Genomic DNA, 57,671 nt, shown 5'->3' with positions numbered 1-57,671 from the left:
TGATCTTTCAGGAACAAAAAATCCTGTATGATCGTAATGTTTTTGCTAACGTCATGTTGCCGTTGCAGGTGACGGCCTTTGATACGAGAGCTAGTGCTTCGCGTGTGCGTGCGGCGCTAGATAAAGTTGGTCTGCTGAATAAGGAGAAGGCAGATCCAGTTACTTTGTCGGGAGGAGAAAAACAACGGCTGTGTATTGCGCGCGCTGTTGTTCATCGCCCGACCATTCTGATCGCGGATGAACCTACTGCCAATCTTGATAGCGGTTACGCACGAGACATCATGGCTGTTTTCGAATCATTCAATCAGGTGGGCGTTACCGTTCTTATCTCGACACACGACAGAATGTTGCTTGATATGACACAACATCGTGTACTTGAGCTGCGCCACGGAAAGCTGGTCACATGAGCAGCTGGCTGTCTCAACATGGGTATGCGCTGTTGCGTGCACTCAGACAACTTGCGGCTGCTCCCGTTGCCAGTCTGCTGAGTATCATCGTTTTCAGTATTGTTCTGAGCTTGCCCACGGGTATTTTTATACTGCTGGAAAACTTGCGCGAGGTATCAGGGCAGGCAACAGACATGCAACAAATGACCATTATGTTGGATACGGCAGCTAGCCAGGCCGACGTTGAGCTGATCAATGCTCGGCTGGAAAAGATGCCCACAATTGAAGGTTTTCAGTTTATTTCAAAGGAAATTGCGTTACAGGAACTGAAACAGGAAAGTGGGATGGTGGAGGTGATGCATAATCTCGAACAAAATCCATTGCCTGATGCGTTTGTAATCAACCTTGGCCATATGTCTGCCAATGAAATAGAAGAAATACAAGCCATGGTACAGACCTGGCCCAGGGTAGCGCATGTATTGGTAGATACTGACTGGGCCAGAAAACTGGATGCCATGCTTGATGTAGGAAGACTGGTCGTCATTATGCTGGCATCACTGTTCGGCGCGGCGCTTGTGATCGTTATATTCAATACCATCCGTCTGCAGATATTGACGCGGCGTGACGAGATTGAGCTATCCAAACTGATTGGTGCCACAGATAGCTATATCCGTCGACCATTTCTCTATTTTGGTGCGCTACAGGGGGTGGCGGGCGCTGTACTGGCCTGGTTGCTGCTTTATTTTGCAATCCTCAAACTGAATGAAGCTCTGTCCGAACTGGCCCGGCTATATGCCACCACATTTACGCTCAATTATCTTTCCTGGCGGGATAGTCTGATTTTACTGCTATTCTCCGGTGCACTAGGGTGGATTGGGGCGCGCTGGTCAGTTGCCCGGCATCTGTCACAAATCGATCATGAAAACTCCATCTCCTGATATCTCAGGATTCAATTTTTTATTTCTCTGAGATGAGGATTAAACCTAAAAGTGTTAAATTTCCCGCGCGTCATAAATGTATTGTATAAGCTGTTGAATAACAAATTCATGTTGTGAGATGATATCTTTTACCAAGTCACCTATCGAAAGAATTCCGACAATATTTCCATCATCCAAGACGGGAAGATGGCGAACGCATATTTCAGTCATCAGTGCCATACAATCTTCATTCGTGTAATCCAGTCCAACATAAGCCACCTGACGGGTCATAATTTCCTCTACTCGCATATCTTTTACCGATCTATTCAGTAAGCAGTATTTTCTGGAAAAATCCCGCTCAGTTAGAATACCGATTAGTTTTTTGTCTTTAACAACCAGCAGCGCACCGATGTTGTTGGTTGTCATCTTTTGCATTGCGTCGGATACGGAATCACTCGGTCCAATAACGACAACATCGTGTCCTTTTTCCTGTAACAAAGATCTGACAGTTTTCATAATAACCCTCCCGTTGATAAAATAACCGTATTTGATAATAAACAGGCCCATTTTACAGGATTCTTGCATGGTTAAATTTATTGCGCTGATTACAGCTGCCGGTTCCGGTTCGCGTATGGGAGAAGACATCCCCAAACAGTACCGGCCACTAGCAGGTAAACCTATGATTTACCACGCACTGCGTACCTTGTGTAGCATTGCCCGTATTTCCACAGTCTGCATTGTGCTGGCACCTGAAGATACTGAATGGATTCGGCATAACTGGCGTGAATTTGCCGGCAAGATCCAGATATTTAACTGCGGTGGGGCAACTCGTGCGGAAAGCGTTACCAATGGACTAAAGGCATTGCGTGCTGCAAATCATGTACAGGATCAGGACTGGATACTAGTACACGATGCAGCGCGCCCGGGATTAAGTACAACCCTGGTTGAGCGGTTGCTTGACCAGCTTGCGGATGACGAAGTCGGTGGTTTGCTGGCGGTGCCACTGGCGGATACTTTAAAACGTGCGGATGATGCTGGTCGGGTAATTCGTACGGAACCGAGAGAGCGGCTGTGGCAGGCGCAGACTCCACAAATGTTTCGCATGAAGCTGCTGCTTGAAGCGCTGGAAAAGGCCCCAGCGGGTATCACGGATGATGCCAGTGCAGTAGAGGCATTGGGACTCTCTCCTAAGCTAGTAGTAGGAAATGCCTATAACTTCAAAGTGACTTACCCGCGGGATTTGAAGCTGGCTGAGCTGATCCTGCGAGAACGTGCCATAACCTAAAACCGATTCTGATCTGCGTTTGACATACTGGTAAAACGGTGTGTCAACAGGTCTGATTACCCCTCTTCTTAGAACCTGTTTATGCTCTTCTGGGTATGCTCTTCTGGGTAATAGTATTAAAAGTGCCAGGTGGACAAATTGCAGGCTGGTATTGAGTTTTCGCTCGCCATTCTTTCATAATCGCCGGTATTTTTCCAGCCATGAAAAAGTTTATTCCACAATCCAGCGCCTGGAAATGACCACAAAAGTGTGCATTTCACTTTTCCTTGTGATCTGCACCGTGATCACCTCACCCAAACATAACCTGACTGCTTCGGTAAATGGTTGAGCTGTGTAGCCAGAATCCGTAAGCATGCTCAATACGTAGAACAGTCGGAATGCTTGGCGTTAATGCAGCAATAGTTCCCTTGCAGCCGGTAACCTCTGCGGTTGTCGCAGCAATGGCGTGAGGCAATCCCAAGGTGTCAACAACAATATGTCGTTTGATTTCGGACATTTTCTTGTCTGCATCGTAGCCCTTTTCCTCGGTAGTATCCGTATTTTTTACATTTTTTACACTCTGAGCATCAACAATCACCCGCTTGGGTATGCGTTTGCAGCCAGCCTGAATACGAGCCTCCGATATCTGATTTTTTAATGCGCACCCCATCATGCCATCGACGGCAGGTTTTTTTCATTTGGAGAAATACGTGTAAATTGTCTCCCATTTCGGGTGGTCACCGGGAAGCGCCCGCCATTGACAGTCCGTTTTAAGTATGTACACCACTGTGCAAAATACGGCGAATAGGTCAATAATGCGTGGCTTGGTGACTTTGCGAACTCTTTCCAGAATCAGTTGAATAACAGCAAGTTGTTTTCGCGATAGAGCGCTCAGATAACTTGCCCTCATGTCCCAACATGAACATCAGCTTTACGAGATCATAAACAGATTCTTATAAAATATTGACTTCCTGTTTTAGTCAACTACTCTGTAAACAACCCTTGGAATTTCTTGCGATCAGTCTCATGAGAAAAGTTATTGCGCGAAGTTGGTCAAGGTGTTTATGTGAATTTCCGGAGGTCTTATGCAAATAATATTTTTATTGCTGTTATTAATGGCAAGTTCTTATGGCTACGCGCAAAACTATACACAGAGTTTTGAGCCGTTACCCGTTTCGATTATTGATGAAACAAAAAATGTTGCTTTGATTGCGTTGGGCAAGAAGCTGTATCTTGACCCGCGACTTTCAATTGATGACACTATTTCCTGCAACTCCTGCCACCAACTGGATAATTTTGGTGTTGATAACCAGCCAACCTCACCGGGGCATGATGGTAGACGTGGTGGTAGAAATGCTCCGACCACGTTCAATGCTGCGTTGCAAATTGCTCAGTTCTGGGATGGACGTGCCAGGAATGTTGAAGAGCAAGCTCTTAGCCAGATTTTGAATCCAATTGAAATGGGGATGGCTAATGAGGAAGCTGTAATCAGCAAACTAAAAAAAATCGATGAATATCAAACCATGTTTGCCGAGGCTTTCAAGGATGAAAAAGATCCGATTCAGTATAAAAATATCGGCAAGGCAATTGGCGCTTTTGAACGCACGCTTATCACGCCTTCGCGTTTTGACGATTTTCTCAGGGGTGACGAGAATGCTTTAAATGCTGCCGAGAAACGAGGGTTGAAAAAATTTGTTTATATGAGGTGTTCCAATTGTCATCACGGTATTGCCATAGGTGGCAACTCGTATAAAAAAATTGGCTTGTTTGAACCATATGAAACCAGTGATCTTGGCAGGTACGAAGTTACTGGTCTGGAAGCGGACAAAGGAGTATTCAAGGTACCTGGCCTGAGAAATGTTGCTAAAACCGCTCCTTATTTCCATGATGGTTCTGTTGCCACACTGGATGAAGCTATTAAAAAAATGGCCAGATATCAGCTGGGTCGTGATGTTGACCCAAGTTTTATCAAAGATGTAAAAGCTTTTCTGGGTTCACTTACCAGCAAACAATAATATGGTCTGTACCTGACGGATATTGGGTGTGAATGAGTCAGACTTTGCAGAAAAAAGTTGTCTGTCTTGTAACAGCGGCGGCAGACAACGATTATTACAATGCTGTCTGCCGCCAGTTCTGTAGAAATTTCTGATTACCAGGCGTGTGCCGTGCGGAGATTAATGCCAGTTGTTATTTCCAGATTTTTCCGACTTTGGCGTGATAAAGCCTTCTTTCAACCTGAATCAAGAAATTGAAGGCGGCATCATGTTTTCAGTAATCAGGGAAGGATAGTACATTCAAACCTGACCCCCCGATAAGTCCAGGGGGCTTGAGTTTACCTGATTAAGGAGCAGTTATGACATCGTCCAATATGGCTCTGTCTTGCTTATTCCACTCCACGTCAAGCAAGTTGGAAAAGCGAGCTATGATCTGTACTGCAAGCCCACCCTGGAACAGGGCAGCCCAAGCCAGAATCACGAAGCCCCAGTGCAGCGGTGCGCTGAAAAGTTCTTCCATGAACCAGAAGGCGTGTCCCCACTCGTTCAGGCCAACGTTAGGCAGACTCATCAACGGTCCTGCTACGGTCATGATCAGAGGGAATGACCACCCTTTGTTGTACAGCGGCAACCGGGTGTTGGCGTAAATAATCATTGATACTCCCATGATGATGTATACCGGGAATGAACCATAAAACAGAGGAATATGGCTAGGAGTAAAACTTGTATCCCTGATAATCACCTGGTGCCATGAAGCGTCCTGCTCGGTAAAGAAGCTTGATCCCCAGTAAACTGCAAATATATAGACCCCAAGCCACATGAGGAAATAGAAATACCGCTTTATTTCCTGCTTTGGAGTCAGATTGGCGAGCTGTTCCGCAGTATTGCGGGTTTTATATAACCATCCCCAAGTAAAAAGTGCTATGAGAGGCAGAACAGCCATTTGAACACGCCACAAGCCCATCCAGATCCGGTCAAATTCCGGTTCCATTGAATCCATGCCGTGAGAATAGGCGTATGTGCGCTGGAAATAAACCCACATCACAGCTACAGCTAAGATAGGTAGCAGCCCGAATTTATAGTATTTAGCATCAAACCACTCGGATTTATCATAAGTTGGTTTATCAGCAACCTGCTGTGTAGCTTTGTCTTTTAATATATTTGTAGCCATAATTACTACTCCTTTTCGCGAAAATTGGAGTTTCCGTGGAAGCTCCTGATAAAAGTCAGTTACCAGTCTGGTTTCAGAATGAAATCTGATTTAGGACAATTCCGGGTTGTCAAAAAAACTTCGGTCAATTTAATCAACCTCATACAACACCCGGATTTCAAAGCTTTCATGGCAAGCACCTCCTCTGTTTTAGTATAAAAACTACCTGTTTTCAGGTACTTATAAGAGCATATTTATAGGATAAAGTTCAATAACAAAACGCATGACATAGATCATATAAATTTTTTGTTTATTTTCAATATGTTTACATACGTCACTGTAAGTATAGCCGGTTACGGGAAGAGAGGGAAGGGAGGAGAAATTGAAGCCTTGCCTTGCTTTGCTTGGCCGCAGTAGCAGTATCGCGGCTCTAAAGTTTTTTGTGGCGGATGGAGCAGGCAGGCATGATAGAGGTTGTTACTCTGAGCGAATATATATGCTGGTTTTCAATGCTATCTTTTTTTCAGGTAGAACAGATATTCACCAGTAATTTCGGATGAAGACAGTAATTCGTTTCCTGTCTGATCGGCAAACACCTGAAAATCAATCATTGCGCCCGGGTCGGTGGCCATGATTTTGAGCACTTGCCCATGTGCCATTTCAGACAGAAATTTTTTTGTGCGGAGAATGGGTAGTGGACAAACGAGCCCACGCACATCCAACTCCTTGTCAAAGGATTCATTATCCAGATTCATATTGTTAATTATCTTGATCGGTAAATAAGTCAATTTTACCGGTTTGTAATGCTTGAGAATACCCAATCATGTGTTGTTGTTACATCGTTAATGGCTGTACATAACCAGTCAGCTCCATGTAACCTCGCCCGGCCGATTTGCCATCACGTGTAAGCGTGATAGCACCTTCCCAGTAGACAGCGCGTGTAGAATCGCGCGAATCCAATTCCTGATCATCCATTAAAGGGGTAATCTGCCATTCGATCTTGCCTGTTCTGATACGGGTAGCAACCGGGTAGACAGCCTGCGTACGGGCAGAGCGCCAGGTGCGAACCGGGTGAAAACTGACTTGCTCAGGCGTGAAAGATTGCACGCGACCAGAGGCATCACGCAATACAGCATGTGCCCAGATTTTACTACCATCTTTCCCGCGTATCTGAAAAGCCATCAATGCAGAACCATTATCGAGGTTCGTGCTGACCCAATCCCAGCCTGCTGCATCCGGATCGAGATACTCACTCGACCATTCGCGATCAAGCCAGGCTGTTCCGGTGACAGACATATCCTTTCCCTGGCGATTGATTGTTCCGGTTGCCTGTAAATGCGGCTCGCTGTAGTAATAGCTGGCTTGTGCTGCTTTCGGCCCTTTGCGCGAGAAACCGTTTTCACCCTGCAACATTAAGGGTTGTGAAGGTGTAAATGATAATTTCATGGTGAAATCATCTGCCCTGATATCGGCTTGGTAGTGGCCATCCATTGTGCGCAGAAAGGTCCAGTCATCTAGCTTTACATCGGTATTGCCGGTTCGAGCGTATGCCAGATCGAATCCTGAACGGGCAATTTTTTGGTCGTGCTGTAGTTTGCCGATTGCAGGATCGGATAGCGCTGCATGCGCGATGATCAGTTGGTGGGGAGCAAAATGGCTGGGGTTATCTTTGTCAGTTTGGGTCGTTAAACGGAAGAACGTGATCTGGAAGCCTAATGGATCACCTGTCGATGTTTCCAGCCAGCCGGTCACATACCACCATTCAATCCGAAAATTGGGGTGAGCGCCATGATCATCCGGGAACTTAAATATTTTACCGGGCACGACGGGAGCCAATACAGGTGGAGCCGAAAGCAGAGAGCTCTGAAAAATCAGCCCGCCTAATAATATCCATAAGTAACGCATTACCAATCCTCCCTAACTGCCCGGATGACATTGCCAGACGCTGCACGGCGGCTAGCCACCAGCGCTGTCAACGTGGCAGCCACCAGTACTGCCAATGCCATCAGTACCAGCCATGCCCAAGGCACGTACAGTTGCATGGTCCAGTGAAAAGATTGCGGGTTGACAATAAAGATAAGAATCAGGCTGATACCTGTGCCTAGCAAAAATCCGGTGATAATACCAAATCCAGCCAATAATCCGCCTTCCAGCGTCAACATGCGCTGAATCTGTCGTCTGCTGAGCCCGATATGGCGCAACATGCCAAATTCTCTGATCCGGGTCAGTGTTTGTGCTGAGAAACTGGCTGCTACGCCCATTAACCCTACACCAATTGCAACCAGCTCCAGCAGGTAGGTTACTGCAAAACTGCGGTCAAACTGCTTCAAGGCAACTGCACGCACCCGGCCGGTTTCCATGATTTCCAGCGTATCTCCAAACGGCAGCGCCTTTAGTGCTGACACCGCTGCGTGAATAGTTGCTCCAGGTTTTATCCATAGCGCTGCATCGCTGACATGATCATCTCCGGTCAGCTTGCGGTAATCGGATAATTCCATCTGGATCGCGCCGAAAATACGTCCGTAATCCCGCCACACCCCGGCAACGATGAATAATTGCGAAGGGTCGGCAAAAGGCAGTGTGACCTGCTTGCCGGTTTTAAATCCATACAGATCAACCATTGCTTCCGATACCCAGATCGGTACCGTATCAGGGGGAATCTCCCCGGGTGATAGCGCGTTTTCTGTCAATGGGACTATCAATCCGGGGTCGTTGCGATCAATCGGGCGTGCCAGCAGCGTGATGTTAGGCCTGGTCGGATCCAGAGTAACCGGTATCGAACGGATAAAATCAATGCGTGCAATATCTGGCAGAGAAGTAATAGTCTGCTGTTCATCAGTTGTCAGGCCGCGCATATCCTGGTGAATGATGGGGTGCAGATAAAGATCAGCGGGCAATACTTGTGCAAGCCAGTTATCTACCGATACGCGGAAACTGGTTACCATAATTGCCATAGCCACCATTAAACTGAAGCTGACCAGTACACCACCCAGTGCAATGGCTGCTAGACCGGAAGCATTTGAAAGCCGGGTGACTGCCAGCATATACAAAATGTTTGATTTACTCGGATGGAGTGCGCGTAACAGGGTGGAGAAAAGTAATCCGCATAAATATGGCAATGCAGCCATACTGCCAATCAGCAACAGGACGATGGCCAGGTAGCCAAATACAGGCAGATCATACACTGGTGGCAATCCGGCAAAAATAATACCCGTCAGCAGGCAGACAGCAGCCAGCCGGGGTGCACGTAGTGCTGCCAGTACAGTGTATTCACTGCCAGACTTGAGTGCGGGCGCCGGATGTGTGTGAGCTGCTTCCCATGCAGGCAACAGGCTGCCCAGTACAGTAACGCCGGTTCCCAGTAAAAAATAGAGTAATGCCGCTAGGGGATCGGAATGCAACTGTGGTTCCAGTCCTGGAAAGAAACCGGCACCCAGATCTGCATCAAGATGATGGAGCGCCATCGCCGCCAGCAAATATCCCAGTGCCAGTCCCAGCAGCGATCCCATTACACCAAGTAATCCGCTCTCCAGCAGAAGCTGGCGCAAAAGTTGACGACGGGTCATGCCCAGCACACGCAATAGAGCAAGCTGTGATCGCCGCCGGATAGTGGAGAGAGCCTGGCCGGAGAAAATTAGAAACGCACCAGTAAACAGGGCCACCAGCGCCAGAATGTCCAGGTTGACGCGGTAAGCGCGTGACATATTGTGCGCGCGTGCATCGTCGTCCTGACTTTCAGTCAATAAATAGGAAGCTCCCAGCTCCTTACCCAGCGTTTCCCGAAATGCAGTGTGATTAACACCCTGCTGCAGTTTCAGCTCAATACGTGAAAGCTGGCCGATTTGGTCAAAGCGCCACTGTGCTGCACCGATATCCATGACGGCAATGCGCTGCCCAGCATGTGCTCGTGCCAGTCCACCGGCCACGCGCAACGTAATCTGCCTTGTTCCCATGCTTACTGTGATCGAATCTCCCTGTGTGACTGCAAGCCATTCCATTGCTGCGGGGGACAGAAAAACAGCATCATCGGCCAACATATCCATAGGTTTATCCTCTGCTGGTACGCCCAGCAGATCAGGTGTGATACCGATCGCACGAAACATATCCAGCCCCAGAATCTTGAGAGCCGGGTTATGCACAGTTTTTGCCTTGGCAGGGATGCCGACAGCGATCTCCAGCACCGGGCTGGCCCGCGCTACGCCCTCATGCTGACTGAGCATGGGATAAAGTGTTTCATCGAACGTGGATCGGAGGGCGCGCACCGTCAGATCGGAGGTTCCGGAAAGATTGCGGGTGGCGGCGGAGAATTCACTGACAGCCGCTGTATTGATCAGATGAATGGTGAATCCCAGCGCCACCCCGAACATAATCGCCAGCACAGCCACGATGGATTGCAGACGGTGTGAGCGCCATTCACCCTGTAACAGCCAGCGAGTGAGTAGTGGCTGGCTCATTCTCGGTTTTCCAGAGAAATCGGAGCCAGGCCATGCCTGTCCAGTATCAGGATTCTGTCTGCTGTTTCAGCCGCCAGGCGCGAATGCGTAACAATAATGGCAGAAGCCTGGTTCGCCTTGATCTCGGAACGAATCAATTGCAGGATTTCCCGGGAAGTATCCTGATCGAGATTACCGGTGGGTTCATCCGCCAGAATCAGGCGCGGGCGGTGTACCAGTGCGCGGGCAATTGCTACCCGTTGCAGTTCCCCTCCCGATAGCTGATGAGGAAAATCCTGCTCCCTTCCCTGCAAGCCTACTGCTGCCAGCATAGTCAGTGCATGATCAAGCGGCAGATGATTGAGTAGCAGCGGCAGCGAGACATTTTGCTGCAGTGTCAGATGAGGCAACACATGAAATGCCTGGAAGATGAATCCCAGATACTTACGCCGCAGGATTGTTGCCGCTTCATCATCCACCGGCAAGTTCTTGCCATCAATTTTGATTTCACCGCCATCGGGGCTATCCAGTCCGGCAATCAGGTTCAATAAAGTCGATTTTCCCACCCCAGAGTCACCCATGATGGCGACATATTCTCCAGCGGCAAGGCTGTAGGATAAACCGGACAATACCTGCCGATCCAAGTAGGATTTACTGATATCACTTAATTCCAGAACGGGTGTATGGCTCATAGTGGATATTGTATAGTTAATAGCATGATTAAAGCATACGGGGATTTTACCGAGATGGACATCCAAATTAAAAGAGCTTATGAATCGGCTGACCCTGCGGATGGTTACCGTATTCTGGTGGATCGACTCTGGCCGCGCGGACTAACCAAAGAGCAGGTGGCGTGTGACTTGTGGTTGAAAGAGATTGCACCTACCACAAATTTACGCAAGTGGTTCAATCATGACCACGCAAAATGGGCAGAATTTGAGCAGCGCTATCGTGACGAATTGTCTGTTAATCCCGGCGTAAAAACGTTGCTGGATAAAGCTGTTGAAGGAAAATTGACACTACTTTACGGGGCACACGACACAGAGTGTAACCAGGCAGTGGTATTAAGGAATTATCTGCTGACACAACAGTGACAATTGCTTATTTAGTGTTCAGTCCCAGATAATTATATAGATAAAATTCGTTATCCGCTGTTCATGGCTGGCTTGCTGTATAAGCAACTTGCCGGAATGTTGAGTCACTTTTTAGTAACACTCTTCATCCTGAATGCCTGAATGCCTGAATGGAAAGGTTAAGTTTCAGTACTTGTCTTTGGCGCGGAATATGGCGGTGGCTTTTCCCTGAATGCCTGAATGGAAAGGTTAAGTTTCAGTACTGCGATAAGCTGTCACCTGAATCTCTATTTTCATGCGTGGATCTGATAAAGCTGCGGTTAGCATCATGGCGGATGGCCTGACATCTCCCAAATATTTACGCATCACTGGCCAGCATTTCTCAAAATCTTCTGTATTAGGAAATACATAAGTAACCCGTACCACGTCTTTCATGCTCGATTCTGCTTGATTGAGTGCGCTTTCAATATTTTTGAAACACTGCTCTGCCTGTTCCAGTAAATCATCGGAAATAATCATTTTGCTGTAATCGAAACCTGTTGTACCGGATACCAGTACCCAATTATCTACGACAACCGCACGCGAATAACCAATTTCCTTTTCAAATGTCGAACCTGAGCTAATAAGTTTACGTATCATGACCATGCTATCCTTTTATTAGTTGAAGAGCTTATACACAGTACTATACTGTTATTACTGATTATTAATCGCAGCAGATGTTATTCCTGGTTGGAAAAAGTTGACTGAGAGAGTTGGCGTTTACTCGGCCCGCATAAACCGGATGTATTACCCGATTTTTAACGCGTCACCAATTATTTGTAAGTGATGGTTCAAGTACGTAATTTGCTCCATATATTTTTCTGCCAATCTTGAGGCTGTTAGCCTTCTGGATTCCGGATTGATATGAATTAGGTGACCGTATTATTGATTAATGGAATTATATTTCTTGTGCCAGAGTAACCCTGCAATAATCCCGAATGCCGCAAATATAAGTAATGACCAATCCGGCAGCGTCAATGATAGAAACTGCCAGGTACCATCATTGCAGTCACCATTGGCTTCAAACATATTCGGCCACCATTGTGCGAGAGGCAATCCATTCAAAAAAGCTTCTTCTGGGCTGATACCGCATTCGAATGCTTCAGGAAAACGTATTAACCAGGCTTGTCGGCCGGCAACAATAGCACCTGCCAGTGAAAATAAAATGATTAATCCATAGTAGATATGTTGTCCCAGTGATTGTGGATTATGTATGAATGTAAATAAAGCAGTGATCCCGATCAGCCAGTAAGCAATGCGCTGGAAGATGCATAATGGGCAGGGTAGCAATCCATCCATCAGTTGCAGATAAAGCGCATAACCAATTAATCCGGCACAGGCCAAGAAAATCAGTAGAAAGATTATTCTCATAACTTTATCTTAAAGTTTATGACTGTTTTTGCTTGATTCATTTGGTGGTTTCTCTCTGCGCATGCTGCCGGCAACCAGTCTGTATTCGAGCAAACGACATTCCAGTGCGCCATTAAAAAGTGGAGTTCGGCGTGAGGGTGTAAGTCGAATAGATTTTGCCAGCAGGGGATCAGCAGTTAGCAGAAAAGCCTGCCAGCCGCTGAATCGTTGTTTCAGTACATTTCCCAATTGGGGATAAAATTCGGCCAATGTCTGGTGATCTCCAACGCGTACGCCGTACGGTGGATTACTGATCAACATGCCGGTTTCAGCTGGAGGAGAAATTTCCAAAACGTTCGCCTGCTTCAGCGCGACGCACTCGGCTAATCCTGCTGTTGCCAGATTGTTACGTGCATTAACCAGCGCATTGCCGTACAGATCACTGCCATAAATGGATTGGAATATACGTTTACGTTGGCGGTTTGCAGCCGTTTGTTTAAGTTTTTTCCAGGAGTTGGCATCAAACAGTTTGAGATTCTCGAATGCAAATTGTCGCCTGGCGCCGGGTGCAATCTGGCAGGCAATTTGTGCTGCTTCCAGTAACAGAGTCCCGCTACCACACATTGGGTCAAGCAGTGGAATGCCAGGATGCCAGCCAGCCAATGCCAGGATGCCGGCAGCCAGGTTTTCACGCAAAGGAGCATCCCCCTGGGTTTGGCGCAGACCGCGTTTGAATAGTGCTTCGCCTGAAGTATCCAGGTAAAGGGTAAATTGCCGTGCATCAAGGAATCCATGAATACGTATATCGGGTGTGGTGGTGTCGATGTCTGGACGCTTGCCACGGATAGTGCGGAATTTGTCGCAGATTGCATCCTTGATTCGGAGTGTAAGGAAATCAAGACTGCGCAGCGGGCATTTAATTGCGGCCAGATTGACCTTTATTGTCAATCGCGGCTCAAACCAGTCGGGCCAGGACAAGCGATGTGTGATGTCGTAAATGTCGGCTTCACTGCGATACTGATTTCTGGCCACTTGCCACAAAATGCGGCTGGCGATGCGACTTTCAAGATTGGCACGGTAACAGGTTAGCCAACTTCCACGAAAAGCTACTCCTCCGGGTAAAATCTCAATAGAGGTCGCTTCAAGACATTCAAGTTCTACCGCTAGAACCGCTTCCAGCCCGCGTGGACAGGGCGCGAAGAAATGTTCTGTCATTTTATTTTCTGCTATTTTGCAATCTTGTAGTGGTTGGTAGTAGAAGTCCGGAATGTGATATCACCCCCGTTTGTTTCTCCAGACAGCATAGGCAAACAGAAGCCAGGCACTCATGTAAGACATTCCACCCAGTGGAGCGGTCATGCCCAATCCTTTCCACCCGGTGAGGCTGATAACATACAATGTGCCGGAGAACAACAAAATCCCCGCCATCATTAGAATGCCGGAAAATTTTAATGCGCGCGCTTGCGGGAATCGATCTAGCGCCAGTCCAACCAGTATCAGCCCGATTGCATGGTAGAAGTGATATTGTACGCCGATCTGAAAATTGGCAAGCATGTCGGGTGTCAGTATAGATTTGAGGCCATGTGCTCCCATGGCCCCCAGTGCCACACACAGAAATGCATTCAATGCCCCCAACGCAAGAAAGATTCTGGACATTATTGGTTAAACTCCTGGTTAAAGTGAAGCGTGATAAGAATGAGGATAAGAAAACTGATCTGAGTCATTTGTTTGTTTCAGTGATATTTGCCTTGGCCGATCCCTTGGCAAAGACTATCTGTACGTTATCGCCAGTGTGAATCTGCTGACTGTCTTGCAGAATTTCACCCCCGGCAGTATAGGTGATACTGTAACCACGTTCCAGCACTGCTTTCGGGTCGAGATGAGCGAGATGCTGTTGCTGTCGGATAAGTTGAACCTGCAAGCTTTCCAGTCGGTACACCATCGCTCGTTGCAGCCGCGCAGCCAGTTCTTGCTGATATCTTTTCCCCGTATTGATATCGGGTTTGGTGAATTGTATACGTCGCCTGAATGCTTCGATTCGCCATTTGCAAACTTCCAGTTGTCTGCTCCATGCATGTAGTAAACGGTTGTGTAATTGCGACAAATGGATTAACTGGTAGCGGATTCTCTCTCCAGGGTGAACCAGACGGTGAGCAAGCAAATCGGTCGTTTGCATGCGACGTTCAATATTTCGTTCTATCGCCTGCTGCAATCGATGCTGCCAGTACTGCAGGCGATGCAGAATATCTTGTCTGTCCGGGGCTGCTAACTGAGCGGCACCGGTAGGTGTCGGTGCGCGCATATCTGCTACAAAATCAGCAATGGTGAAGTCGGTTTCATGGCCGATACCGGTTACAATTGGAATTGGGCAGGCAGCAATCGCTCGCGCAACGATTTCTTCATTGAACGCCCATAAATCTTCTATTGAACCTCCTCCACGACACAGGATCAGTACATCGCATTCACTTCGCTGTGTGGCGATTTGTAGCGCAGTCACAATTGCTGAGGCAGCTTCTTTACCTTGTACCGGTGCGGGGTAAATAACGACAGGTAGCGAGGGTAAACGCCGTTGCAGTGTCGTGAGTACATCTCTCAGCGCAGCAGTATTGGTTGAAGTAATGATTCCGATTTGTTGAGGGTAAGGAGGAATCAGTTGCTTGTATTCGGGATTGAACAGCCCTTCTTGTTGAAGTCTGGTTTTGAGCCGCTCAAACGTTTCAAACAAAACACCTAGTCCAGCGCGGCGAAGCCGCTCAATTGTCAGTTGAAACTCTCCACGTGCTTCATAGAGCGTAATCAGTGCCTGGGCTTCCACTTGAGCACCATCCTGCGGCATCCAATCCAGGTACATATTTTTATGGCGGAACATAACACATCGTACCTGAGCATTGTCATCCTTGAGCGAAAAATACCAGTGTCCCGATGGATAACGTTTCAGATTGGAAATTTCTCCACTTACCCATAACAATGGAAAAGTCTGTTCGAGTATTACACGCACATGCCGGTTTAATTCACTGACCCGCCACACTATTTTCTTTGGCTCAGGAAAAAGGTTGTTATCAGTCATGCCGGTTTATAATCATCCACAATGACATTTGGTTATTACATTATGAATAGAAAAGTTTGTACGATAACAATGGTTTAAAATAAACATTTGTTTTTAAAAATTTTATTCGGCCTAAAAATTAGGCAGTTCAAAAAATTCCATGTCTGCAATGGTACTTATCCAACTTGTCCATGATTTATTCACACAGTTATCCACAGGAATTGTGTATAACCTTTCAGTAAAAATTGCTGGTTGAGCAAAGCATACTGGTGTTGCAAAATATAATGCGGTGATTTCACTATAACTAAGGGGATTAATTCGTGTTTTCAATTATTCAGGCAGCAGGATGGCCGATATGGCCGATAATACTGGCTTCTGTCATAGCGGTGGGTATTATCGGTGAACGTTTGTGGAGTCTGCGTCTGTCAAAAGTTTCCCCGAGAGATCTATTGCCGAGAGTGTTGCAGGAATATCGTCGCTCTGGTGTACATGCTGATACGCTCACTCATTTACAGTCACATTCTCCACTCGGACAGGTGCTGGTAGCAGGATTAAAAAACATCGATAGTCCGCGAGAAATCATGAAGGATTCGATCGAAGAGGCCGGGCGAGTAGCGGCCCATGAGCTGGAGCGCTACCTTACTACACTAGGAACAATTGCTTCCCTAAGTCCGTTAATGGGGCTGTTCGGTACATTGATCGGTATGATCGAGATTTTTGGATCAGGCACACCATCTGGTAGTAATCCAGTACAACTGGCCCATGGAATTTCAGTCGCTCTGTATAATTCCGCGTTTGGCATTTTAGTTGCGATTCCGAGCATTATTTTTTATCGTCATTTTCGAGCCAAAGTGGATGAACTGGTCCTGGAAATGGAATTGCAGGCCTTAAAACTGGTTGAGATAGTGCTTGGCGAAAGACGCGTCTAGAAGTCTGCAGGCTGTGCGCCACGGAATTATAAATAACTGTCCCTGGTTTTTTCACCTGGTTCACTCGGTTACTCAAACCTGACGAGCTCCTGGTTACTATCGCATCCCGAATAATTATATAGATAAAACCAGTTATCCTCTTTTCAGGAAAGCACCTTGAATTCTTACGAGAAAAATAACAGCACTATAATTAGGGACAGAAAGAGCTTTATAGCTGAAATTAAGCCGAGTTACTTGCGATATATTTTTCTGTGCGTTGTGTTTTTCTGCGTAAGTTGCGGCTCGGTGCCAAGAGAAGAAAACCAAGCGGGTGTGTATGATCCGTATGAGTCACTGAACCGTAAATCCTACCGCTTTACCGATGAGCTTGATCGCAGATTGATTGAGCCAGCTGCCAATGTATATATCGAATATGTACCGGAAGCAATACAGCACCCTGTCAGTAATTTTTACCGGAATCTTTCCTACCCAAGTGTAGTTTTGAACAGTTTTTTACAAGGGAAAATACGCCAGGGGGTTTCAGATACGATGCGTTTTGTCATCAATTCCACTATCGGTGTTGGAGGACTTTCCGATATGGCCGGACACATGGGATTTGATGAGCATAATGAAGATTTTGGGCAGACATTGGCAGTGTGGGGAATGGGTAGTGGACCCTATCTCTTCATTCCCGCTTATGGCCCAAGTAATTCCCGGGATATGGTCGATCTGCCGGTTAGTGTGTTTACGGACGGGCTGTTTTATCTAGCTTATGCGCTGGGCGGTCCGGTGGCTATACCTTTGGCCATTTTGCGTATCGTTGACAAGAGAGCCAGTCTCTCAGGGCCTATGAAAATACGCGACGAATCGGCTCTGGATCCTTATTTGTTTGTTCGTGAAGGTTATATGCAGCAACGTGAATATCAGATATACGATGGGAATCCCCCCGCCAGTCATTATGATGATCTGTTAATTGACGACCCTGATCTGATGATTGAATCCACAAAAACAAATCCCCCGCCTTGATTAGGGGTGTCATAATTCTGTCATATTATTTTCTCAAGAAATACAATTCTATAATATAAGTGATTGGACTATCTCCTGGAAGATCGCTGTACAATCATTTCATGCAGATTTACCAAACGAGGGCTTTGCATTTTATGTCTATTTCACAGGCGTTTTTCAGAACCTTGATACAAAAATCTTCTCTGTCGGATAGCTCGCTGGTTTCAGAAAACTTTCCGGCGGATGATGTGGCTGGGAATGAGGCAAACGAGATTTCTGCGGTTACACTGGATGAAGCTATCACCCGCGCATACACAGCTTTACTGGCACAGCAGCGAGAAGATGGCCACTGGTGCTTTCCACTGGAAGCAGATTGCACAATTCCGGCTGAATATATCCTGATGATGCATTTCATGGATGAAGTGGACACTGTACTGGAGCGCAAAATTGCAAATTTCTTGCGTACCCGGCAGGTAACCGATGGGCATGGTGGCTGGCCACTATACTATGGTGGTGATTTTGATATGAGTTGCAGTGTCAAGACCTATTACGCTTTGAAGCTGGCTGGAGACTCGCCGGAAGCAGCGCATATGGTTCATGCCCGTAACGCCATACTGGAACGGGGGGGTGCGGCGCGCTCGAATGTATTTACCCGTTTGTTGCTTGCTATGTATCGGCAGATTCCATGGCGTGGAGTACCATTTGTTCCAGCTGAGATCATGCTGTTGCCGCGCTGGTTTCCTTTTCACCTGAGCAAAGTGGCGTACTGGTCGCGTACAGTGATGGTGCCGCTTTCTATTCTATGTACGCTGAAGGCCAAGGCAATCAATCCTCGCAATGTGCATGTACAAGAACTGTTTGTTGTTGATCCGGAGAAGGAAAAAAACTACTTCCCGGTACGTACTTCTCTTAATCGCTTGTTGCTGTATGTGGAGCGGTTGGCTTCAAAGCTGGAACCATTTATTCCGTCATTCATCCGTCGCCGGGCTGTGAAAAAGGCTGAACAATGGGTAATCGAACGTCTTAATGGTAACGATGGTCTGGGGGCAATTTTTCCGGCGATGGTTAATGCCTATGAGGCATTAACATTGCTGGGTCACGACCGTGATCACCCGCTACTTCAGCAATGTCGCCAATCTTTACGTGAGCTGCTGGTGGATGAAGGAGAAGAGATTACCTGGTGTCAGCCTTGTGTATCTCCCGTGTGGGATACTGTGCTGGCCACCTTGGCGCTGCAGGAGGATAAACAGGCTGATAGCGAGCCGATTCGTCGTGCACTTGACTGGATTGTGCCTCTACAGATACTCGATGAACCCGGTGACTGGCGCGATAGCCGGCCTAATCTGTTAGGAGGAGGCTGGGCGTTCCAGTACGCTAATCCGCATTATCCGGATCTGGATGATACAGCTGCTGTAGCGTGGGCATTAATTCAGACTGGAGCGGAAGATTACCGTGTCAGCATTACCCGGGCAGCAGACTGGCTAGCGGGTATGCAATCGAGTAATGGAGGCTTTGCTGCATTTGATATAGACAATGCGTATTACTACCTGAATGAAATTCCATTCGCAGATCATGGCGCATTGCTGGACCCGCCCACAAGCGATGTATCAGCACGTTGTGTAGGCCTGCTTGCCTTGAATGGCGAGGTGAGACATCAGGAAGCCGTGAAGCGCGGTCTGGATTTTTTGTTCAATGAACAGGAATCATCCGGGGCATGGTTTGGACGCTGGGGCAGTAACTACATTTATGGTACCTGGTCCGTACTGGAAGCATTTAGGCTGGCGCGTGTGGATAAAGGCCATCAGGCAGTGCAGCGTGCTATTCAATGGCTGGAATCGGTGCAGCGCGCCGATGGTGGATGGGGAGAAACCAATGATTCATATCTTGATCCACAATTGGCTGGACAACTGGAAGCCAGCACTTCCTTCCAGACTGCGTGGGCTGTGCTTGGACTGATGGCTGCTGGAGAGGTGGAAAATACAGCAGTGAGAAAAGGAATTGATTATTTGCTGCGTACCCAGATTGCTACCGGGTTATGGGAAGAGCCATGGTTCACTGCACCCGGTTTCCCAAGGGTTTTCTACCTGAAATATCACGGTTACTCCAAATATTTTCCATTGTGGGCACTGAATCGATATCGCACACTAAGTAGCAAATCTGCCGTATGAATAGTCGTGTTGGCATCATTGTTGCCTTGCGAGCAGAAGCCAGATGTATCACACAGCGCCGTCTGACTTTTGATCGAGCAGTAGCACTGGATGAAAATCTGACGATCAGAATATGTGGTATGGGTGGGGCAGCTGCTCGCCGCGCAGCAGCCGATTTATGTAATCAGGCGGGAGTTACCGGACTGATCAGTTTTGGTGTGGCAGGTGCACTGGATGATGGCCTGCAACCTGGCCATCTGGTTTTACCGGAATTGGTGCTGGCGGACAAGAATTATCCAACAGATGGTATGTGGCGTACTAGCGTCCAGCATTGCCTGCCGGATCACATTAATGTGACCTGTGATCCATTGGCAACCGGCGATGAAGTGCTGACCACGGAAGCTGCCAAACGTATGTTTGCATCGCAAAGCGGCGGATGTGCAGTTGATATGGAAAGCGGTGCTATCGCTGCGGTTGCAGCGGAAAAAGGGATTTCATTTTTGGTGATACGGGCTATTTCAGATCCGGTACAGTTCTCTCCGCCTGCTGCACTGATGGATGCGCTGCAGCCGGATGGAAGCGTCAAGCCAATTCCTTTGCTGACCTTATTGCTAAAGCGCTCACTCAACCTGAATGAATTGTTGCATCTTGTACCCGGAATGCAGGCAGCCTGCAGGACCTTGAAACAGGTTGCCCAGTCTGCCCGGCATGAACTGGGTCGGCAAGGGCAAGCTACCAGCAATAATCAGCGCTTCAATTAAAGCAGATGCCGCAAGTCTCCCCGCATGAAGCCGCAAGAGGTCGTATCAATGTTGATAGCCTTATTTAGAATCATGACTTTGAACATTTCTCCCATTTCAGCCGGGCTGATCAGGCACTGTACCTGGCTGACTAGCGGCAGGTAAATCCCTGGTTGGTCTGCTGGTGTGCGCGCCAGTAAATCAGTAATTCCACAGTTAATCAGGAAATGTGCCTGCGTGGTATAGCCAGCTAACTGCAATCCGGAATCCAGTGCGATCCGGGAAATGGCGCTGAAATCGACATGGCTGGTAATATCCTGTAACCCCGGCAGAAAAAGCGGGTCATCATGAGCATGATGCCGATAATGGCACATTAGCGTGCCCTGATGACGTTGCGGGTGGTAGTACTCGCTTTGACCAAATCCATAATCAACCAACAAAATAGCCCCTTGCTGCAATATGCTTGCAAGGGAGTGGATAAAATGCCGGTTGGCAAGGCTGATTTCACTGATATAAGGATGGGGGAAGGAAGGTTGATCAGATGGAGGAAGTTGTCGGGCAACATTGAGTAGTTCGCCTTCTGTCAGAAGTTGATCTTGCCATGCCAACTCGTAATCCTTCCAGATCACGCCCCGTTCTGCAATGTTGCCATTTTTCCAGACAACTAGGTGGACAGGCATAGCATCAAGCACTTCGTTAGCGAATATCAACCCCTTGAACTGATCGGGCAGAGTGGTAAGCCACTGTACCCGCGCAGCCAGATGTGGAATTCTCTGCTTGATGATTGCTTGCTGTCGTTGCTGCAAGTCTGCACTGAGATCAAGGATGTTGTAGCATTCCGGTAGACTTTCCAGTGCCTCAAGCGCAAGCAGAAGATCTACAGCCAATCTCCCTGAGCCTGCACCAAATTCCAGGATTGAACCATGATTTACTGATCTTAGTACTTGTGCGACTTGTCGCGCTAGTATTTGTCCAAATAACGGAGAAATTTCAGGCGATGTGACAAAATCACCTGCTGCTCCAAATTTAGCTGCACCGCCACTGTAATATCCCGCTTCAGGCGTATACAAAACAACATCCATGTAATCCGCAAATGAAATCCAGCCACCGGAAAGGGAGATCCGATCACGAAGTATGGTTTTCAGAATGTCGCTGTATTTTTGTTCGGAAGAATTCGGCAGGGGTAGAGTCACGGTGTTTTCGGCAGTAAAAAAGTTTATAGTAGATTGTAGTGCTGAAGTGTAGCGTAAACAGAAGGAGTGTTCGTGAAAGATAAAATAATTCTGGTGACGGGAGGGGCGCGGCGGGTGGGGGCTGCTATCTGTAGACGATTACATCGCGAGGGTGCCAAGCTTGTAGTTCATTATCGCAATTCATCAGCTGACGCACAACGGTTGAAACAGGAGCTTGAACAGGAGCGCCCGGATTCGGTTGCATTACTGCAGGGTGATTTACTGGATATTGACGGAATTCCAACATTGATTGATCGGACTGTTTCACAATTTGGCGGGTTGGATACTCTGGTTAACAATGCCTCCAGCTTCTTTCCAACTCCTGTTGGGGAATGTACTGAACAGGACTGGGATGATTTAATTGGCAGTAATCTGAAAGCTCCACTTTTTTTATCCCAGGCAGCAGCCCCCTATTTAAAAAAAAATCAGGGGAATATCGTCAATATTATTGATATTCATGCTGACCAACCCCTCAAACGTTATGTTATTTACAATACTGCCAAAGGTGGGCTGGCAGCATTAACTCGTTCACTGGCCATGGAGCTTGCACCGCAAATCCGTGTCAACGGTATTTCACCCGGGCCAATTCTATGGCCGGAAGCGGGTGAATGGCAGGATGAGGTAACACGCGCACATATTATTGATAGAACGCTACTTAAACGCATGGGGGAGTCGGATGATATCGCACGAACTGTCAGTTTTCTGATTGAAAATGCTCCTTTTATTACCGGGCAAATTATTGCCGTCGATGGCGGACGCAGCATTAACCTTTGATATCGTGCTAACTTTATATATTAGCCTCTCATTCGTGCTCGCCGGAATGCTGGATAGTTTGTGAAATGATCCGGTCGCAATATGCTATTGCGAGCGCTGAGAGCAGAAATGCAAGGTGGATAGCAGTCTGCGCAATCAATGTTTTTTCATCATAAGCAGTAGCGTTGATAAATGTCTTTAGCAGGTGAATCGATGAAATGCCGATAATAGCAGTTGCCAGTTTGACCTTTAATACTGAAGCGTTGACGTGTGACAACCATTCCGGCTGATCCGGATGACCTTCAAGATTCATGCGTGAAACAAAGGTTTCATATCCGCCGATAATCACCATGATGAGTAAATTCGAAATCATTACCACATCAATCAAGCCGAGTACTACCAGCATAATGGCTGTTTCGGTCAGATCCTTCTCGGTTCTTTCTACTCCTTTGACTGCCACCATATCAAGGACATGCTGTAAAGCATTCTGGTTAGAAAATACAGCGCCAATCAGATCTGATAGCTCAATCCAAAAGTGATATACATAGACACACTGTGCCAGTACCAGCCCCAAATATAAAGGTAGCTGTAACCAGCGGGACAGAAATAGGAAGTAAGCGATAGAGGATATTCGTTTTGAAGGAGGGGGGGTATCATGATCCTGTTGCATGGTGATCTATTTCCTGAAAAGCGCAAAAGATTACCATGACAACAGGAAAATGCGAAGATTGTTATTTTAAAGTTATCAAAGTAAAAAAACTGCGACGTTAAGTATATTCATCACCGTAGTTCTGGAATTGCTGTTGCCTACCAGAGGGCACAGTAGCTCGGGCTTATTACTTTCGCTTGTCGCGCTCTATCAGTGCGTATGCAGAGTGATTATGTATGGATTCAAAGTTTTCTGATTCAACAACATAGGCATCTATCCGGTCATCATGATTAAGTATTTCGGCGACATCACGGACGATATCTTCGACAAATTTCGGATTGTTATAGGCCTTTTCTGTGACATATTTTTCATCCGGCCGTTTCAGCAGACCGAACAGTTCGCATGAGGCCTGTTCTTCCGCAATTCTGATAACGTCCTCAATCCAGACGAAGCTGTTAGTGTGTACAGAAATGGTGACGTGTGAACGCTGGTTATGCGCACCGTAATCGGATATTTTCTTGGAGCAGGGGCACAGGCTGGTAACAGGAACGATCACCTTCATGGTAAACCCATATTGATCGCGATGTTTAATTTCGCCGATAAAGGTTACCTCATAATCCAGTAAGCTTTTTACGCCTGAGATAGGGGCTGATTTATTGACGAAGTAGGGAAAAGTCATTTCAATATGACCGGAATCTGATTCCAGCCTGCTGACCATGGAGCGCAAAATTTCTTCAAATGATTCAACCGAAATTTCACGTTCGTGGCTATTTAGTATCTCCACAAAACGGGACATATGCGTCCCTTTGAAATTATGTGGCAGATTGACATACATATTAAATTGCGCCACAGTATGCTGGGAACCACCATCCTTATCGGCGACCAGAACCGGGTGACGAATCGCTTTGATTCCGACTCTGTCAATTGCGATATGTCTGGTATCCGGTGAGCCCTGCACGTCAGCGATAGGCTGATCAGTATATTTTTTCATAAAAAATTCCTTCCTGTCCAGATTATCTGGCTGTGAAGCTGTATAAAAATATTGGAGCAACCGGTAAGGAATAGATCTCGCCAGCTTTGCTGCTGATTTGTTACGTATGCGAACGCTATAGAGAGAGTCTTTCTTTTACTGATTTAATGATCCCGGTTTTATCCAATCCGCAGTCAGATAACATTTGAGCAGGATCACCCTGATCAAGGAAGTTGTCTGACAAACCTAATTGCAGTAATCTGATATTCACGCCCTGACTGGCTAGGCATTCCAGTACAGCACTGCCTGCCCCTCCCATAATTGTATTTTCTTCAACAGTCACCAGTAATTCGTGTTCGGCCGCAAGTGTCATAACCAGTTCCTGGTCCAGTGGCTTTACAAAACGCATATTGACGACCGTGGCATCCAATTCATCTCCAGCTTCAAGACAGGGGGACAGCATACTACCAAACGCAAGTAATGCAATGCGTGTGCCCTGGCGGCGAATCTCACCCTTGCCCAGTGGAACAATCTGCATTTCCTGCTTTATTTGCACGCCGGGTCCTGTACCACGCGGATACCGGACGGCAGTAGGGGTATCGAGCTGGAAAGCAGTATAGAGCATTTGACGACACTCATTCTCATCAGCAGGCATCATCACTGTGATATTGGGAATACAACGCAGATAACTCAAATCAAAACTTCCGGCATGTGTCGGACCGTCTGCACCGACAAGCCCGGCTCGGTCAATAGCGAAAACAACGGGTAAATTCTGAATAGCTACATCATGAATCAGCTGATCATAGGCACGCTGCAGAAAAGTTGAGTAAATCGCCACAACTGGTTTCAATCCTTCACAGGCTGCACCGGCAGCGAATGTCACGGCATGTTGTTCAGCAATTCCCACATCAAAATAGCGATCCGGGTATTCTTTTGAAAAACGGATAAGTCCAGAGCCTTCTCTCATAGCGGGCGTTATGCCGATTAGCCGCGAATCTTTGGCCGCCATATCACATAACCAGTCACCAAATATTTGGGTATAAGCTGGCCTGGTAGATGGTTTCGGTATAACTCCCTTCCCCGGTTCGAATTTTCCAACCCCGTGATACAAAACAGGATCTTCTTCTGCCGGTTTGTAGCCTTTGCCCTTGCGCGTCACAATGTGCAGGAATTGCGGCCCATCAAGCTGCTTGATGTTATTTAGCGTAGTGAGCAGGATATCCAGATCGTGGCCATCAATTGGGCCAATATAGTTGAAACCGAATTCCTCAAATAACGTGCCCGGAGTTACCATACCTTTAACATGTTCCTCGGCACGTTTCGCCAGCTCCAATACCGGAGGAACTACGCCCAGCATTCTTTCTCCTGCACGTCTTGCAGTGGCATAAAAACGGCCTGACATCAGTTTGGCCAGATAGTGATTGAGTGCTCCCACAGGGGGGGAAATAGACATGTCATTGTCATTCAGGATAACCAGCAAGTCCGCATCCATTACACCGGCATTGTTCAGCGCCTCAAAAGCCATTCCCGCACTCATTGCGCCATCACCAATAATTGCAATTGCGTGCTGTTTTATTTTATTGATTCGTGCTGCGACAGCCATACCTAGTGCGGCACTAATAGATGTACTGGAATGTGCTGTGCCGAAAGCGTCATATTCACTCTCATCTCTTCTGGGGAATCCTGCAATACCTCCCTGCATGCGCAGATGAGCCATTCCCGTTCGTCGACCTGTAAGTATTTTATGTGCATAGGTTTGATGTCCGACATCCCATACCAGTCGATCAAAGGGTGTATCAAATATATAGTGCAGCGCAATGGTCAGTTCGATCGTCCCGAGATTGGAAGACAAATGTCCACCGGTCTTCGCTACCGATTCGATCAGAAAGCTTCGCAGTTCATCTGCTAATTGTGGCAATTGGCTGCGTTTCAGGTTACGTAATTGTGCGGGTATCTCAATGCGATCGAGTAATGGATACATGCGAATTGTAGCTAAGAGTGGGTAACGTAAAGATTGGTAAAGATTGGATTGGTAGCGTAAAACTAAAACTCACGCTGTACAATGAAATCAGTGATTTGCTGCAAACGCAGGGCTTCAGGACCAAATTTGTCCAGCACCCCGCTGGCTTCCCGCTGAAGCTCGTGCGCCAGTTCTCGGGCTTGTTTGATACCCAGTATACTAACATAGGTAGGTTTGTTGTTTTCTGCATCCTTCCCTGCGGTTTTGCCTAGCGCAGCAGTGGAGGCTTCTGCATCGAGAATATCATCTACTACCTGAAATGCCAGACCGATACACTTGGCAAAATGGTCCAACTGTTTAAATTGGTCTTCATTCAGTCTGCTACCGCAACGGGCTCCAAGTATTACTGCAGCCCGGATCAGTGCACCAGTTTTGTGAATGTGCATGAATTCGAGTTCCGGAAGGCTGAGTGTTTTGCCAACACTATCCAAGTCAATTGCCTGTCCTCCAGCCATACCTCGGGATCCGGCAGCGAATGCAAGATGCCGAATCATTTCCAGCTGTGTACGTGGATCTTCAGTTAAAGCAGATTCAGCTAATAACTGAAAAGCCAGACTTTGCAGGCTATCTCCCACCAGCAAGGCGGTAGGTTCGCCATATCTGATATGGCAGGTTGGTTTGCCGCGCCGGAGTATGTCATTATCCATACAGGGAAGATCATCATGCACCAGGGAGTAGGCATGGATCAATTCCACTGCCGCGCTGGCAGCAATGACTTGTGTTTTATCAGCTCCACTAAGTTCCCCGGCGGCAAAGGATAGTAGTGGCCGTACTCGCTTACCCCCATTTAGTACCGCGTAACGCATTGCTTCATGCAAGCGTGCAGGGGCACAATTCGTGGCAGGAAGATTCTGCTCCAAGAAAGATTCAATTAAAGCAAGGCGCTCAGTTGTCCACAGCTGGAAATCAGGGTGCATCGTGCTCGGTAGTAGAAAAATTTTTCAATATGTCTGCTTCAAGTATTTTTATCTGTTGCTGCGAGTCTTTCAGCATATTCTGGCAGTATTGTAACAATTCCACTCCGCGTTTGTACGCAGAAAGCGCATCTTCCAAAGACATTTGCCCGGCTTCCATATTTGCCACAATCTGTTCCAGTTCAGTAGTAGCTGTTTCGAAATTTTCCGGGGGGGAAAGTAATGCTGATTCCTCTTTGCTTAGTGATTTTTTTTTCATTCGGATAGAAGGTTTTTCTGGGGTACAAACATTGACTCTCGACATATAAAAAGGTCAATTCAATGAAATAACCGGATTTAGCACCGTTTTTTAACAAATCTTTTTAATCCGGCAAATGGTATTATTAATCCCATAACTGACTACGAGAAAAGTTGACCAGAACGACATAAAAGTCTAACATACCGCGCTTGTAGTGATTGCTTCATATTCCCCGATAGCTCAGTCGGTAGAGCGACGGACTGTTAATCCGCAGGTCCCTGGTTCGAGCCCAGGTCGGGGAGCCATTTTAATCAAATGGTTGTATGTGTTCTTCTTTTTGTGGTATTTTCACAAACTGCTATTTTGTCGGGGCAGTTTCATCACCCTTCCTGTCTCCAATCATATATCTTTGTCATGATAACGCTTGCATGGCCGAGCTGCTTTATGTCCTGCCTTTATCACCTGATGATTCTGCCTCGTAGTGCCAGTGCTAGCTAGCTGATTCAAAATTTTTTCATTCATTTAGGGTGTTAGTTCAGATTATTTTAATTGCCATTATATTTACCCAGAGCTTCTAGGCGTGTGCTTCAGTAAGTGCAAGTTAGTCAAGCAAGCCTGCGACAAATACCTCGTCATTTTCTTTTCTTCAGGCAAGTCAAGGGTGTATTAAATACAGCAACTAATAATCAGAAGTGGTGAAATTACAGGTATTTATCTGTTTGTGGCCTGAATTTTTCCTGGCTATCTGTCAGTCTCTAGTTGATCACGTCTTCCGGGCGTATTGGCAAACATTTAGATTCGGGGTGTGTACTCGAAGAAATTTTTGAGAAACAGCATGAGAGTTATTGGGAGTAAGCAGAATAATCTTGCAAATATCATCAAACAGGCATAACTTATAAATAATAAGTGGCTAGATCGGAAGAAATTACAAGTCTGATGTAAATCTGAGTTTGATAAAAAACAGCAGAAAAGATATTAAATGTTTGGTGAGCCAAGGCTCCTTGATCGTAAACTACCGGCGAGTCGTCCTGTAAGGATACACAAACGTTATCGACTCTATAAGTCGTATCGATGTATTTGAGGTTTTGAGAGGAATAAAGTGGTTGCGGGGGCAGGATTTGAACCTACGACCTTCGGGTTATGAGCCCGACGAGCTGCCAGACTGCTCCACCCCGCGACTGAGCCCACAACTTTAAAGTATAAATTGATTTTAGTCAAATAATAATTTCTTGAGACTAAACAATTAATCAATGTTAATCTTGGCGTTTGTCGATTATTCCCATGTGAGGCTCAGGTTGTCCGTGCTGTCGTTCCTTCAGATAACGTTTTAGTGGATCATGAATTACACGAAAAGCGATATCGTCCCAAGGAATTTCCTGTTCTCCAAAAAGCCTGACTTCCAGACTCTCAATTCCCGGGGAAAAATCAAGATCCAGTAATTTTGCCTGGAATAAAAGATAAACCTGACTGATATGCGGCAGACTGTAAATTGCATAGAGTTCGCGAATTTCTACTCGGGCATTGGCTTCTTCGAAAGTCTCCCGCGTTGCACCCTGAGCCAGAGTTTCATTATTTTCCATGAATCCTGCGGGCAATGTCCACTTGCCTCGATGAGGTGCAATTGCTCGTTTACATAACAGAATCTTATTTTCCCATTCTGGAATACACCCAACAATTACTTTTGGGTTCTGATAATGGATGGCGTGACAGTTTGAACAGATGTAGCGTGGCAATGTGTCACCTTCCGGAATACGTAAAACTACTTTACTGCCACACTCGCTACAGAATTTCATGTCTGGAAAGATGTGATTAACGTGTTACTCTGAATTTAAATTCGGCAAGCCATTTGCCTGATTGATCCGTGGCTGTAACACGCCACGAACCCAATCTGTTCTGATTAAGTACCTTGCTGGAATAAGTGCGCCAGTCATTATTGCTAACCGGAAGCATAACCTTGGCGACACGTTTATCACGATAGTACCAATTGATAAATATTTTTCCACCTTTGAATTTATTAAAATGTAAAAAGAGGAAGATTGGTCGGCTTGACTTTCCCGCGAGTGAAATCCGGTTGATGTCATCAACCGGAGCTCTTTGTCGGATATTTGAAGTCAGTTGTGCTTTAACCAGACCAACAGGATAATTGATTTTTTGTGCACCACTTTCTGAGGATTGAAAAGCAGTGGCACCAGGCTTGGTTCCTGGTTTGATTGGTGGATCCGATGTGGCTGCAGAAATTGAATCAAATATCGGACTGGGTATATCTTCGATATGCTCAGGTTCGGTATGTATACCAGCGAGTTCATCGGCTCCTGGATTGCTCCCGGATGACTGGCTGGACGAAAGCTCGGTTATGGCTGAAACGGATTGTGCTGCCGGAACAGGGGGAATATCGGGATTGGCTGGAAGTACTGCTGATGAGGATATTTTGGCTGGATTTATCCCGGATTCTTTATCGCCAGATATCCAGTCTGAAGCCAGCCAGAAAAGCACTGCCAATACAAGCAACAGTACCAGCGATGCACCAATAATTCTGGGCCAGTTATATACATACACAAGGGGAGGGGCTGGTAATACAGGTTCTTTCGCCAGTTTCAGCAAGTCTTGCTCAGCTGCAGAGTGATCAATTGGCTGATCTAGCCGGATACGAATTTTTAACTGGGTATTGGACATAACGATCGGGTATTGTATGAAATTAACCAGCTGTTCAATAAGGACTTGGTAGTTCTATGAGACTGCTTTTAATACAATTACGAGCGATTACAAATTAGTTTTAGCAAGCAGAGCATCCCTTTCTTCTAACAGCTCCACCACTAGCGCAGCACCTGCTAGGTTAATATCCAGATCATGCTGCAGGCGATTAATAATTAACACACGTCTCAAACAAATTCCACTGAAAAACCAGTGTTCCGGTTTAGCTCCAACAGGTTCGAGAATGCCTTCATGCACCAGTGCTGTTACCCATTCAGTATCGACTTTACAAATCTGACAGAGCTCAAGCAGTGAAATCCCTTCACTTTCTTCAATAATAATGCCATTTAATATGCCGTGTTCCATATATGTCATAATCAAATATTGAATCTGGCTCGCGGGTTGAATGCGAGTTTCTGCTCCATCTCGCGATAAAGTGTTCGAGCTTGTTCACTATCAGCAGGAGGCAAAACAATCTGCAAAACTACATATAGATCACCCGGTAATGTGCTCGGGATTCCGCGTCCTTTCAAGCGCAATTTTTGGCCTGAACGGGAATTGGCTGGAATTTTTAGATCAACCTTACTGGTAGGGGTTGGAATCGGGATGGTGGTGCCCAGCGCAGCTTCCCAGGGCGCGACAGGCAACTCCATGAAAATATCTTTACCTTCCACGCTAAAGTGTGGATGAGACTTAAATACAATTTCGAGATATAGATCACCCGCCTTGCCTCGGCCTGCCCCGGGGCTTCCTTGGCCGGCCAGCCGAATATGCTGCCCCTGCTGTATTCCTTTGGGTATACGAACATTTAATGTGCGCTCCCGAATGTGTGGCCTTCCGTCCAGGCCGGGCTCCGTGTGTTGCAGAGTCAGGCTGCGAACACCCCCATTAAAGGAATCTTCCAGGTCTATCGAAATTTTTGCATGGGAATCTTCTCCTTGCAGGTTGAATCCCTGATTACTATGCCGCTGACCACCCTGGTTTCTCCCGAATAGCGCTTCGAAAAAACTGCTGAATTGTGAAGCTGCCGATTGTGTAAATTCACCTCCATGAAATTCAAATCCCTGATCCCATTCAGGTGGGGGTTGAAATTCCTGTCCGCTTTTCCAGCGTGTCCCCAGACGATCGTAGGCGGCCCGTTTTTCAGGATCCTTAAGTACTTCGTATGCCTCACCAATCTCTTTGAAACGTGTTTCAGCTTCCGATTCTTTGCTGACATCAGGGTGGTATTTGCGCGCCAGTTTACGATACGTCCGCTTGATATCGTCCTGTGTCGCATCGCGCGGAATGCCCATAATTTGATAATAATCCTTATATTCCATTTCTATTGTGTCCGGATGGAGTAAGTTATGTTGAAGCCGGCTAGAGTGTTATGCATCAGCACAGTGTACCCGGTCACGCCCGGATTCTTTGGCTTCATACAGCGCCGCATCTGCGCGAGCAATCAGATCATTCGGCGTTATATCATCGTAGTAACTTTGGGTAATACCGATACTCAGAGTAATGTGGGCTGGATGCTCCTTGAATGCAAGGCAGGCAGAGTTGACTTCGGCCCGGATCCGTTCTGCTGTTTTGATTGCTGCACTGGAGTTAGTTTCAGTCAGAATAACCACGAATTCATCCCCCCCATAACGTGCGGCATAGTCTATTGTTCTGATCGATTTCAGCAGGACGGAAGCTACCGTGACCAAAATCCTGTCGCCCACAATATGGCCAAGTTTATCATTTATGGTTTTGAAATAATCAATGTCTATCATCAGCAGGCAGAAGGGGCGGTCGTGGCGTTTGAATCTGGCTAGCTGTTCTGACAGGATGGTATTGAGTTTTGTGCGGTTATACAGGCCCGTCAGACCATCCGTGATTGAGAGTTTTTGCAGTAGTTGGTTTTGTTGCTGCATAGCCTGATTGGCAGTCATGATTTCTATATGCTTGTTGCGTAATGCCCTCGTCATTTGATTGAATATATCAGTAAGCTGCCCAACTTCATCTCTTCGCTTGGCTGGCAGATAAATATCCAAATTTCCTTCTACGATCCCTTTTACTGCGTTGATCAGCTGTTTCAGCGGTGTAACAATAGAATGTCCCATATACAAGGCTACGGCGGTTACAATAATGATAAGTATGCTGACAAACTCAAGAAAACGATTACGTAACTTTATCCATGCAGCTTGTATGGCACTGTGATCCTGCTCTACCAGGATCGTTACGGGAATATTTTCTGATGTATGGGCCAAGCCGATTGCTTTTGGATAAGATAATCCATCATAGGATATTGGTTCATCGAACATCTGAATTAATTCCCATTGATGCGGGCTTAATACTGCCTGGTGATCAACGCCGGGGGCGCTACCCAGCAATACCTTGCCATGCTGATCCAGTAGGACAATTTCACCTGACGAAAATTTCTTGATTTCAGCCAATCTGCTTTCGAAGGTTCCCAAATCCAGAGTGGCAGCGATAGCGCCTATTAACTGGCTGTCATACGACAGCACTGGATAAATAATACTAATAGTTGCTGTAGCAAAACGATCGTTCCAGGCGGGAGGGATGGCAATGGTTCCCGAAGTAAGGGAGGTATGCGTCCATTGTTCAGGGGGTTCGCGTACCTCAGGCGTACTAGTACTACTGCTTGCCACAATTTTTCGGGTGGCATCAAAAACAGTTAATTCAAGTACTTCATCTAGCTTTATCTGTACCGAGCGCAAATAACTGGCCATGACAGATTGCGTCTGCTTTACGGCACTAGCACTCTCGCTATCTGAAAACTGTTTTAAAGTAGTCAATCCCTCAATAACGGGGCTAGATGTTGATAATGCGCGGATGGCAAGCATATTTTCTCCTGCCCATTGATCCAGCTGGTGATTGGTGTTGTCAGCAAGTATGCGCAGTTCACGGGTAACGCTGTCGCTAATCAGCGCTTCATTCTGCTTGAATGACAATAGACTGAGGCTGATTGTAGGCAACAAAGTGGCAATCACAGCAAAAATTACAATCTTGCTTTTTATACTGTACAGAACCAGTCTCAAAATGAGTTAAACCATCATAAAGTGATAAAAATAGTATTGCTTGATATTTATTACAGCCAGCATTTCATGCCAATTACAGCAGTATCGTCATTTACTCGGAGAAAAGGAGGTCAAGCAACAGAAAAAAATAATTATTCTAATCGTACTCTTGGATCTGCAAAGGTGTAGGAAATATCTGTCAGCACCAATCCTGTGATATACAACAATGATCCCAGAAATACCATTGCGCGTACTACTGCAAAATCCTGTGATTGAATAGCGTCAATGGTGTAGCTGCCCAGTCCAGGAATACCAAAAAATGATTCAGTAATCAGTCCTCCAAGAAATAACAGCGGAATGACGACAACTGCCCCGGTTAATATGGGGATCATTGCATTCTTGAGCACATGCCTGAACAATACTATATTTTCCGATAATCCCTTGGCTCGGGCAGTACGTACATATTCCTTATTGATTTCTTCCAGGAAAAGGGTGCGATACCAGCGCGTATTGGCGCCGGCACTGCTGATGATACCCACAATAATGGGCAACAAAAGGAAGCGGGTGGCATCCAGTCCGCTGGCGTATCCGGATATGGGCACCAGGTGCCATAGCTTGCCGATCAAAAATTGGCCGGCAATGATATAAAACAGGCTAGAGATGGACATGAGCATGACACACAGGACGATGCCCCAAAAATCAATGTAGGTGGCCCGAAAGAAAACCATTATCAATGCGAAAGTAATGTAGGCCAGTAACCCGAGCAGAAATACAGGCAACGCAATAGCCAGGCTGGGCCACATGCGTGATTGAATCTCATGGGCGATATCACGCCCGTCATCGGCACGGCCAAAATCGAAAGCAAACATCGAAACGGATTTTTCAAAAAAAATAGTGTCGGTGAATTTCTCGATTCCGTAAGCAACGTTGTTGTAGAGCAGGGGTTTGTTGTAGCCATGTTCTTGTTTCCACTTCCAGATAGCTTCTTCTGTAACGTGTTTCGTCCCCAGATGCATGCGAGCCATATCGTCAGGAGTGTTCACTACAAAGAAAAGTGCAAATGTGATGAGATTGACGCCGACAAGTATCGGAATCGCATAAAACAGCCGACGAATAATGTAATTTAGCATTGAATCAAGCTATCTGTTTTTCAATATTCTGTGCTGTTCTTTACGGTGATAAGCTGCTCGCGCCGGGAATAGAATAATTATCAATAATACTATTCCTATGCCAATTGGCCATACTACCGGCGTATTCCATTCATGGCGCTTCTGATCACGTAATTCAGGGTTGATCCGGTAATATTTGATTGTGTTGTACGCCATTCTGTTAGGTTTCACATTCTGATACCAGGCATGGTACAAAGCGAAGATTTTTGGATGATAACCCCATAGCCAGGGAGCGTCTTCTCGTAAAATAGCAACCATCCGATCAATAATCTGTATACGCTCTGGGCCATGTTCCATATTTTTCATCTGCTCGAACAGCCGATTGTATTCAGCATTATCGTAATTGGCCGCATTTTCACCACTGTTATCCACTTTGCGCTGCGGCCCGTACAATAAAAACAGAAAGTTTTCCGGATCCGGATAATCTGCATTCCAGCCCCATTCAAAAATCTGTGCGTTCCCCTTGCGAATCTTGTCTTGGAAACGATTGTAATCGGTGCTGCGTACTACCAGCTGGATATTGAGTTTCTGAAACTGCATTCGCATCCAGTCCATGATTGATCTGTCATCTGCGCTACGTGCTGTGACGTCATAATACAGTACAAGCGGTTTACCGGTTCTACGACTGATCCCCCCGGGATAACCGGCTTCTGCAAGCAATGCTTGTGCTTGTTTGATTGATTTGCGCCGAACTTCCCCGTTATGCCATTCATAGGAAATCGGATTTATGCCTGCTTCACCTTCATGATAGCCTTCAATGCCCGGTGGAATGGGACCTTGCGCAGCAATACCACGGCCATTGGCAAAGATGGTCAAAAATTCTTCATAATTGACGGCTATAGAAATGGCCTGACGCAGTTTGCGCGCTGCCGCTTTTTCCTCAGGAGTACGGCCACCTACCACCGGATCAAGCATATTAAATCCCATGTAATAGGTGGATGGGGCTACTTCTGTTCCAAGACGAATACCTTGCGCCTCCATTTCTTCAGTGATGGCCGCTTCACCTTGTCCGGTTATCTGTACCGCTTGATCAAAGCTGTCCGAGCCAATACTGGAGGCATCGTAATATCCCTGCAAAAATTTATTCCAGTAGGGAATACTTTCCTTTTCACGGCTGAATATGATTTTATCTATGAATGGCAATGCTTTGCCGGCATCACGCAGCAAGCCATTTTCCATATCTTCCGGCATACCCTCATCCGGATAGTACTCGCCCTTGAAGTTCGGGTTGCGCTCCAGCACCATAATCTGGTTCGGGTTGTTTTCAGTTAGCATGTACGGACCGGTTCCAACCGGGTACCAGTCGAGTGTAAAATTCTTCTCGGCCATACCCGGTTGTGAGAAGAAGTGATCGGCTTCCCATGGAACTGGTGCAAAAAATGCCATGGTTAGCCAGTAGATAAATTGCGGATATTTACCCTTGATACGAATACGGTAAGTGTAATCATCTATCCGCTCGACTCCGGCCAAAGGAAATTTGCGTAAATCCAGGAAGCTGTTTTGGGGTTGGGTTTTATCTTGATCTCTTAAAGTTTCAGCATATTCGCGCAGCCCTATGATGTAATCTGCCATCAAGCCAAAGATAGGGGAGTGCAGTCGAGGATGGGCCAGTCGCTTGATCTGGTAGATAAAGTCATCGGCAATCAGTTCTCGTGTTCCTGTATGCTCAAAATCACTGATTTTTTGGACTGTCTGTATATCCTGCCGAGTCAATGCATGATAAAGCAGGTGTTGATGCTTATCCTGCGCGAATGCCGGGTGAGGTTGATAAAAAATACCGGATCTGATGGTGATTTCATAAACAGAGTAGGCGACATGAGCACCAGCCGAATTGGGAGGCAGTTGCACGCCATTGTCGTCCTGATAGCTTACAACGGGCATTTTGCTGGCTGTTTGAGGAATCAGAGTCAGCGGTCGTTTCAAGAAATGGTATTGCAAGGGGGGTTGATAAATCTGGGCGGTAAACAGGATTTCATTCGAACTGTACGACTGTACGGGATCCAGGTGTTTGGGACGCTCAGCAAAAGCATTGTAAAGAATGTTTTTACCAGAGTCCGAATCCGGGTATGGATTGTTCCAGACATCTGAACAACCGGATAGTATCAGGCACGGCATTAACAAGCTGATCTGGCATATTATTTTATTAAGTTTCATTTTCAGGTAGAAGCCGGCCAGTACAGAAAGGTAATTCGCGTCAATTACCTGTATCCAGTTTCTTTTCATGAACAATTGAGAGAGGTTAAATAACATCGGGGCTATATACAAAGACTCGAAGCTATATTGCAAATATGAGAAAATGGTCGTTTCAGGCTGTCGGATCATTATTCAAACTATCTGATATGCGCGAACTTTAATCCAACAAATATATTAAACACAACGTCATGATACCTCGTCCTATCCCGGAACCTAGTCCCGATCTGTATACCGAAGAAGAAGTTTCAAAACTGGTGCACGAATTTTATGCCAAGGCGAGAAAAGATGCTGCATTGGGCCCCATCTTTGAGGAGCATGTGATTGATTGGGATGCACATTTTGTGCAGATGATCAATTTCTGGTCAGCACAGTTACGTGGCACCAGCCGTTTTCGTGGTGCGCCCATGCCCAAGCATGTTGCTTTACCTGAGCTCAGCGCAGCATTATTTAGACGCTGGCTGCAGCTTTTCCGGGAAACGACCCATGAACTGGGGAATCCGGATCTGAAACAGCACGCAGATACCGTCGCTGAATTTATCGCCGGACGCCTCTGGATGGGCTATCAGATGAGTCATTTCCCGCATCGTGAGCCGGTTGGTCTTGATGCTGTAGAAGTATGAAAAATAATAAATCTACGCTACTGAGATCGTCATGGAACAGTCATCAGGCTGTCACGAGGTAGCTATCCAACCAGAGTATATTTCCGGTCGATCAGTCATCGAATTATTGGCATGCGTATAACCAGGCGGGCTGCAGCCAGCAAGGAGGAGCCAGTTGCGCTGACTATAGGGAATTTCGATGGTGTTCATCTTGGCCACCAGGCGATGATTGCGCGATTGAAGCGAGCAGCGCGTCGTTTGGGGGCTGCATCCTGCGTTATGACATTTGAGCCGCATCCTAGGGAGCTTCTTATGCCTGATCGTGCCCTTGCTCGATTGACAAATCTGCGTGAAAAGCTCGAGCTGCTGGCGAGTCTGGGTGTGGATCGAGTTCAGATTTATCGTTTCAATCATGCATTTGCGAAAATCAGCGCAGAATTGTTTGTTACACGCATTTTGTTGCAGGAAATGAACGTTTGCTGGTTGCTGGTAGGAGAGGATTTTTGCTTTGGTGCCCGGCGATCGGGAGATGTTGCCTTGTTGCAGAAATTATTTTCGGAATCAGGCGGGAGGGAGCTAGAGGTAATGTCCCCAGTTGTATTGGATGAATTGAGAGTTTCAAGTACGGCAGTTCGTCATGCGTTAGCGTCTGATGATCTTGATTTGGCAGCAGAACTCCTTGGGCGTCCTTTCACCATGGGCGGACGAGTTGTGGATGGTTTGAAGCTGGGGAAGAAACTGGGATTTCCAACCGCTAATATTCAACTAAAAGATCATCATCCGTTGTTAAATGGTATTTTTGTGGTGGAAGCAAGTTGGCGTAATGGCTCCGGTTTTACACAACGGGTGAGGGGAGTGGCCAGTCTGGGAGTTCGGCCAACTGTTCTCGAATATGCCCAGCCCGTACTTGAAGTACATCTGTTTGATTTTGATGAAGATATTTATGGGCAACGGTTGCGAATCGAGTTTTTGCAAAAACTCAGAGATGAGGAAAAATTCCCTGATATGGAAACGCTTGTGAAACAAATGGAACAGGACGTTGTCCACGCCAAAGCCTATTTTTCCCAAATGGATTCTTCCATGCATGCAACAGCTTGCCTGGATTGCTGATATGACGAACGATTATAAAAAAACACTAAACCTGCCTGATACGCCTTTTCCTATGCGTGGAGATCTGGCTCGGCGTGAACCCGTCATGCTCAAGGCCTGGCAGGAAAAAAATCTTTACCAGAAAATCAGGGCTGCCAGTCAGGGACGGCCGAAATTTATTCTGCATGATGGTCCACCCTATGCAAATGGTGATATTCATATCGGCCACGCTGTCAATAAAATCCTCAAGGACATCGTTGTCAAGAGTAAAACCTTGTCTGGCTTTGATGCACCTTATATTCCAGGATGGGATTGTCATGGTCTGCCCATCGAACACCAGATTGAGAAGAAGCATGGCAAACATTTGCCGGCGGATCAGGTGCGCAAGCTGTGCCGAGCTTTCGCGCAGCAACAGGTAGATCGACAAAAAGCTGATTTCATGCGACTAGGGGTACTGGGTGACTGGGAGTATCCTTACCTTACGATGAATTATGCAACTGAGGCTGGCATTATCCGTGCGCTTGGGAAAATTTATCGCAATGGTCATCTTTATCAGGGGCAAAAACCGGTCAACTGGTGTATCGACTGTGGCTCAGCCTTGGCAGAAGCTGAGGTGGAGTATGAAAACAAGCGTTCGCCAGCGATTGATGTTGGCTTTGAAGTGGCAAACGAGCAGGATGCTTATCACCAGCTTGCCGCGGCAATGCATATACAGATTCCAGATGGTACCCGTATTCTTGCCGTGATCTGGACGACGACGCCGTGGACGCTTCCTGCTAATCAGGCGGTATGTATACATCCCGAGTTCGAGTACAGTCTGATCAGTACCGCCCAGGGGTGGCTGTTGCTGGCTTCCGAGTTGGTAGATACTTGTCTTGCCCGTTACCAGCTTGAAGGGCAGGTAATGGCAACTTGCAAGGGGCAGGCACTGGAGGGGTTGCCCTTACACCATCCTTTTGCAGATCGCACCGTTAAAATAATCTGCGGACAACATGTAACGCTGGAAGCCGGTACAGGTCTTGTTCATACCGCACCTGCGCACGGCCTGGACGACTATTTTGTTGGCCAGCAGTATGGGTTGCCCAGTGATAGCCCGGTCAAGGGGGACGGTAAATTCCGGGAGGAAATTCCACTGGTTGGCGGGTTGTTTGTCTGGAAAGCCAATGCTGTTGTAATTGATGCACTGCAAGCGGATGACCATCTGTTGCATGTGGAAGAAATTGAGCACAGTTACCCACACTGCTGGCGCCATAAAACACCAATTATTTTCCGTGCGACACCGCAGTGGTTTATTGGTATGCAGCAATCCGCTGATTCGCACTCTCCCGAAAAATTATTACGTGACCTTGCTATTCATTCAGTGGAACTCACCCGTTTCTATCCAGCATGGGGCAGGGCGCGGTTGGAAGCAATGATTGGGAACCGCCCTGACTGGTGTATTTCTCGCCAGCGCAACTGGGGAGTGCCGATGACCTTTTTTATCCACAAGGAAACGCATGCATTGCATCCCCAGACGCAGGAGTTGCTGGAGAAAGTGGCCGATCTGGTTGAGCAACAGGGGATTGAAGCATGGTTTAGCCTTGATGCGGCTGAGTTGCTGGGAGAAGAAGCACAACATTACCAAAAGCTGACAGACACACTGGATGTCTGGTTTGATTCTGGCACCACGCATGAAACTGTACTAAAAACGAATCCACAGTTAAAGCACCCGGCTGATCTTTACCTGGAGGGCTCTGATCAGCATCGTGGCTGGTTTCAGTCGTCGCTGCTGACAGGGTGTGCGATTGACGGCTATGCGCCCTACTCTGCCCTGCTTACGCATGGTTTTGTAGTGGATGGGCAAGGTTACAAAATGAGTAAATCGAAAGGTAACGTCATTGCCCCGCAAAAAATTGCTGATACGCTCGGTGCTGATATTTTGCGGCTGTGGGTAGCTTCTACCGATTACTCCGGAGAATTGTCCATCTCCGATGAAATCCTTAAGCGCACGGTTGAAACCTATCGACGCATCCGCAATACCCTGCGTTTTCTACTGGCCAATCTGGCTGATTTCGACCCGGTTACAGATGCATTGCCACCGCAGGAATGGATAGAAATTGACCGTTACATGCTCGTCTATACTGAAGCATTGCAGAATGAGCTTATCCGGCTTTATGAACGTTATGAATTCCATCAGGTGGTTGCCCGGTTACATCATTTTTGCTCCGAAGATCTGGGAGGGTTCTATCTGGATATCCTCAAAGATCGTCTCTATACCACGATGATGGATGGGATTCCACGACGCTCTGCCCAGAGTGCGCTCTATCACATAGTGCACAGTCTCGCACGTCTGCTTGCACCAGCGCTGAGCTTTACTGCAGAAGAAGTCTGGCAGCAACTGAGTGGATCGACGGATGACAGTATTTTTTTGCATACCTGGCATCGCTTCCCGGAGCAGCCGGGAGATGCGCAAATTCTGATCCAGCGCTGGCAGCAGTTGCGTGAGTTGCGCGCTCGGGTGTTGAAACAACTGGAAGATGCGCGTATTCAGGGAAAAATTGGTTCATCACTTGCTGCTACAGTAGAAATTCGCACAATCGGGGAAAACTATATATTGCTCGATTCGCTGGAAGACGATCTCAGATTCGTACTGATCACGTCTGAAGTCCATTTGCAGCATGTAGATAAGGCTACTAAAGAAACAATTATTGTAACTGCCAGCCCTCATCAGAAATGTGAGCGTTGCTGGCATTATCGGCAGGATGTGGGGTCGATTGCTGAACATCCATCACTGTGTAGTCGTTGTGTGAGCAATCTTTCGAGGCCTGGTGAACACCGGCGCTATGCCTGATTCCTGTGAAGAATCACTGGGAAAATATATAGGGGTGCGTGATGAAACTGTATTTCAGTCTGAGTTTGGCCACAATCATCCTGATGCTGGATTTACTCAGCAAACGCTGGGTTGAGCTTAATTTATCGTATGGTCAGCAGATTGTCATCACTGAATTCTTCAATCTTGTACTTGCCTACAATGCAGGAGCAGCCTTCAGTTTTTTGAGTAATGCTTCTGGCTGGCAGCGCTGGTTTTTGAGCGCAATTGCTCTTCTTGTATCAGCTCTGATTATTTATCTGTTGTACAAGAACACAACAAACCGGCTGTTTTGTATTGCGTTGAGCTTTATTCTAGGGGGGGCATTGGGCAATCTCTGGGATCGGATTATGCTGGGGCATGTTGTCGATTTTCTGGATTTTCACGTGAGTGGTTATCATTGGCCAGCATTTAATCTTGCTGATTCAGCCATAGTCTGCGGAGCGTGCTTGTTGATTCTGGACGGGATTCTGAATAGACAGAACGATTCTATTCAGGAAGGGTGAGACAGAATCTTCAGGGATTTGTCTGTGATCAGTGCGAACTGATTTACCTTACCGTATTAGGATCAATGGTCTATCCTGCCTACTACCAGGATACCATCATGGCAGCAAGATTCTAACCACGTCATACAAGTACATTCAACGATAAAGGAAACAAAACCGGATCATGTCGAACGACTCTGTCAAAATTGATGGAGCAATAGTACGCAAAACACCTTATGGCATGCTGCGTGAACCGACCTTCTCGGGCATACTTTCTTTTATGCGTTGCAGTTTCCGGAAAGACTTGACAGGTGCCGAGCTGGTGATCAGCGGTATCCCACTGTATTTGGCGGTATCTTACTGTTCTGGCGCCCGGTTCGGGCCACCGGGAATTCGCCAGGCTTCCGCTGAAGTGGCTTCGCTCAAACCTTATCCATGGGGATTTGATCCATTCGAAAATCTTGCTGCGATCGATTTTGGAGACTGCTTTTTTGATGTACATAATCCAATGTCGATTCATGAGGCGATTATCGATCATGCCCGACATATTCTGGCATCTGGTGCGCGCATGTTGACGTTCGGTGGTGATCACTCTATTTCTTATCCGTTGTTGAAAGCACATGTAGAGAAAACTGGCACTCCACTGTCTTTAATCCATTTTGATGCGCATTGTGATACCTGGCCAGATAATTCTCCAGCTTCACTGAATCATGGTTCCATGTTTTACAAAGCAGTGCAGGATGGTTTGATTGATATCAAGCATTCGGTACAGATTGGTATTCGTACCTGGAATGATGATTTCATGGGGATTAATATTCTGGATGCTGATCGAGTACATCGGGAGGGGACAGATGCAGTGGTTGCAGAAATTGAACGTATCGTCGGTAATCAGCCAGCCTATTTTACGTTTGATATCGATTGCCTTGATCCTGCTTATGCGCCGGGCACAGGCACACCGGTTTGTGGGGGGTTATCAACCGCACAGGCGTTATCAATCATTCGCAGGCTTACTGCAATCAACCTGATTGGAATGGATATCGTAGAAGTATCTCCGCCCTATGATCACAGTCAGATAACCGCACTGGCTGCAGCACATATTGCTTGCGACTTGATTTGTCTGCTGGCAAAACGCAAAGCTGACGGGCTGTTGTAAATCCTGCTTGAATATGTGGACAGATTCATGTGTTCCGTACCAAACAGCAAGATCAGAATTTATATCCGCGATGCAGTGCTACAACGCCCGCTGTCAGATTGAAATATTCAACCCGTTCAAATCCAACCTGTTGCATGAGCTGTTTCAGATCTTCCTGGGAGGGATGCATCCGAATAGATTCTGCGAGATAGCGGTAACTGGCATCGTCACGGGTAACAATTTTCCCCATAAACGGGAGAGCCTTAAATGAGTAAGTGTCATACAAAGGCTGCAGTGGTTTCCACACCTTGGAAAACTCCAGCACGATGAGCGAACCACCCGGGGATAACACACGCCACATTTCCCGGAGAGCAATATCTTTATGTGTCATGTTCCTTAAACCAAAAGCGACACAAACCCGATCAAAATAATTATCCGGGAAGGGTAGTTTTTCAGCATCACATTGAGCAACCGGTACGCTTTTACCATCATTCAGCATACGATCACGGCCAATTGACAGCATGGAATTGTTGATGTCGGTCAGCCAGACTTCCCCTGCGTCACCTACTTTCTCCCGGAATAAAGCGGTTAAATCAGCGGTTCCACCGGCAATATCCAATACCTTGTCACCTCTTCTCGCACCGCTGACATCGATTGCAAATTTTTTCCACAGACGATGCAATCCCATGGACATCAGGTCATTCATCAGGTTATAACGTGCTGCTACCGAATGGAAGACTTCTGCAACCTTACGAGCTTTTTCTGTTTCTGAAACAGTTGTAAAACCAAAGTGTGTGGCATTCATTATTCTGAGGATATATTCCGAATGAGTAATTAATGTTTAGCGGAAAGTATTGCTATTTTACTTCGCGGCTACTGCCGGAAGCTCCCAGTCGTTGCAGGTAATTTTGCCACATGATTTCTTGGTTCAAGCCATAATCATAAAGTAAGTCCCATGAATACAATCCAGTATTGTGGCCATCAGAAAAATCCAGCCTCACAGCATACCGGCCAACTGGTTCAATATGTGTGATAGTTACATCCTTTTTACCGGTTTGTAAAACTTCCTGGCCGGGCTCGTGGCCACGTACCTCAGCAGAAGGTGAATAAACTCGCAGGAATTCACAGTGAAATCTGAAGGATTTCCCATCGTTGAAGGTTACACTTAACACTCCTGATTTACGATACAACTTTAACTCTGTAGGAATGGGTGTTTGTGGATTGAGTCCAGCCATAAAATCAAAAATTTTTTATTCGAGATACCAAAAACAACATCATGGCACAGCTTCTTCCTGAGGTTTACGTTCAATTTTGACCAGATCTTCTCGCTTGGCTCCCAGTAATAGAAGTATCGGGCTGGCAATCATGATGGAGGAATAAATACCGAACAAAATGCCAATTGTGAGTGCTAACGCAAAATTATGTAATGCCTCTCCACCAAATAAAAGCATAGAGATCACAACCAGTTGTGTGCTTCCGTGAGTAATTACGGTGCGCGACATAGTTTCGGTAATAGCGTTATTAATTACTCTCGTTACATCTGCTTTACGTAATTTGCGGAAATTTTCTCGAATCCGATCAGAGATGACTACAGACTCATTTACCGAATAGCCCAGGATAGCCAGTACAGCAGCCAGAACAGTCAGGTCGAATTCCCACTGAAAAAAGGAGAAACAACCCAGAATAATTAATACGTCATGCAGGTTGGCAATAATACAAGAAACACCAAATTTCCATTCAAATCGGAAAGCCAGATAGGCAACTATGCCCATGGAAACAAACAGCATTGCCAGCAAGCCATTTTCCAATAACTCATCTCCAACCTGCGGACCTACGAATTCCACCCGCCTCATTTCAACTGAGGGATCATCCTTTTTGAGCGCTGTCATAACAGTCTCGGACAAATTGCCCCCGGTGTGTTCTGCCTTGACAGGAAGTCTGATGATGACATCCCGGGATGTCCCGAAATTCTGCACAATTGCATCAGGCATTCCGATGCTGGCAAGGACTTTGCGGGTTTTATCGAGATCAGCAGGCTGTTGGTAGCTGATTTCCATCACGGTGCCGCCAGTAAAATCTACTGCAAGATTCAATCCCTTTGTGACGAGAGAATAAATCGCCAGGATGGAGATGATCAGGGAAAAAGTCATTGATAATTTTCCCCAGCGAGTAAAAGGAATATCGCGTTCGAATCTGAAAAAATCCATGGTTATCCAGTTTCAGTGAGTATTTTAATGTTTGTTGCTACTTTTCTTCGATATTTTGATGGTTCCGATCGGGACACGCGCAAGTTTGCGGTTTCCGTACAATAGATTAACCATTGCGCGCGAAACGGTGACTGCACTGAAGAGTGTGGTCAGAATTCCCAGACATAGTACGACAGCGAAACCTTTTATCGGCCCGCTACCGAATATCATCAAGCCAAGGCCGGCCAGTAACGTGGTTAGGTTGGTATCGATAATCGCATCCCATGCACGCTCATACCCGGCATGGATGGCTGCCTGTGGTGAAGCACCATGGCGGATTTCATCGCGGATACGTTCATTGATCAGTACGTTTGCGTCAATTGCCATCCCGACAGTCAGCGCCATTCCGGCCATTCCGGGGAGTGTTAATGTCGCTTGCAAGATTGAGAGCAATCCAATGAGAAACAGCAGGTTGATGGCGAGTGCCACAACAGAGATGACACCAATGGCCGAGTAATAAGCCATGATGAATGTGGCTACCGCCAGGAAACCAAACAGAGTCGAATTGAAGCCTTTGGAGATATTTTCAGCTCCCAGGCTTGGTCCTATCGTACGCTCCTCGACGATTTCCATGGGGGCAGCCAGCGCACCCGCACGCAACAGCAGAGCAACATCACGTGCTTCAATACTGCTCATTTTTCCGCTGATCTGTACGCGCCCGCCACCGATTTCTTCGCGAATAACCGGCGCAGTAACCACCTCGGTCAGATTTTTTTCCACCAGCAGAATGGCCATGCGCTTACCTACGTTATTACGTGTTAGCTGCTTGAAAATTCGTGAACCATTGTTGTCTAGTGTCAAATGGACAGCAGGTTGGTGATCCTGATCAAATCCGGGTTGGGCGTCCGTGATACGGTCACCGGTAAGCAGGATCTGTTTTTTGACCAAGAGTGGGCCACCCCCGCGCTCGGTGAACAATTCGGTGCCAGGAGGAACTGATCCGCGCAAGGCGGCATCAATATCACCCTCTTCATCGACCATGCGTACTTCCAGCGTGGCGGTTCTGCCCAGAATATCCTTCGCCTTGGCAGTATCCTGTACACCCGGTAACTGCACGATTACCCGATCGGCCCCTGCCTGCTGAATAATCGGTTCTGCCACACCCAGCTCGTTGACTCGGTTGCGCAGCGTGGTGATATTGCGCTGGACGGCAGTATTTTGCATACGCACTAGTGCTTCCGGCTTGATGGAGATTGTCAGACGTGCTTCTCCGCCAACTTCTTCTGATTGAAAAGCGAGATCTTCAAATGCTTTTCCAAGTTCCGTAATTGCTTTTTCCCGTGCTTGCTCATCGCGGAATCTGATTATAATTTTTGACCGATCCCGCTCAATACCGGCAGAAGGGATCCTTTGCTCACGCAATGTACTGCGCAGATCAGCGCTGAAACGATCGAGGGATTTTGTGAGCGCACCTGCCATATCCACCTGCAACATAAAATGAACTCCGCCGCGTAGATCCAGACCCAGATACATGGGCAAAGCACCAATGTGACGCATCCATTGCGGGGAGTTGGGCAGCAGGTTTAGTGCAACAACATAATCGCTACCAACTTCGGAACTTAGAATATCTTTCGCCTTGATCTGAGTATCTGTATCGGCAAACCGGATTTTGATCCCGGTTGCTTCCAGTATTGTTCCGTTATACGGAAGATTTTGCTGGTTAAGGACTTGTTCCAAACGTTGCAAAAGTGCTGTATCGGTCCGTACGTCAGCTCGTAGTGGTGAAATCTGAACAGCGGGGGATTCACCAAAAAAATTAGGCAGGGTGTACAGCAGTCCAAGCAGGATTGAAACAGCGATGACGATATATTTCCAGAGGGGGTAGCGGTTCATAATGGCCAGTATTTCAGAAGAAAGGGGGTGCCGGAAGTTACGCCACAATTTCAGATAATCGAAAAAGAGCGGAGCATACCGGTAAATTAATTCTTTTCGTTATCCTGTTTTGTTGAATCAGCTTCACTGATTTCAGTTTCTTTATTTTCCGGTTCGGCCTGGCGGGGTTCATTAGATTTCTGCTTGCCGCTTTTGAGTGCCCGGCTGCTTTTGCCGGTTTCTATGCTTCTGAGCGTTCCCTTGGGCAATAATGTTTGAACGGAAGATTTGAGTACGGTAATTTCAACGCCTACTGCAATTTCCATGGTGAGGTAGCTGTCTCCGGTGCTCACAACTCGGCCCAGTTCTCCTCCACTGATGATAATCTCGTCACCTTTCTGTAATTCGTTCTGCATTTGTTTTTGCTCTTTGGCCCGCTTGGTTTGCGGACGGATCAGCAAAAAATAAAAAATGACCACGATACCAATCATGGGTAGAAAGCTCATCAGAGTGGGGTCGGAAGTCTGAGCCGTACTATTGGCGGCCTGGGCGAAAGCTTCTTTTATGAGCATAAGGTCTTCTCCTTCAATTGGGTATGAATGGAAACTGAATCGTTATGTATTTTAGCATGAAGTTCTAGCCGGAAAATCTGCATGCAAACTGTTCAAACTGACCAGCTTCAATCGCCTTACGGATATCAGACATGAGCCGTTGGTAGTAGTGTAAGTTATGCAGCGAGTTGAGCCGGGCGCCGAGCATTTCTCCGGTGCGCTGCAGATGATGCAGATAGGCACGGGTAAAATGGCGACAGGTATAGCAATCGCAATTTTCATCCGGCGGGGAGGTATCCAGCCGGTAACGGCTGTTGCGCAGCTTGAGAACACCTTGGCTGGTATAGAGCCAGCCATTGCGTGCATTGCGGGTAGGCAGCACGCAATCGAACATATCAATACCCTGTTCAACAGCACGAACAATATCCTCAGGCGTGCCTACCCCCATCAGATAACGTGGCTTGTCTACCGGCAGCTGTGGCGCGGTATGGCTGAGGATCCGCTGCATTTCCAGCTTGGGTTCGCCTACGGATAATCCGCCAATAGCGTATCCATCAAAACCAATATTATACAAACCGGCTATTGAGCGATCGCGCAGCGATTCGTACATGCCACCTTGCACGATACCGAACAGTGCGTTTGGATTACCGGCATGCGCTGCTTTCGAGCGCTCAGCCCAGCGCAGACTCAATTGCATGGAATCTTCGGCAATTTGCATATCGACCGGATAGGGGGTGCATTCATCGAAAATCATGACAATATCCGAATTCAGCACACGCTGGATGCGCATGGACTCCTCCGGTGTCAGAAAGCAGGTATCGCCATTGACTGGCGAGCGGAAACGTACCCCTTCTTCGCTGATTTTGCGTAACGCGCCCAGGCTGAATACCTGGAATCCGCCTGAATCGGTCAAGATAGGCCCGTCCCAGTGCATAAACCGGTGCAATCCGCCATGCGCTTCAATCACTTCTAGCCCGGGGCGCAACCATAAATGAAAAGTATTGCCCAGAATGATTTCGGCCCCCAGGGTTTGTAGCTCGTCTGGAGATAATCCTTTGACTGCACCATAAGTGCCAACCGGCATGAAGGCCGGTGTTTCTATCATGCCATGGGCAAGCGTCAACGTTCCTCGTCTGGCGTGATGGTCGTGGCAATGCAGCTGAAATTTCATGATCGGCTATCGCCCTCAATCAGCATGGCATCCCCGTAACTGAAAAAACGATAATGATTATTAACGGCGTGCTGATAGGCATGACGAATAGTCTCTATGCCAGCAAAAGCGGATACCAGCATCAATAAGGTGGAGCGAGGCAGATGAAAATTGGTCAGCAGTCGGTCTACAACGCGGAACTGAAATCCGGGAGTAATAAACAGATTGGTTTCGTTCGATCCAGCAACCAGCTCGCCATCGCCAATCAACGCGCTGGCTTCCAGTGCACGCAAGCTGGTGGTGCCAACTGCGAGCACACTTCCACCACCGGCCTTGCATCTCCGTATAATTTCTATCGTTTCTGTCGGGATATGGTATTGCTCGGTATGCATAATGTGCTGATTGATATTTTCCACGCGCACTGGCTGGAAAGTTCCAGCGCCGACGTGCAAGGTGACCCAAGCAATTTTTATCCCCAGAGTCTGTAATGTTGTCAGCATGGTTTCATCAAAATGCAAGCCTGCAGTGGGGGCTGCAACCGCTCCAGTTTCTTGGGCGAAAACAGTCTGATAACGACTTTCATCAGAAGCTGTGGCTATGCGTCCAATATAGGGAGGTAGCGGAGTGTGTCCATATTGATCAAGCAATTCGATGAGTGGCTGTGAGTGTATGAAGCGCAGTGTGTAAATATCCTGTTCACGTGCTTCTACCTGCACGGTAATCGCATTTTCCAGCAATAACGTGGAACCAATCGCCGGCGCATGACTGGCGCGGATCAATGCTCGTGCCTGATGTGTGCCCAGAATACGCTCAATCATGACTTCGACCTTGCCGCCGGTGGATTTGAAGCCTGCCAACCGGGCTTTGACAACACGAGTATTGTTGAACACGATCACATCACCTTGTTTAAGGTAAGCAGGCAGATCCTTGAAAGCCGCATCACGTAAATCAGATTGACGGCTGTTTATATACAGCATTCGGCTATCTGCCCGGTTTGCGAGTGGAAGCTGTGCAATTAGCTCATTAGGAAGGGAAAAATCAAAATCATCAGTTTTCATGCTGCGGATTATACCGGTGACCAGTAAAGGGCCTGTATTTTTTAGGAAAGAGTGTCGCAATGAGAGGTTTTTGCAAGGAGCTTTCTGCCAGTCAGAATGGTTGACTGTATAATTAATTTTTTAATTTTCATCCGTCAGAAAACTCCATCTATCCATGCAAGAAAAATATCATCCACAGGAAATAGAACAACAGGCCCGGCAAAGCTGGCAGGAAACGGGCATTTTCAATACAACCGAAATACCTGATAAGCCGAAATATTATTGCCTGTCCATGTTTCCTTATCCTTCTGGCAAGTTGCATATGGGGCATGTGCGCAACTATACGATCGGGGATGTATTGTCGCGTTATCGTCGTATGCAGGGGTATAACGTCATGCAGCCGATGGGCTGGGATGCATTTGGATTACCGGCTGAAAATGCTGCCATCCAGAAGGGTGTGCCGCCTGCAAAATGGACGTATGACAATATCGCCTACATGCGTAGCCAGTTGCAGAGTCTGGGGTTGGCTATCGATTGGAAGCGGGAGCTGGCCACGTGTGATCCAGAATATTATCGCTGGAATCAATGGTTGTTTTTGCGCATGCTGGAAAAGGGTATTGCGTATCAGAAAACACAGGTAGTCAACTGGGATCCGGTTGACCAGACCGTACTGGCCAATGAGCAGGTCATTGATGGGTGTGGTTGGCGTACCGGAGCGGTGGTCGAGAAACGGGAAATCCCCGGTTATTACTTGGCTATTACCCGTTATGCGGATGAACTACTGGCTGGTCTGGAGAATTTGCCTGGTTGGCCGGAGCGTGTAAAAGCTATGCAGGCTAACTGGATTGGTAAAAGCTACGGCGTGGATATTATTTTTTCACCAGATATTGCATCCGGAATGCCGCAAGCGCTGAAAGTCTTTACCACCCGGGCGGATACGCTGATGGGAGCGACTTATGTGGCAGTGGCTGCAGAACATCCGGTTGCTTTATACGCAGCACAAAATCAGCCCAAGCTGGCCGCTTTTATTGAATCCTGCCGGCAAGGCGCAACTATGGAAGCCGAGCTGGCGCTCCAGGAAAAAAAAGGCATGGCTACCGGGCTGTATGTCCTGCATCCATTGACGGGCGAACGCTTGCCGGTGTGGGTCGCCAACTATGTGCTGATGAGCTATGGCGAAGGGGCTGTTATGGCAGTGCCGGCGCATGATGAACGCGATTTTGATTTTGCCCGCCAGTATGCTTTGCCAATCAGACCTGTTATCAAGCCGGAAGATGGTGAATTACCTGCACCACTTGCGCAGGCTTTTACTGGTTATGGTGTGACATTTGATTCCGGCGAATTTTCCAGTCTGAAATCAATGGATGCGGTTGATGCTATCGCTACGAAGCTGAAACTGGAGGAACAGGGGGAGAAGCGTGTACGGTATCGTCTGCGTGACTGGGGCATTTCACGGCAGCGTTACTGGGGTTGCCCGATTCCGCTGGTTCATTGTGATCAATGTGGTGTGGTACCGGTACCGGATGATCAGCTACCCGTTACTTTGCCGGAAGACCTGGTGCCGGATGGCTCCGGTAATCCACTGACAAAAACACCGTCGTTCTATGAGTGTACCTGCCCGCGCTGCGGGCAGCAGGCGCATCGTGAAACCGACACCATGGATACATTTGTTGATTCTTCCTGGTATTTCATCCGTTACGCTTGTCAGGATCAGCAGGCTGCTATGACTGATCAGCGAGCCAATTACTGGTTGCCGGTTGATCAATATATCGGTGGCATTGAGCACGCCATCCTGCATCTGCTGTATTCACGTTTCTGGAGTAAAGTCATGCGTGATCTCGGGCTGGTGTCATTCGATGAGCCTTTTGCCAATCTGCTGACGCAAGGTATGGTGCTGAATGAAATATTTTTCCGTAAAACCGGCAACGGCCGGATTCAGTACTTCAATCCGGTAGAAGTCGATGTGCAGTATGATGCAGAAGGGAAAAAAATCGGTGCCGTGCTGCAGGCAGATGGTCAGCCGGTTGAATCCGGTGGTATTGGCACCATGTCGAAATCAAAAAATAATGGCATCGACCCGCAGGAAATTATCGAACAATATGGTGCCGATACTGCCCGTTTGTTTATGATGTTTGCCAGCCCGCCCACGCAGACACTGGAATGGTCAGATGCCGGTGTCGAAGGTGCTTTCCGTTTTCTCAAACGGCTATGGCGACAGGTTTATCTGCACAGGCAGCAGGGAAGTGACATGTCTGCAACTGACGCAATACCGCATTTGGAATATCCAGCCGATCTGCGGGATTTACGTTGTCAATTGCATCAGACGATAGTCAAGGTAACTGATGATCTTGAACGGCGCCACACGTTTAATACCGCAATTGCTGCGGTGATGGAGCTGATGAACAAGCTGGCCGGCGTACAAGATATCAGCCCAGCTGCACGCCAGCTCATGCAGGAAGCGCTGGAAAACAGCGTACTGCTGCTTTCACCCATTGTTCCGCATATCTGTCATATCTTGTGGCGTGAACTCAGGCCTGGTACTGAGCTGCTTGATCAGCCTTGGCCACAGGCAGATGAGCAGGCGCTGATCCAGGATGAAATCGAAATCGTGGTTCAAATCAATGGCAAGTTGCGCGGGCAAATACGTATTGCCAGGGAAGCAGATCAGGCCACTATTGAGCGGATAGCTCTGGAGCATGAGCATGTTCAGAGGAATATTGCCGGGCAGCCAATCAGGAAGGTAGTTATCGTGCCGGGAAGACTGGTCAATATTGTTGTTTAACAAAACAGGTATTTTGCGGATGATAACGTTGCGAGCTTTACTGTCCATCTTGCTGGTATTGAATCTGGCTGCCTGTGGCTTCAAGTTGCGCGGGCAGGTTTCCGAACTTCCTTTTGAGCGGATCTATATTAGAGCGCCTGCAGGGATGACTATTGGCTCTGATCTTGAGCGAGTAATTACTACCCATACGCAAGCACGAGTAGTAAAGAAGATCGAAAAATCCGACGCAGTTGTTCAGATTGTGCATGCGATCCGGGAAAAAAGAATTCTTTCTCTCTCGGAGGGAGGAAGGGTACGTGAGTTTGAGCTAATTTACCGGGTAGCTGCTCGGCTGCTGGATTCACATAATACCGAGCTGGCACCCTTGCAGGAAATCAGGTTGACACGCATTCTTCCGTACCTGGATGCACAGGAGCTGGCCAAGGCAGCAGAGGAAGAAATGCTGTACAAGGATATGCAGAAAGATGCCGTACAACAGATTCTTCGCCAGATTACGGCTGTTACCCTCGGGTGAGATGTGTATAACGCATGCGACTAGATCCGAAGCCTGTGACCAGTCAACCTGGTGAAGGTGTTGCCTCTCTGTATGTTGTGCTGGGGGATGAGTTACTGTTGGTCACGGAAGCAACCGACCGGATTCGTGCCCATGCCAAAGATCAGGGTTACATTGCGCGTGAAATCTTTACGATTGATCAGCGATTTGAATGGATAAACCTGTTTCATTGGGGACGTCAATCCTCCCTGTTCAGCGAACGTCGCATACTTGATTTACGTATTCCATCCGGTAAACCGGGCAGGGAAGGCAGTATGATTATCGAAAAATTTTGTCAGCATCTGCCGCGCGATACCGTGACCATTGTGACGTTACCGGAAATTGATAAACAGGGACGTGCCAGCAAGTGGTTCAAGGCATTCGAACGTACCGGCCGGATCACCGAAATAAAACCGGTCAGGCGTGATCAGTTGCCCCACTGGATCAAACAGCGTCTTGGGCAGCAGAAGCAAACAACGGATCGGGATACATTGCAATTCTTTGCGGATAAGGTTGAAGGTAATCTGCTGGCAGCTCATCAGGAAATAAAAAAGCTGGGATTACTCTATCCTGTCGGTAAATTAACTTTTGAGCAGATCAGGAATGCCATTCTGGATGTTACACGCTTTGATGTGCTGCAGCTGCCGGAAGCTATGCTGACAGCCGATATGGTACGTTATAACCGTATTCTGGAGGGGTTGCAGGGGGAGGGGGTAGCTCCGCCACTGATACTGGCTATTTTGTCAGAGCAGATTCGTTTGCTGATAAAAATCCACCTGACCAAGAACTCCAGTCGGGGTATGACGCTGGAACAAGCCATGGCAGCATTGCGCGTGTGGCCTTCAAGGCAAAAACTGATTGCAGGTATCTTTCACCGTACTCACTATCAATTGCTGGTGCGGGCTTTGCTGCAGGCGGCTGCCATTGATCGAATGATCAAGGGAGTCACGAAAGGAGATATCTGGGAAGCACTTTTAAAGCTCGGAATGTATTTTGCTGTTGATGACAATCGTTGTAAGGCAATCGAAAAGAATAGTTTTCTATCTACGATCAACTTATCTCTAAAATAAATGAAAGCAAAAATTGCATGGCAGGAAGGAGTCAGTTTTCTCGGACAGGTTGGGAGCGGGCATTCTGTACTCATGGATGGCGCACCGGAAGCAGGCGGGAAAAATCAAGGCCCACGTCCAATGGAAATGATATTGCTTGGCTTGGGAGGGTGTACCTCCTTTGATGTCGTACATATTTTGCGTAAAGGTCGTCAGGAAATTACCGGATGCCAGGTTGAAGTGGATGCGCAACGTGCAACTGAAGATCCGAAAGTATTCACCCATATTCATTTGCATTTCATCATTACCGGGAAAAACCTGGATTTGCGGCAAGTGGAACGGTCAATCAGTTTATCTGCCGAAAAATACTGCTCTGCTTCCATGATGCTGAAGGCGACAGTTAACATCACGCACGATTATGAAGTTATTGCTGGTTAAATAGGCACCTTAAAATACAGATTGAAACAGGATGGGGATATTGATTTTTCCAAACTTTCAATGAGTTCCAAAACGATCTCAAAGTCAGTCTACACGCCGCTTATAAATTTCTGGACAATAAATTTTTATTCTGATAATAATAGCGAGCGCTGGTTTTTCGGGAACGAAGGCCAGGCAGAAAAAGTGTAGAGAAAGACACTATATTATTTTTAAATAGCTATAGGGAGATAGGGAAAATGAAACTCTTACATATACTGATTGCCGCAATGATTACAGCTGTTACTTTGACTGGATGTCTTGATACGGATAAACCCGCCAACTATCCACCCAGCATGTCAATGGAACGTGATTCCATGCCTGACAATGTAGATAAGTCTGAACCTAAGACAGAACAAAACAAAAATTGAGAAGAGATATGGTTCAAATTTTCTAACCGCCCCTCGGGGCGGTTTTTTTATCCGCATAATTCTTTAATCATTAGCCGTTAGTATCAGGGAAGAGTTTTTCTGCCAAGGTTGGCATGCCGATGTAATAGCCCTGTGCAAAATCGACCTCCAGTTTGTCAAGGATGCTCAGTATTTCCTTGTTTTCAACAAATTCTGCAGTGATTTTTTTACCAAATCCCTTTGCTACGCTGCACAGTGCACTGACAAGTATCTGATCATCGGGATTGCTCGCCAGGTTACGGATAAACGAGCCATCGATCTTGACCGCATCAACCGGCAATTCACGAAGATAATAGAAAGAAGAGAACCCCACCCCAAAATCATCCAATACAAAACCACAGCCGAGTTGCTTGAGATCATACAAAAGGCTACGTGTCCCGGGCAAATTATCCAAGGCAGCTGTTTCTGTTATTTCAAACATTAACAGGCCAGGATCAATCTGGTTAACTGAAAGCGCCTGGCTGATGGTCGGTAATAGTTCCGGATCGTTAAAGGCGTGTGCTGACAGGTTAATGGAGAAGCCAATGCGCCTATTTTCTGCTCGATTGATTCTTGCGGCCAATGCAATTGCCTTGTGCAGCACCAGATGATCGATTTTGTGGATAAGGCCGGTATGTTCTGCTGCACGGATGAATGCTCCAGGAGGATGAATGGTTCCGTCTTCATCCTGCATACGCAGCAAGACTTCGTAATGATGGGTCATTCCGTCGCGCAAGGTTTGAATGGGCTGCAGATAGAGCAGATACCGATCATGCGCATTGGCGTATTCAATTTTTTCTTTCCAGTAAACTAGTGTACGCACGCGTTCACGTGATTGATCATCGCTGGAAAACAGATGCCAGGTTCCACGCCCCGTTTCCTTGGCCTGATACATTGCAAGATCAGCAGCGGCCAGCAAGTCGTGAACATTATTTCCATGTTCGGGAAAGATCGCAATGCCGATACTGGCTGAAATATTGTGTGTTCTGCCATTAAGTGAAAGTTGTGTTTCACCCAGCCGGGCCAGAATTTTTTTGGCAACTTCAATGGCAGCTCCGGGCATGATTTCAGGCAGGATAACAGCGAATTCATCCCCACCCAACCGGGCAGCAATATCAGCCGTACGAACGGTACGGGATAACATGTCAGCGACCATTTTCAACATCGCGTCACCCGCTTGGTGACCACTGGTATCATTTACAAACTTGAATCGATCAAGATCGAAAAACAGCAATGCCCCGGGATGCTGATATCTTTCCGCCCAACTGAGAATCTGTTCCAGTTCTTCACTGAAACGGCGGCGGTTGTACAGATTTGTCAGTGGATCATGATCAGCAAGCCACGCCAGATGACCCTCCACCCGCTTGTACTCGGTAATGTCGAGTCCAACGGAAAGAATCACGGAAGGATCATCCTTGGATTGCCACGTCAGGCGAGAATGGAGCCAGGCAACATTCCGTTTTGAATCATCTTTACATAGTACGATTGCTTCATGCCGTAACTGATCACGATTTCCCTTACGGATTTCCAGTAAATATACATCCAGATTATATTGCTCACCATCCGGCGCCAACAGCTCCATAAAGTGCTTACCCTGCAGCTCCTCTTCGCTGTACCGGGTCAGTATTTCACCGTATGTATTAGTCATGATTATTTTTCCGCTGGCATCCTGTGTCAGGACGACGACTTGTGCGGTATCCAGCAGATTCTCAATAAAATCTTTTTCCTTGCTGAGTTCGTCACGTTGTTGAACCAGCATGCGGGTGCGGTAGGCAACTTTTTCCTCCAATTTTTCAAGCTTATGTGAAAGCGTGAGTGATGCATCGTGCAGAAGATCAATTTCATCATTCAACCGACGCCTTCGCCAGTGCGAGGAAAGAGCACTGCGGAAACTGCCGAATCCTCTCCCGGCCAGCAATGGCAGGAGCGATACGATATATTTGAGGCGGGATAGCGGTCTTGAAATCATGCTAAACAAGATGATCTCTGAAAATACCATCCCGATCAGCCCGATGACGACAATACGCCAAATGGAATTCTGGATTGCCTGGACGGTATCAGTTACTTCGGTAATAATAACCAGCTGCCCTTGGTCAGATATACGGATACCATGCAGCGGGAGCAGCTTGATCTGATAATGTCTGTTATTCCATTCATGTTGGATACCTTGTTCAATTTCTGCAAGATTTGGGTGACTTTTGGCTACTTTGCTCAGGATGGTGAGATTTTTGCCGCTGTTTGTCAGAGCCGTAATGGAGACATTCCATTCAGGTATCCCCATGAAAGCATTGTTATCTGACAGTATGTTGTTGTGTGTGTTATTCACAGTACGTCCGACAAACAGGCCAATATCAGAATCGGAAGCACGTTTGAAATTCAAAAAAACATCAACCAGAGAAGAGCCAATAACAATGGCACCCGTTCGTACCCCATCAATCAGCAATGGCTCAATGATATATTGAGTACAGCTTTCAACACAGATCATCAACGTAGCAGGATGTTCACGCGTATTGACTTCACGAACATGCTCAAGAATAAGGTTATCCCGGTATGCATTGGCATCAAAGTTGCCCCACCGTGCAAGCAATGATCCGGAAGAACTATAGAAACGAATATCTTCGATATCGCTCTGAATCTGGAACAAGGTCCAGTACCGTTCAAAGGTTGTGAGTATTTTCTGTGAGTTAGCTGCTTGCAGGCTGGCCTTCATCCCTTTTAAGTAGGGAATAACTCTGACGAGTCCGTGTAAACTTTCAGAATTGCGCCCGATTAGGCTTTCTATTTCTCTAGCGTAACGCTGGTATTGTGTTTCTCTTTGTTGATCAATGCTATCGATCAGGCTGTTGTAGTTGATCATGCTGAACGTGGTTACCACAAGCAGCAAAATCAGACTGCTCAGCAAGGAAATTTTCCAGCTTAGATGTTTAGTCCCACGGTGTGCTGGTGTAACATATAACCAGCTACGGAGGGATGATTTATGGGACAGATATTACACGGAAGCGCCCGCACGACAGCGGCGGTGCGTCGAGCGATACAAAATAGTCAAGAGAGTCTGAATGTTCTGGCCAAGCGGCATGGGATTAATCCAAAAACGGTAGCGAAGTGGCGGAAGCGGGAATTCACCCACGATGCACCGATGGGCCCCAAAGAGTCGCACTCGACTGTTTTAAGTCTGGAAGAAGAAGCCGCTGTTGTGGCGTTTCGCAAACA

At 47.1% G+C, this 57,671-nt stretch carries 52 protein-coding genes, 2 tRNA genes and 2 pseudogenes (1 of these 56 running past the window's edge); 22 read left to right on the top strand and 34 right to left on the bottom strand.

All coding sequences use genetic code 11. The annotated features are described in order from the left end of the window. Together ABF86_RS05770 and ftsX are read left to right on the top strand one after the other, a co-directional pair. Positions 1–407: the 3' portion of an ATP-binding cassette domain-containing protein gene (locus tag ABF86_RS05770; protein ID WP_041353514.1), read on the top strand. Its footprint begins 247 nt before the window's first position; 407 of the gene's 654 nt are visible here — the last part of the coding sequence; its start codon lies off the left edge, out of view; its stop codon occupies positions 405–407. Then, positions 404–1,324 carry a permease-like cell division protein FtsX gene (gene ftsX, locus ABF86_RS05765; protein WP_011634577.1) on the top strand — a complete coding sequence of 307 codons (921 nt, stop codon included), beginning with the start codon at positions 404–406 and terminating at the stop codon, positions 1,322–1,324. The genes ABF86_RS05770 and ftsX overlap by 4 nt, the downstream gene beginning before the upstream one ends. A gap of 54 nt (positions 1,325–1,378) precedes the next feature. On the opposite strand, the gene ABF86_RS05760 is transcribed toward ftsX, so the two are convergent. Further along, a complete protein-coding gene (locus ABF86_RS05760; protein ID WP_011634576.1) occupies positions 1,379–1,819 on the bottom strand; it encodes a CBS domain-containing protein in 441 nt (146 codons plus the stop codon). A 67-nt stretch (positions 1,820–1,886) separates the two neighbouring features. Between ABF86_RS05760 and ispD the strand changes: the two genes are divergently transcribed. Further along, complete coding sequence (gene ispD, locus ABF86_RS05755; RefSeq protein WP_074684785.1) at positions 1,887–2,588, top strand: 2-C-methyl-D-erythritol 4-phosphate cytidylyltransferase; 702 nt, start codon at positions 1,887–1,889, stop codon at positions 2,586–2,588. 99 nt (positions 2,589–2,687) lie between these two features. On the opposite strand, the pseudogene ABF86_RS05750 reads toward ispD, so the two are convergent. Continuing rightward, positions 2,688–3,477: pseudogene (locus ABF86_RS05750) on the bottom strand (IS5 family transposase); the annotation flags it as partial. A gap of 175 nt (positions 3,478–3,652) precedes the next feature. Between ABF86_RS05750 and ABF86_RS05745 the strand changes: the two are divergent. Then, positions 3,653–4,582: a cytochrome-c peroxidase gene (locus ABF86_RS05745; protein WP_011634572.1), complete on the top strand. Its 930-nt coding sequence runs from the start codon at positions 3,653–3,655 to the stop codon at positions 4,580–4,582. A 325-nt stretch (positions 4,583–4,907) separates the two neighbouring features. Here the strand turns inward: ABF86_RS05745 and ABF86_RS05740 are convergent, their stop codons facing one another. The 5 genes from ABF86_RS05740 to ABF86_RS05720 all read right to left on the bottom strand — a co-directional run bounded on the left by ABF86_RS05740 (position 4,908) and on the right by ABF86_RS05720 (position 10,836). Beyond that, positions 4,908–5,732, bottom strand: a complete 825-nt coding sequence (locus ABF86_RS05740; RefSeq protein ID WP_074684788.1) for a methane monooxygenase/ammonia monooxygenase subunit C — start codon at positions 5,730–5,732, stop codon at positions 4,908–4,910. A 491-nt stretch (positions 5,733–6,223) separates the two neighbouring features. Continuing rightward, positions 6,224–6,466 carry a sulfurtransferase TusA family protein gene (locus ABF86_RS05735; protein ID WP_011634570.1) on the bottom strand — a complete coding sequence of 81 codons (243 nt, stop codon included), beginning with the start codon at positions 6,464–6,466 and terminating at the stop codon, positions 6,224–6,226. A gap of 79 nt (positions 6,467–6,545) precedes the next feature. Continuing rightward, positions 6,546–7,616: a lipocalin-like domain-containing protein gene (locus ABF86_RS05730; RefSeq protein ID WP_074684789.1), complete on the bottom strand. Its 1,071-nt coding sequence runs from the start codon at positions 7,614–7,616 to the stop codon at positions 6,546–6,548. Further along, positions 7,616–10,165 carry an ABC transporter permease gene (locus tag ABF86_RS05725; RefSeq protein WP_074684790.1) on the bottom strand — a complete coding sequence of 850 codons (2,550 nt, stop codon included), beginning with the start codon at positions 10,163–10,165 and terminating at the stop codon, positions 7,616–7,618. Before ABF86_RS05725 ends, ABF86_RS05730 begins: the two co-directional genes overlap by 1 nt. Then, the gene (locus ABF86_RS05720; RefSeq protein ID WP_011634567.1) at positions 10,162–10,836 is read right to left on the bottom strand and encodes an ABC transporter ATP-binding protein; all 675 of its coding nucleotides are present in this window, start codon (positions 10,834–10,836) and stop codon (positions 10,162–10,164) included. The genes ABF86_RS05725 and ABF86_RS05720 overlap by 4 nt, the downstream gene beginning before the upstream one ends. A gap of 54 nt (positions 10,837–10,890) precedes the next feature. Here ABF86_RS05720 and ABF86_RS05715 point away from each other — a divergent pair, with 54 nt between their 5' ends. Beyond that, a complete protein-coding gene (locus tag ABF86_RS05715; protein WP_011634566.1) occupies positions 10,891–11,238 on the top strand; it encodes a DUF488 domain-containing protein in 348 nt (115 codons plus the stop codon). Between the two features lie 228 nt (positions 11,239–11,466). On the opposite strand, the gene ABF86_RS05710 is transcribed toward ABF86_RS05715, so the two are convergent. The 5 genes from ABF86_RS05710 to xseA form a co-directional block, all read right to left on the bottom strand. Further along, positions 11,467–11,856, bottom strand: a complete 390-nt coding sequence (locus tag ABF86_RS05710) for a RidA family protein (protein WP_041353513.1) — start codon at positions 11,854–11,856, stop codon at positions 11,467–11,469. Positions 11,857–12,138: 282 nt separating this feature from the next. Then, positions 12,139–12,627: a disulfide bond formation protein B gene (locus tag ABF86_RS05705; protein WP_011634564.1), complete on the bottom strand. Its 489-nt coding sequence runs from the start codon at positions 12,625–12,627 to the stop codon at positions 12,139–12,141. 9 nt (positions 12,628–12,636) lie between these two features. Continuing rightward, the gene (locus ABF86_RS05700) at positions 12,637–13,821 is read right to left on the bottom strand and encodes a THUMP domain-containing protein (RefSeq protein ID WP_074684791.1); all 1,185 of its coding nucleotides are present in this window, start codon (positions 13,819–13,821) and stop codon (positions 12,637–12,639) included. 60 nt (positions 13,822–13,881) lie between these two features. Then, positions 13,882–14,262, bottom strand: a complete 381-nt coding sequence (locus ABF86_RS05695; protein WP_011634562.1) for a DUF423 domain-containing protein — start codon at positions 14,260–14,262, stop codon at positions 13,882–13,884. A gap of 64 nt (positions 14,263–14,326) precedes the next feature. After that, positions 14,327–15,673: an exodeoxyribonuclease VII large subunit gene (gene xseA / locus ABF86_RS05690; protein WP_011634561.1), complete on the bottom strand. Its 1,347-nt coding sequence runs from the start codon at positions 15,671–15,673 to the stop codon at positions 14,327–14,329. 299 nt (positions 15,674–15,972) lie between these two features. Here xseA and ABF86_RS05685 point away from each other — a divergent pair, with 299 nt between their 5' ends. From ABF86_RS05685 to ABF86_RS05670, 4 genes are all read left to right on the top strand, one after another. Then, positions 15,973–16,581 carry a MotA/TolQ/ExbB proton channel family protein gene (locus ABF86_RS05685; protein ID WP_011634560.1) on the top strand — a complete coding sequence of 203 codons (609 nt, stop codon included), beginning with the start codon at positions 15,973–15,975 and terminating at the stop codon, positions 16,579–16,581. Between the two features lie 285 nt (positions 16,582–16,866). Beyond that, positions 16,867–17,586 carry a VacJ family lipoprotein gene (locus ABF86_RS05680; RefSeq protein WP_256201544.1) on the top strand — a complete coding sequence of 240 codons (720 nt, stop codon included), beginning with the start codon at positions 16,867–16,869 and terminating at the stop codon, positions 17,584–17,586. 134 nt (positions 17,587–17,720) lie between these two features. Further along, positions 17,721–19,733, top strand: coding sequence for a squalene--hopene cyclase (shc, locus tag ABF86_RS05675; protein WP_074684808.1), 2,013 nt, complete (start codon positions 17,721–17,723; stop codon positions 19,731–19,733). Then, positions 19,730–20,473, top strand: a complete 744-nt coding sequence (locus ABF86_RS05670) for a purine phosphorylase (RefSeq protein ID WP_074684793.1) — start codon at positions 19,730–19,732, stop codon at positions 20,471–20,473. Before shc ends, ABF86_RS05670 begins: the two co-directional genes overlap by 4 nt. Here ABF86_RS05670 and ABF86_RS05665 read toward each other — a convergent pair. Continuing rightward, positions 20,470–21,645 carry an SAM-dependent methyltransferase gene (locus ABF86_RS05665; RefSeq protein ID WP_083341423.1) on the bottom strand — a complete coding sequence of 392 codons (1,176 nt, stop codon included), beginning with the start codon at positions 21,643–21,645 and terminating at the stop codon, positions 20,470–20,472. The genes ABF86_RS05670 and ABF86_RS05665 overlap by 4 nt on opposite strands. Positions 21,646–21,717: 72 nt before the next feature. Here ABF86_RS05665 and ABF86_RS05660 point away from each other — a divergent pair, with 72 nt between their 5' ends. Next, positions 21,718–22,458, top strand: a complete 741-nt coding sequence (locus ABF86_RS05660; protein ID WP_074684795.1) for a pteridine reductase — start codon at positions 21,718–21,720, stop codon at positions 22,456–22,458. Positions 22,459–22,486: 28 nt separating this feature from the next. Here ABF86_RS05660 and ABF86_RS05655 read toward each other — a convergent pair whose 3' ends face one another. The 5 genes from ABF86_RS05655 to ABF86_RS05635 form a co-directional block, all read right to left on the bottom strand. Next, positions 22,487–23,107: a YqhA family protein gene (locus tag ABF86_RS05655; RefSeq protein ID WP_074684796.1), complete on the bottom strand. Its 621-nt coding sequence runs from the start codon at positions 23,105–23,107 to the stop codon at positions 22,487–22,489. Between the two features lie 166 nt (positions 23,108–23,273). Next, positions 23,274–24,077, bottom strand: coding sequence for a GTP cyclohydrolase FolE2 (folE2, locus tag ABF86_RS05650; protein WP_074684797.1), 804 nt, complete (start codon positions 24,075–24,077; stop codon positions 23,274–23,276). Positions 24,078–24,192: 115 nt separating this feature from the next. Then, positions 24,193–26,037 (bottom strand): 1-deoxy-D-xylulose-5-phosphate synthase, encoded by a 1,845-nt coding sequence (gene dxs / locus ABF86_RS05645; protein WP_011634552.1) that lies wholly within the window; start codon positions 26,035–26,037, stop codon positions 24,193–24,195. A 62-nt stretch (positions 26,038–26,099) separates the two neighbouring features. Beyond that, positions 26,100–26,993 carry a polyprenyl synthetase family protein gene (locus ABF86_RS05640; protein WP_011634551.1) on the bottom strand — a complete coding sequence of 298 codons (894 nt, stop codon included), beginning with the start codon at positions 26,991–26,993 and terminating at the stop codon, positions 26,100–26,102. Further along, complete coding sequence (locus tag ABF86_RS05635) at positions 26,983–27,249, bottom strand: exodeoxyribonuclease VII small subunit (RefSeq protein WP_041353511.1); 267 nt, start codon at positions 27,247–27,249, stop codon at positions 26,983–26,985. The genes ABF86_RS05640 and ABF86_RS05635 overlap by 11 nt, the downstream gene beginning before the upstream one ends. 208 nt (positions 27,250–27,457) lie before the next feature. Here ABF86_RS05635 and ABF86_RS05630 point away from each other — a divergent pair. After that, positions 27,458–27,533 (top strand) — tRNA-Asn (locus ABF86_RS05630). A gap of 795 nt (positions 27,534–28,328) precedes the next feature. Here the strand turns inward: ABF86_RS05630 and ABF86_RS05625 are convergent. The 8 genes from ABF86_RS05625 to ABF86_RS05590 all read right to left on the bottom strand — a co-directional run bounded on the left by ABF86_RS05625 (position 28,329) and on the right by ABF86_RS05590 (position 36,208). After that, a tRNA-Met gene (locus tag ABF86_RS05625) sits at positions 28,329–28,405 on the bottom strand. Between the two features lie 76 nt (positions 28,406–28,481). Further along, complete coding sequence (locus tag ABF86_RS05620) at positions 28,482–29,021, bottom strand: NUDIX hydrolase (protein WP_011634500.1); 540 nt, start codon at positions 29,019–29,021, stop codon at positions 28,482–28,484. 16 nt (positions 29,022–29,037) lie between these two features. Continuing rightward, positions 29,038–29,901, bottom strand: coding sequence for a DUF2914 domain-containing protein (locus ABF86_RS05615; RefSeq protein WP_011634499.1), 864 nt, complete (start codon positions 29,899–29,901; stop codon positions 29,038–29,040). An 87-nt stretch (positions 29,902–29,988) separates the two neighbouring features. Next, complete coding sequence (locus ABF86_RS05610) at positions 29,989–30,294, bottom strand: MerR family transcriptional regulator (protein ID WP_011634498.1); 306 nt, start codon at positions 30,292–30,294, stop codon at positions 29,989–29,991. Positions 30,295–30,296: 2 nt separating this feature from the next. After that, positions 30,297–31,241, bottom strand: a complete 945-nt coding sequence (locus ABF86_RS05605) for a DnaJ C-terminal domain-containing protein (protein ID WP_011634497.1) — start codon at positions 31,239–31,241, stop codon at positions 30,297–30,299. A 48-nt stretch (positions 31,242–31,289) separates the two neighbouring features. Next, a complete protein-coding gene (locus ABF86_RS05600) occupies positions 31,290–32,897 on the bottom strand; it encodes a diguanylate cyclase (RefSeq protein ID WP_345889562.1) in 1,608 nt (535 codons plus the stop codon). A 179-nt stretch (positions 32,898–33,076) separates the two neighbouring features. Beyond that, positions 33,077–34,054, bottom strand: coding sequence for an ABC transporter permease (locus ABF86_RS05595; RefSeq protein WP_011634495.1), 978 nt, complete (start codon positions 34,052–34,054; stop codon positions 33,077–33,079). A gap of 9 nt (positions 34,055–34,063) precedes the next feature. After that, the gene (locus ABF86_RS05590) at positions 34,064–36,208 is read right to left on the bottom strand and encodes an ABC transporter substrate-binding protein (protein ID WP_083341424.1); all 2,145 of its coding nucleotides are present in this window, start codon (positions 36,206–36,208) and stop codon (positions 34,064–34,066) included. Positions 36,209–36,474: 266 nt separating this feature from the next. Here ABF86_RS05590 and ABF86_RS05585 point away from each other — a divergent pair, with 266 nt between their 5' ends. The 5 genes from ABF86_RS05585 (at position 36,475) to speB (ending at position 42,460) form a co-directional block, all read left to right on the top strand. Continuing rightward, positions 36,475–36,906 carry a group III truncated hemoglobin gene (locus ABF86_RS05585; protein WP_011634493.1) on the top strand — a complete coding sequence of 144 codons (432 nt, stop codon included), beginning with the start codon at positions 36,475–36,477 and terminating at the stop codon, positions 36,904–36,906. 111 nt (positions 36,907–37,017) lie between these two features. Then, positions 37,018–37,995, top strand: coding sequence for a bifunctional riboflavin kinase/FAD synthetase (locus ABF86_RS05580; protein WP_074684799.1), 978 nt, complete (start codon positions 37,018–37,020; stop codon positions 37,993–37,995). A gap of 1 nt (position 37,996) precedes the next feature. Then, positions 37,997–40,804: an isoleucine--tRNA ligase gene (gene ileS / locus ABF86_RS05575; protein ID WP_074455351.1), complete on the top strand. Its 2,808-nt coding sequence runs from the start codon at positions 37,997–37,999 to the stop codon at positions 40,802–40,804. 41 nt (positions 40,805–40,845) lie between these two features. Next, entirely contained in the window at positions 40,846–41,328 is a 483-nt protein-coding gene (gene lspA, locus ABF86_RS05570; protein ID WP_011634490.1) for a signal peptidase II, read from the top strand. Between the two features lie 163 nt (positions 41,329–41,491). Beyond that, positions 41,492–42,460 (top strand): agmatinase, encoded by a 969-nt coding sequence (gene speB / locus ABF86_RS05565; protein ID WP_074684800.1) that lies wholly within the window; start codon positions 41,492–41,494, stop codon positions 42,458–42,460. 52 nt (positions 42,461–42,512) lie between these two features. Here speB and ubiE read toward each other — a convergent pair whose 3' ends face one another. From ubiE to queA, 7 genes are all read right to left on the bottom strand, one after another. Then, on the bottom strand, positions 42,513–43,247 hold the full coding sequence (gene ubiE / locus ABF86_RS05560; RefSeq protein ID WP_110332562.1) for a bifunctional demethylmenaquinone methyltransferase/2-methoxy-6-polyprenyl-1,4-benzoquinol methylase UbiE: 735 nt from the start codon (positions 43,245–43,247) through the stop codon (positions 42,513–42,515). 49 nt (positions 43,248–43,296) lie between these two features. Further along, entirely contained in the window at positions 43,297–43,674 is a 378-nt protein-coding gene (locus tag ABF86_RS05555; protein WP_011634487.1) for a DUF971 domain-containing protein, read from the bottom strand. Between the two features lie 39 nt (positions 43,675–43,713). Then, complete coding sequence (gene secF, locus ABF86_RS05550; protein ID WP_011634486.1) at positions 43,714–44,646, bottom strand: protein translocase subunit SecF; 933 nt, start codon at positions 44,644–44,646, stop codon at positions 43,714–43,716. A 24-nt stretch (positions 44,647–44,670) separates the two neighbouring features. After that, the gene (gene secD / locus ABF86_RS05545) at positions 44,671–46,518 is read right to left on the bottom strand and encodes a protein translocase subunit SecD (RefSeq protein WP_011634485.1); all 1,848 of its coding nucleotides are present in this window, start codon (positions 46,516–46,518) and stop codon (positions 44,671–44,673) included. Positions 46,519–46,604: 86 nt separating this feature from the next. Further along, positions 46,605–47,069 carry a preprotein translocase subunit YajC gene (gene yajC, locus ABF86_RS05540; protein ID WP_011634484.1) on the bottom strand — a complete coding sequence of 155 codons (465 nt, stop codon included), beginning with the start codon at positions 47,067–47,069 and terminating at the stop codon, positions 46,605–46,607. Between the two features lie 64 nt (positions 47,070–47,133). Next, positions 47,134–48,219 (bottom strand): tRNA guanosine(34) transglycosylase Tgt, encoded by a 1,086-nt coding sequence (gene tgt / locus ABF86_RS05535; RefSeq protein ID WP_011634483.1) that lies wholly within the window; start codon positions 48,217–48,219, stop codon positions 47,134–47,136. Continuing rightward, the gene (queA, locus tag ABF86_RS05530; RefSeq protein WP_011634482.1) at positions 48,216–49,256 is read right to left on the bottom strand and encodes a tRNA preQ1(34) S-adenosylmethionine ribosyltransferase-isomerase QueA; all 1,041 of its coding nucleotides are present in this window, start codon (positions 49,254–49,256) and stop codon (positions 48,216–48,218) included. Before queA ends, tgt begins: the two co-directional genes overlap by 4 nt. A 154-nt stretch (positions 49,257–49,410) precedes the next feature. Between queA and leuS the strand changes: the two genes are divergently transcribed. From leuS to ABF86_RS05505, 5 genes are all read left to right on the top strand, one after another. Continuing rightward, positions 49,411–52,017 (top strand): leucine--tRNA ligase, encoded by a 2,607-nt coding sequence (gene leuS / locus ABF86_RS05525; protein WP_011634481.1) that lies wholly within the window; start codon positions 49,411–49,413, stop codon positions 52,015–52,017. A 19-nt stretch (positions 52,018–52,036) separates the two neighbouring features. Then, a complete protein-coding gene (gene lptE / locus ABF86_RS05520) occupies positions 52,037–52,531 on the top strand; it encodes an LPS assembly lipoprotein LptE (protein WP_011634480.1) in 495 nt (164 codons plus the stop codon). Positions 52,532–52,545: 14 nt separating this feature from the next. Next, positions 52,546–53,619 carry a DNA polymerase III subunit delta gene (holA, locus tag ABF86_RS05515; protein WP_074684801.1) on the top strand — a complete coding sequence of 358 codons (1,074 nt, stop codon included), beginning with the start codon at positions 52,546–52,548 and terminating at the stop codon, positions 53,617–53,619. Further along, positions 53,620–54,036: an OsmC family protein gene (locus ABF86_RS05510; protein WP_074684802.1), complete on the top strand. Its 417-nt coding sequence runs from the start codon at positions 53,620–53,622 to the stop codon at positions 54,034–54,036. 236 nt (positions 54,037–54,272) lie between these two features. After that, positions 54,273–54,443: a hypothetical protein gene (locus ABF86_RS05505; protein ID WP_160803492.1), complete on the top strand. Its 171-nt coding sequence runs from the start codon at positions 54,273–54,275 to the stop codon at positions 54,441–54,443. A gap of 70 nt (positions 54,444–54,513) precedes the next feature. Here the strand turns inward: ABF86_RS05505 and ABF86_RS05500 are convergent, their stop codons facing one another. Continuing rightward, positions 54,514–57,363 carry an EAL domain-containing protein gene (locus tag ABF86_RS05500; protein WP_240142244.1) on the bottom strand — a complete coding sequence of 950 codons (2,850 nt, stop codon included), beginning with the start codon at positions 57,361–57,363 and terminating at the stop codon, positions 54,514–54,516. 75 nt (positions 57,364–57,438) lie between these two features. On the opposite strand from ABF86_RS05500, the pseudogene ABF86_RS05495 reads away from it, so the two are divergent. After that, positions 57,439–57,671 (top strand): annotated as a pseudogene (locus tag ABF86_RS05495) (IS481 family transposase); the annotation flags it as partial.

This window comes from Nitrosomonas sp. GH22 (assembly GCF_009833115.1).
GTDB classification, from domain to species: Bacteria; Pseudomonadota; Gammaproteobacteria; order Burkholderiales; family Nitrosomonadaceae; genus Nitrosomonas; species Nitrosomonas eutropha.
The sequence above is the reverse complement of the archived record's forward strand: the minus strand, read 5'-3'. Positions and strand labels throughout refer to the sequence as shown.

Coding starts and splice junctions, on each gene's coding strand:
- ABF86_RS05740 (WP_074684788.1), bottom strand. CDS start 5,732: ATGGCTACAAATATATTAAAAGACAAAGCTACACAGCAGGTTGCTGAT.
- ABF86_RS05580 (WP_074684799.1), top strand. CDS start 37,018: ATGCGTATAACCAGGCGGGCTGCAGCCAGCAAGGAGGAGCCAGTTGCG.
- speB (WP_074684800.1), top strand. CDS start 41,492: ATGTCGAACGACTCTGTCAAAATTGATGGAGCAATAGTACGCAAAACA.
- ABF86_RS05590 (WP_083341424.1), bottom strand. CDS start 36,208: ATGCCGTGCCTGATACTATCCGGTTGTTCAGATGTCTGGAACAATCCA.
- yajC (WP_011634484.1), bottom strand. CDS start 47,069: ATGCTCATAAAAGAAGCTTTCGCCCAGGCCGCCAATAGTACGGCTCAG.
- xseA (WP_011634561.1), bottom strand. CDS start 15,673: ATGACTGATAACAACCTTTTTCCTGAGCCAAAGAAAATAGTGTGGCGG.
- shc (WP_074684808.1), top strand. CDS start 17,721: ATGTCTATTTCACAGGCGTTTTTCAGAACCTTGATACAAAAATCTTCT.
- ABF86_RS05635 (WP_041353511.1), bottom strand. CDS start 27,249: ATGAAAAAAAAATCACTAAGCAAAGAGGAATCAGCATTACTTTCCCCC.
- tgt (WP_011634483.1), bottom strand. CDS start 48,219: ATGAAATTTCAGCTGCATTGCCACGACCATCACGCCAGACGAGGAACG.
- ABF86_RS05695 (WP_011634562.1), bottom strand. CDS start 14,262: ATGTCCAGAATCTTTCTTGCGTTGGGGGCATTGAATGCATTTCTGTGT.
- ABF86_RS05710 (WP_041353513.1), bottom strand. CDS start 11,856: ATGATACGTAAACTTATTAGCTCAGGTTCGACATTTGAAAAGGAAATT.
- lspA (WP_011634490.1), top strand. CDS start 40,846: ATGAAACTGTATTTCAGTCTGAGTTTGGCCACAATCATCCTGATGCTG.
- ABF86_RS05595 (WP_011634495.1), bottom strand. CDS start 34,054: ATGCTAAATTACATTATTCGTCGGCTGTTTTATGCGATTCCGATACTT.
- leuS (WP_011634481.1), top strand. CDS start 49,411: ATGCAAGAAAAATATCATCCACAGGAAATAGAACAACAGGCCCGGCAA.
- dxs (WP_011634552.1), bottom strand. CDS start 26,037: ATGTATCCATTACTCGATCGCATTGAGATACCCGCACAATTACGTAAC.
- ABF86_RS05735 (WP_011634570.1), bottom strand. CDS start 6,466: ATGAATCTGGATAATGAATCCTTTGACAAGGAGTTGGATGTGCGTGGG.
- ABF86_RS05510 (WP_074684802.1), top strand. CDS start 53,620: ATGAAAGCAAAAATTGCATGGCAGGAAGGAGTCAGTTTTCTCGGACAG.
- holA (WP_074684801.1), top strand. CDS start 52,546: ATGCGACTAGATCCGAAGCCTGTGACCAGTCAACCTGGTGAAGGTGTT.
- ABF86_RS05760 (WP_011634576.1), bottom strand. CDS start 1,819: ATGAAAACTGTCAGATCTTTGTTACAGGAAAAAGGACACGATGTTGTC.
- ABF86_RS05615 (WP_011634499.1), bottom strand. CDS start 29,901: ATGTCCAATACCCAGTTAAAAATTCGTATCCGGCTAGATCAGCCAATT.
- ABF86_RS05700 (WP_074684791.1), bottom strand. CDS start 13,821: ATGACAGAACATTTCTTCGCGCCCTGTCCACGCGGGCTGGAAGCGGTT.
- ABF86_RS05715 (WP_011634566.1), top strand. CDS start 10,891: ATGGACATCCAAATTAAAAGAGCTTATGAATCGGCTGACCCTGCGGAT.
- ABF86_RS05610 (WP_011634498.1), bottom strand. CDS start 30,294: ATGACATATATGGAACACGGCATATTAAATGGCATTATTATTGAAGAA.
- ABF86_RS05730 (WP_074684789.1), bottom strand. CDS start 7,616: ATGCGTTACTTATGGATATTATTAGGCGGGCTGATTTTTCAGAGCTCT.
- folE2 (WP_074684797.1), bottom strand. CDS start 24,077: ATGAAAAAATATACTGATCAGCCTATCGCTGACGTGCAGGGCTCACCG.
- ABF86_RS05640 (WP_011634551.1), bottom strand. CDS start 26,993: ATGCACCCTGATTTCCAGCTGTGGACAACTGAGCGCCTTGCTTTAATT.
- queA (WP_011634482.1), bottom strand. CDS start 49,256: ATGAAAACTGATGATTTTGATTTTTCCCTTCCTAATGAGCTAATTGCA.
- ABF86_RS05620 (WP_011634500.1), bottom strand. CDS start 29,021: ATGAAATTCTGTAGCGAGTGTGGCAGTAAAGTAGTTTTACGTATTCCG.
- ABF86_RS05705 (WP_011634564.1), bottom strand. CDS start 12,627: ATGAGAATAATCTTTCTACTGATTTTCTTGGCCTGTGCCGGATTAATT.
- ABF86_RS05670 (WP_074684793.1), top strand. CDS start 19,730: ATGAATAGTCGTGTTGGCATCATTGTTGCCTTGCGAGCAGAAGCCAGA.
- ABF86_RS05745 (WP_011634572.1), top strand. CDS start 3,653: ATGCAAATAATATTTTTATTGCTGTTATTAATGGCAAGTTCTTATGGC.
- ftsX (WP_011634577.1), top strand. CDS start 404: ATGAGCAGCTGGCTGTCTCAACATGGGTATGCGCTGTTGCGTGCACTC.
- ispD (WP_074684785.1), top strand. CDS start 1,887: ATGGTTAAATTTATTGCGCTGATTACAGCTGCCGGTTCCGGTTCGCGT.
- secF (WP_011634486.1), bottom strand. CDS start 44,646: ATGGATTTTTTCAGATTCGAACGCGATATTCCTTTTACTCGCTGGGGA.
- secD (WP_011634485.1), bottom strand. CDS start 46,518: ATGAACCGCTACCCCCTCTGGAAATATATCGTCATCGCTGTTTCAATC.
- ABF86_RS05725 (WP_074684790.1), bottom strand. CDS start 10,165: ATGAGCCAGCCACTACTCACTCGCTGGCTGTTACAGGGTGAATGGCGC.
- lptE (WP_011634480.1), top strand. CDS start 52,037: ATGATAACGTTGCGAGCTTTACTGTCCATCTTGCTGGTATTGAATCTG.
- ABF86_RS05585 (WP_011634493.1), top strand. CDS start 36,475: ATGATACCTCGTCCTATCCCGGAACCTAGTCCCGATCTGTATACCGAA.
- ABF86_RS05505 (WP_160803492.1), top strand. CDS start 54,273: ATGAAACTCTTACATATACTGATTGCCGCAATGATTACAGCTGTTACT.
- ABF86_RS05555 (WP_011634487.1), bottom strand. CDS start 43,674: ATGGCTGGACTCAATCCACAAACACCCATTCCTACAGAGTTAAAGTTG.
- ABF86_RS05605 (WP_011634497.1), bottom strand. CDS start 31,241: ATGGAATATAAGGATTATTATCAAATTATGGGCATTCCGCGCGATGCG.
- ABF86_RS05720 (WP_011634567.1), bottom strand. CDS start 10,836: ATGAGCCATACACCCGTTCTGGAATTAAGTGATATCAGTAAATCCTAC.
- ileS (WP_074455351.1), top strand. CDS start 37,997: ATGACGAACGATTATAAAAAAACACTAAACCTGCCTGATACGCCTTTT.
- ABF86_RS05655 (WP_074684796.1), bottom strand. CDS start 23,107: ATGCAACAGGATCATGATACCCCCCCTCCTTCAAAACGAATATCCTCT.